Annotated in this window: 41 protein-coding genes; 20 read left to right on the forward strand and 21 right to left on the reverse strand. The window is 35.1% G+C overall.

Annotated features, from left to right (window positions below; translation table 11 throughout):
* On the reverse strand, positions 1-1,817 hold a 1,817-nt coding region (locus J0M08_08680), incomplete at its 3' end, for a heavy metal translocating P-type ATPase metal-binding domain-containing protein (protein MBN8703127.1).
* 274 nt (positions 1,818-2,091) lie between these two features.
* Between J0M08_08680 and J0M08_08685 the strand changes: the two genes are divergently transcribed.
* The 3 genes from J0M08_08685 to J0M08_08695 all read left to right on the forward strand — a co-directional run bounded on the left by J0M08_08685 (position 2,092) and on the right by J0M08_08695 (position 5,239).
* Positions 2,092-2,646 carry a SiaB family protein kinase gene (locus tag J0M08_08685; GenBank protein ID MBN8703128.1) on the forward strand — a complete coding sequence of 185 codons (555 nt, stop codon included), beginning with the start codon at positions 2,092-2,094 and terminating at the stop codon, positions 2,644-2,646.
* A 26-nt stretch (positions 2,647-2,672) separates the two neighbouring features.
* Positions 2,673-3,077: a DUF1987 domain-containing protein gene (locus tag J0M08_08690; protein MBN8703129.1), complete on the forward strand. Its 405-nt coding sequence runs from the start codon at positions 2,673-2,675 to the stop codon at positions 3,075-3,077.
* 293 nt (positions 3,078-3,370) lie between these two features.
* Positions 3,371-5,239, forward strand: a complete 1,869-nt coding sequence (locus J0M08_08695; protein ID MBN8703130.1) for a DEAD/DEAH box helicase — start codon at positions 3,371-3,373, stop codon at positions 5,237-5,239.
* A gap of 56 nt (positions 5,240-5,295) precedes the next feature.
* Here the strand turns inward: J0M08_08695 and ygiD are convergent, their stop codons facing one another.
* Positions 5,296-6,126 (reverse strand): 4,5-DOPA dioxygenase extradiol, encoded by an 831-nt coding sequence (gene ygiD / locus J0M08_08700; protein ID MBN8703131.1) that lies wholly within the window; start codon positions 6,124-6,126, stop codon positions 5,296-5,298.
* Between the two features lie 154 nt (positions 6,127-6,280).
* Here ygiD and rfbB point away from each other — a divergent pair, with 154 nt between their 5' ends.
* The 3 genes from rfbB (at position 6,281) to J0M08_08715 (ending at position 9,261) form a co-directional block, all read left to right on the forward strand.
* Positions 6,281-7,372, forward strand: coding sequence for a dTDP-glucose 4,6-dehydratase (rfbB, locus tag J0M08_08705; GenBank protein MBN8703132.1), 1,092 nt, complete (start codon positions 6,281-6,283; stop codon positions 7,370-7,372).
* Between the two features lie 83 nt (positions 7,373-7,455).
* Entirely contained in the window at positions 7,456-8,442 is a 987-nt protein-coding gene (locus tag J0M08_08710; protein MBN8703133.1) for an SDR family oxidoreductase, read from the forward strand.
* Positions 8,443-8,496: 54 nt separating this feature from the next.
* Positions 8,497-9,261, forward strand: coding sequence for a capsular biosynthesis protein (locus J0M08_08715; GenBank protein ID MBN8703134.1), 765 nt, complete (start codon positions 8,497-8,499; stop codon positions 9,259-9,261).
* Here the strand turns inward: J0M08_08715 and J0M08_08720 are convergent.
* Positions 9,258-10,256 carry a thiopeptide-type bacteriocin biosynthesis protein gene (locus J0M08_08720; protein MBN8703135.1) on the reverse strand — a complete coding sequence of 333 codons (999 nt, stop codon included), beginning with the start codon at positions 10,254-10,256 and terminating at the stop codon, positions 9,258-9,260. The two genes, J0M08_08715 and J0M08_08720, sit on opposite strands and share 4 nt — an antisense overlap.
* Positions 10,257-10,319: 63 nt before the next feature.
* Complete coding sequence (locus tag J0M08_08725) at positions 10,320-13,370, reverse strand: lantibiotic dehydratase (protein MBN8703136.1); 3,051 nt, start codon at positions 13,368-13,370, stop codon at positions 10,320-10,322.
* A gap of 89 nt (positions 13,371-13,459) precedes the next feature.
* On the opposite strand from J0M08_08725, the gene ruvB reads away from it, so the two are divergent.
* Positions 13,460-14,491, forward strand: coding sequence for a Holliday junction branch migration DNA helicase RuvB (gene ruvB, locus J0M08_08730; protein MBN8703137.1), 1,032 nt, complete (start codon positions 13,460-13,462; stop codon positions 14,489-14,491).
* A 104-nt stretch (positions 14,492-14,595) separates the two neighbouring features.
* Positions 14,596-15,522, forward strand: coding sequence for a tRNA epoxyqueuosine(34) reductase QueG (gene queG, locus J0M08_08735; GenBank protein MBN8703138.1), 927 nt, complete (start codon positions 14,596-14,598; stop codon positions 15,520-15,522).
* Between the two features lie 7 nt (positions 15,523-15,529).
* On the opposite strand, the gene J0M08_08740 is transcribed toward queG, so the two are convergent.
* Both J0M08_08740 and J0M08_08745 read right to left on the reverse strand, forming a co-directional pair.
* Complete coding sequence (locus J0M08_08740) at positions 15,530-17,320, reverse strand: ATP-binding cassette domain-containing protein (protein ID MBN8703139.1); 1,791 nt, start codon at positions 17,318-17,320, stop codon at positions 15,530-15,532.
* Between the two features lie 109 nt (positions 17,321-17,429).
* Positions 17,430-18,341, reverse strand: a complete 912-nt coding sequence (locus J0M08_08745; GenBank protein MBN8703140.1) for an aminopeptidase — start codon at positions 18,339-18,341, stop codon at positions 17,430-17,432.
* A gap of 86 nt (positions 18,342-18,427) precedes the next feature.
* Between J0M08_08745 and J0M08_08750 the strand changes: the two genes are divergently transcribed.
* The gene (locus tag J0M08_08750) at positions 18,428-19,522 is read left to right on the forward strand and encodes a SiaB family protein kinase (protein ID MBN8703141.1); all 1,095 of its coding nucleotides are present in this window, start codon (positions 18,428-18,430) and stop codon (positions 19,520-19,522) included.
* A gap of 13 nt (positions 19,523-19,535) precedes the next feature.
* Complete coding sequence (locus J0M08_08755; protein MBN8703142.1) at positions 19,536-19,913, forward strand: DUF1987 domain-containing protein; 378 nt, start codon at positions 19,536-19,538, stop codon at positions 19,911-19,913.
* 2 nt (positions 19,914-19,915) lie between these two features.
* Here J0M08_08755 and J0M08_08760 read toward each other — a convergent pair whose 3' ends face one another.
* Complete coding sequence (locus J0M08_08760) at positions 19,916-26,005, reverse strand: gliding motility-associated C-terminal domain-containing protein (GenBank protein ID MBN8703143.1); 6,090 nt, start codon at positions 26,003-26,005, stop codon at positions 19,916-19,918.
* A gap of 230 nt (positions 26,006-26,235) precedes the next feature.
* Between J0M08_08760 and J0M08_08765 the strand changes: the two genes are divergently transcribed.
* A complete protein-coding gene (locus J0M08_08765; GenBank protein ID MBN8703144.1) occupies positions 26,236-27,354 on the forward strand; it encodes a glycosyltransferase in 1,119 nt (372 codons plus the stop codon).
* A gap of 3 nt (positions 27,355-27,357) precedes the next feature.
* Here J0M08_08765 and J0M08_08770 read toward each other — a convergent pair whose 3' ends face one another.
* From J0M08_08770 to J0M08_08790, 5 genes are all read right to left on the reverse strand, one after another.
* Positions 27,358-27,987, reverse strand: coding sequence for an ATP-binding cassette domain-containing protein (locus tag J0M08_08770; GenBank protein ID MBN8703145.1), 630 nt, complete (start codon positions 27,985-27,987; stop codon positions 27,358-27,360).
* An 8-nt stretch (positions 27,988-27,995) separates the two neighbouring features.
* The gene (gene lpxA / locus J0M08_08775) at positions 27,996-28,772 is read right to left on the reverse strand and encodes an acyl-ACP--UDP-N-acetylglucosamine O-acyltransferase (protein ID MBN8703146.1); all 777 of its coding nucleotides are present in this window, start codon (positions 28,770-28,772) and stop codon (positions 27,996-27,998) included.
* Between the two features lie 35 nt (positions 28,773-28,807).
* The gene (locus J0M08_08780) at positions 28,808-30,235 is read right to left on the reverse strand and encodes a bifunctional UDP-3-O-[3-hydroxymyristoyl] N-acetylglucosamine deacetylase/3-hydroxyacyl-ACP dehydratase (protein ID MBN8703147.1); all 1,428 of its coding nucleotides are present in this window, start codon (positions 30,233-30,235) and stop codon (positions 28,808-28,810) included.
* Positions 30,236-30,246: 11 nt separating this feature from the next.
* A complete protein-coding gene (gene lpxD / locus J0M08_08785; protein MBN8703148.1) occupies positions 30,247-31,293 on the reverse strand; it encodes a UDP-3-O-(3-hydroxymyristoyl)glucosamine N-acyltransferase in 1,047 nt (348 codons plus the stop codon).
* A gap of 135 nt (positions 31,294-31,428) precedes the next feature.
* Positions 31,429-32,667, reverse strand: a complete 1,239-nt coding sequence (locus J0M08_08790; protein ID MBN8703149.1) for an HD domain-containing protein — start codon at positions 32,665-32,667, stop codon at positions 31,429-31,431.
* A gap of 104 nt (positions 32,668-32,771) precedes the next feature.
* On the opposite strand from J0M08_08790, the gene J0M08_08795 reads away from it, so the two are divergent.
* On the forward strand, positions 32,772-34,322 hold the full coding sequence (locus J0M08_08795) for a bifunctional response regulator/alkaline phosphatase family protein (protein MBN8703150.1): 1,551 nt from the start codon (positions 32,772-32,774) through the stop codon (positions 34,320-34,322).
* A 10-nt stretch (positions 34,323-34,332) separates the two neighbouring features.
* Here J0M08_08795 and J0M08_08800 read toward each other — a convergent pair whose 3' ends face one another.
* The 5 genes from J0M08_08800 to J0M08_08820 are packed head-to-tail and all read right to left on the reverse strand — an operon-like array spanning position 34,333 to position 39,833.
* On the reverse strand, positions 34,333-34,755 hold the full coding sequence (locus J0M08_08800; GenBank protein ID MBN8703151.1) for a DUF4258 domain-containing protein: 423 nt from the start codon (positions 34,753-34,755) through the stop codon (positions 34,333-34,335).
* Between the two features lie 26 nt (positions 34,756-34,781).
* Positions 34,782-36,002, reverse strand: coding sequence for a bifunctional 3,4-dihydroxy-2-butanone-4-phosphate synthase/GTP cyclohydrolase II (locus J0M08_08805; GenBank protein ID MBN8703152.1), 1,221 nt, complete (start codon positions 36,000-36,002; stop codon positions 34,782-34,784).
* Between the two features lie 31 nt (positions 36,003-36,033).
* Entirely contained in the window at positions 36,034-37,182 is a 1,149-nt protein-coding gene (locus J0M08_08810) for a glycosyltransferase (protein MBN8703153.1), read from the reverse strand.
* A complete protein-coding gene (locus J0M08_08815) occupies positions 37,179-38,381 on the reverse strand; it encodes a glycosyltransferase family 4 protein (GenBank protein ID MBN8703154.1) in 1,203 nt (400 codons plus the stop codon). Before J0M08_08815 ends, J0M08_08810 begins: the two co-directional genes overlap by 4 nt.
* Positions 38,382-39,833 carry an LptF/LptG family permease gene (locus tag J0M08_08820; GenBank protein ID MBN8703155.1) on the reverse strand — a complete coding sequence of 484 codons (1,452 nt, stop codon included), beginning with the start codon at positions 39,831-39,833 and terminating at the stop codon, positions 38,382-38,384.
* Positions 39,834-39,983: 150 nt separating this feature from the next.
* Here J0M08_08820 and J0M08_08825 point away from each other — a divergent pair, with 150 nt between their 5' ends.
* The gene (locus tag J0M08_08825) at positions 39,984-40,454 is read left to right on the forward strand and encodes a lipocalin family protein (protein MBN8703156.1); all 471 of its coding nucleotides are present in this window, start codon (positions 39,984-39,986) and stop codon (positions 40,452-40,454) included.
* Between the two features lie 5 nt (positions 40,455-40,459).
* Entirely contained in the window at positions 40,460-41,206 is a 747-nt protein-coding gene (locus J0M08_08830) for a glycosyltransferase family 2 protein (GenBank protein MBN8703157.1), read from the forward strand.
* An 18-nt stretch (positions 41,207-41,224) separates the two neighbouring features.
* On the opposite strand, the gene J0M08_08835 is transcribed toward J0M08_08830, so the two are convergent.
* From J0M08_08835 to J0M08_08845, 3 genes are all read right to left on the reverse strand, one after another.
* The gene (locus tag J0M08_08835; protein MBN8703158.1) at positions 41,225-42,544 is read right to left on the reverse strand and encodes a DEAD/DEAH box helicase; all 1,320 of its coding nucleotides are present in this window, start codon (positions 42,542-42,544) and stop codon (positions 41,225-41,227) included.
* Between the two features lie 8 nt (positions 42,545-42,552).
* Positions 42,553-42,933 carry an SRPBCC domain-containing protein gene (locus tag J0M08_08840; GenBank protein MBN8703159.1) on the reverse strand — a complete coding sequence of 127 codons (381 nt, stop codon included), beginning with the start codon at positions 42,931-42,933 and terminating at the stop codon, positions 42,553-42,555.
* A 264-nt stretch (positions 42,934-43,197) separates the two neighbouring features.
* A complete protein-coding gene (locus J0M08_08845; GenBank protein ID MBN8703160.1) occupies positions 43,198-44,397 on the reverse strand; it encodes a tetratricopeptide repeat protein in 1,200 nt (399 codons plus the stop codon).
* A 299-nt stretch (positions 44,398-44,696) separates the two neighbouring features.
* Here J0M08_08845 and J0M08_08850 point away from each other — a divergent pair, with 299 nt between their 5' ends.
* Positions 44,697-45,377: a nucleotide-binding protein gene (locus J0M08_08850; protein ID MBN8703161.1), complete on the forward strand. Its 681-nt coding sequence runs from the start codon at positions 44,697-44,699 to the stop codon at positions 45,375-45,377.
* A gap of 6 nt (positions 45,378-45,383) precedes the next feature.
* Here J0M08_08850 and J0M08_08855 read toward each other — a convergent pair whose 3' ends face one another.
* Positions 45,384-45,554 carry a hypothetical protein gene (locus J0M08_08855; protein MBN8703162.1) on the reverse strand — a complete coding sequence of 57 codons (171 nt, stop codon included), beginning with the start codon at positions 45,552-45,554 and terminating at the stop codon, positions 45,384-45,386.
* 257 nt (positions 45,555-45,811) lie between these two features.
* On the opposite strand from J0M08_08855, the gene J0M08_08860 reads away from it, so the two are divergent.
* The 5 genes from J0M08_08860 to J0M08_08880 all read left to right on the forward strand — a co-directional run.
* Positions 45,812-46,372, forward strand: a complete 561-nt coding sequence (locus J0M08_08860; GenBank protein ID MBN8703163.1) for a helix-turn-helix transcriptional regulator — start codon at positions 45,812-45,814, stop codon at positions 46,370-46,372.
* 84 nt (positions 46,373-46,456) lie between these two features.
* Entirely contained in the window at positions 46,457-48,868 is a 2,412-nt protein-coding gene (locus J0M08_08865; GenBank protein ID MBN8703164.1) for a copper-translocating P-type ATPase, read from the forward strand.
* A gap of 92 nt (positions 48,869-48,960) precedes the next feature.
* Positions 48,961-49,188, forward strand: coding sequence for a heavy-metal-associated domain-containing protein (locus J0M08_08870; protein MBN8703165.1), 228 nt, complete (start codon positions 48,961-48,963; stop codon positions 49,186-49,188).
* 12 nt (positions 49,189-49,200) lie between these two features.
* Entirely contained in the window at positions 49,201-50,055 is an 855-nt protein-coding gene (locus tag J0M08_08875; GenBank protein ID MBN8703166.1) for a DUF3347 domain-containing protein, read from the forward strand.
* A gap of 57 nt (positions 50,056-50,112) precedes the next feature.
* A partial coding sequence (locus tag J0M08_08880) for a multicopper oxidase domain-containing protein (protein MBN8703167.1) occupies positions 50,113-52,110 on the forward strand: 1,998 nt, incomplete at its 3' end.

The following is a 52,110-nucleotide window of genomic DNA, read 5'->3' on the forward strand; positions in this document are numbered from 1 at the left end:
TCAATTTTTATATACACTTTGCTTGCATCTTGATTGTCTTCTTGAATAGAGTTCACAAACCATAAAGAACCAATCATAATACGTTTGTCGGAATAAGTGGCTTCTATTCCTTTCCCTACAAACTCTTTGTAGTTAGTTATTTTAACAGGTGCTGTTAACGGAAGAAATTTTTGTATTGCACTGCTTAATGGATGGGAAGATTGCCTAACAACAGAATTGATAAGTTGTACATCACTTGCCGATAATTTTTCTCCTTTGTAACTTACATCAGCTGTTCCGGATTGAGTTATTGTGCCGGTTTTGTCAAATACTATTGTGTCAACATTCGTAAGAGCTTCAATGCTTAGCGCGTTTTTAGGGTAAAACTTATTTCTTCCTAAAATTCGCATCAAGTTTCCGTTTGTAAATGTAGCAGAAAGCAATAGCGCACAAGGACATGCAACTAACAAAATGGCTGTTATGGCATTTAATATTTTAGAAGAATCATTTATATACCAGTATATGCCGCTTGTAAGTGCAATCGATAAAAGTACCCATGTAAATTGTTTTGCTAAGGCATGTACAAATGATTTATTTTTTTGTTCGTTTTCTTTGAATGCCTTGTTATTCCATAGTTGTGTAAGGTAGCTTTGAGAAACTTCTTTTACTACTTCAAGTTCAATGATGGAACCCAGTTGTTTTCCACCTGCATAAATTATTTCTCCAATTGTTTTTTCATTCGGCAATGATTCCCCTGAAACAAAGCTGTAGTCAATACTTGCCTTACCATAGAATAGTATGCCGTCAGCTGGTATAATTTCATTATTTCGAATAATCATTCGGTTGCCCACTTTTAGCTGTGTCACAGGAATATTTTCCTCCAGCTCTCCCTTTTTTATACTAACTGATATAGGGAAATAGGATTTGTAATCTCTGTCAAAAGACAATACTTCGTATGTTTTGTCTTGAAATATTCTGCCAATCAACATGAAAAAAACTATTCCTGACATGGAATCTAGGTATCCTGAGCCTGTTCCCGAAGTAATTTCATACACACTCCTTGCAAAGGTAATTACAATTGCTAGCACTATTGGCGCATCAATATTTAGAAATTTTTGCTTTAAACCACTCCATGCCGATATATAAAATTCGGATGCACAGTATATGAAAACTGGCAATGAAAGAAATAGATTTAAGTAGTTAAATACATTTTTTAAATTACCTTCTGCAATGTTTCCCATCGAGAAATATTCAGGAAAGCTTAACATCATAATGTTTCCGAAGCAAAATCCCGCAATTCCTACTTTGAATACTCGTGATCGATTGTGTTTTTTCGTTTTGTTTTTGGATAAATCATTTAAATTGATGTGGGGTTCGTATCCAATGCTGGTAAGCAATTCAACTACTTGTTTTAGTGAATAGTTGGAAGTGTCGAATACAATAAGAACTTCTTTTTTTAAGAAATTAGTTCGAGAGCTTTTTATGGCAGGGTTTAGTTTGTGTAAATTTTCAAGTAGCCAAATACACGAGCTGCAATGCATTGTTGGTAAATAAAAGCTTACATGCGCTTCTGTGTCATTTTTGAAATGAATTAATTTTGTGGATACTTCTGTATTTTCTAGATACGAGAACTGATTCGGTTTTATTTTTACTTTTTGTGCAATACCCGGATTTTCTGACAAGTTGTAGTATTCGCACAAGTCATTTTTGTTTAATATCTCATAAACCGTTTTACATCCTTCACAGCAGAAATACTTTTGCTCAACTTGAATTGGCATCTCTTTGCAGTCGTCTCCACAATGAAAACAGGTGAGTTTATTTTTTAACTGTGTGTGCATAGTGTATCTATTGGTTAAAAATACACTTCTGCCGACTGATTTAAATTGATAATTCTCATTTGATACTGTAGAATAGGTGATGTCTATCAGTTTTTGTTTGCATCCTAACTGGCTTATTTGCAGAGTACGCAGCTTATTCTTGTTTCTTAGCTAGGTACTGAAACCAAATACTGGAAATTAACGTACAAGTGTAGTATATTATGGATGATTGTATAAGTGGTGGACTATTTTCACTTTGTAAGTTTTTTACATATCTAATTAAAATGCGATAAGAATGAGAAAAATAGAAGATTTTGCCCTTGATTTAAATCATAGATTGCATAAACACGATGTAATACTTGCTTTTGCAGGCGAGATTGACAATAAAACCATGAATACAATCATTGGAAATATTGACGATAAAATAGAAAAGTTAAGTCTCGATCCAATTACTAAAAAACGTTTTTACCATGTAATGGTGGAATGTTTAGAGAATCTGTATCGTCATAACGAACCAATTCCTAATCAAAATAGTACAGAAACGCCATTTGCTGTTTTTACGTTGTTGAAGGAGAATGAAGATTACTTTCTAACCACTGGGAATTATATAAAGAACGACCAAGTAGATGTGTTGAAAGATAAAATCGAGAAAATAAATAGAATGACATTGGAAGAAAAAAAAATATTTTATAGAGAAGTGTTAAGCAATAAAACATTTTCGGAGAAAGGCGGAGCAGGATTAGGCATGATAGATATAGCTTTGCGCTCATCAGATGCTCTTAGTTACGAATTTAAACCAATAAATGATAATTATTCATTTTATGTGTTTCAAACTAAAATACTGAATTAACAGTTTCAATTTTTATATTGTGTATTATGAAACCACTAGCAATTGAAGGTACTGAAGATTCACCTAAAGTAGATTTTAATACTGCAAATAATATTTTAGAATTATCGGGCGTCTCTCGTCCTGAGAATCCGGGTAAGTTTTACGAGTATTTAGCACAATGGGTAGAGAATTATGGCAAGTATTTGTCATGGAGAAAAGGAAATCAGCAAGACCATGTGATTTTTAAAGTAAAGCTCGATTACTTTAATTCAACTTCTGCAAAACATATTTTAGTCGTATTAAATAAATTGAGTGATATCTACAAAGATTATCGTATTCCTGTAGATGTAAATTGGTATTATGACGATATGGATATAAGCATGAAAGAAAGTGGAGAGGAATATTCCAAACTTTTACCTAAACTTACTTTTCATTTTATTCAAAATCAATAAGTAGTCCCGTGCCCTTTATTGACATTGGATTTAACAAATCTGAAATTTCTTTACCACCTGAAACCTAATGATAATAGCCTGTTCACATTATCTTAACTAAGCCGTTGCTCGCAAATATTGACAAATCGGAATAATTGTCGTACATTTGCGCATCTTTTACAAGAACTTCATTTTCTTGACATTAAATTTATTACGAGGAAGTGATTGTTTGAAAGAACCAATGCAAGGTGTATTGGCGAATTACTAACATCGCGGAATCCTTTATTAATAAAGGCCTCGAGTAAAAAACATATATGGAAGATTTCAAATCTCTCGCTATTAACGAGAAAATTATTAAGGCCATTACAGAAATGGGCTTTGAAAAACCAACAGCAATTCAGCAAGAAACAATTCCTTTTTTAACGCAAAATAGCTCTGATATTGTAGCGCTTGCGCAAACAGGAACTGGAAAAACAGCTGCTTTCGGTATTCCTTTAATTCAGAATATTGATAACACAAAGAAAAATATTCAAGCTATTGTGTTGTGTCCTACACGTGAGTTGTGTGTGCAAATTTCTAATGATATTAAGGAGTACAGCAAGTATGTTCCAGGTATCAATGTTTGTGCTATTTATGGTGGAGCAAGCGCAGAAAGACAAATAAGTGAAATTAAACGTGGTGTTCAAATTGTAGTTGGAACACCGGGTAGAGTAATTGATTTGATTGATAGAAAAGCATTAAAGCTTGATAGTATTGAAACTGTGGTGCTTGATGAGGCCGATGAAATGCTGAATATGGGCTTTAAAGAAGATATCAATCAAATTTTATCTTTTACACCTACTGAGAAAAATGTGTGGTTGTTTTCTGCAACAATGCCTACAGAGATACAAGCTATTTCTAGAAAGTACATGAAAAATCCGAAAGAGATTGTTGTTGGAGGAAAAAATCAAGGTGCTGCTAATATTGATCATTGCTATTACATTGTACATGAGCGTGAAAAGTATTTGGCACTTAAAAGAATTGTAGATAGCAATCCTGATATTTTTGCTATTGTGTTTTGTCGTACCAAAATGGATACCCAAAATGTAGCAGATTTATTAATAAAAGATGGTTATAATGCGGATTCTTTGCATGGTGATTTGTCTCAGGCACAACGCGATCATGTTATGAAACGCTACAGAAATAGAGCATTGCAATTGCTTATCTGTACGGATGTGGCTGCTCGTGGTATTGACGTGGATAACGTAACACACGTAATAAATTATAACATTCCGGAAGAATTAGAAAGCTATACACATAGAAGTGGTAGAACTGCAAGAGCCGGAAAATCAGGGGTGTCTATTATTTTGGTAAATCCTCGCGAGACAGGAAAAATTAAAGTGTTGGAGAGAATTACAGGCAGAAAGATTGAAATGAAAGTAATTCCGTCCGGTAGAGAGATTTGTGAGAAGCAGATTTTAGCGCTTATCAAAAAAATTCATAAAACAACTACATCAGACGAAAGTGTAGATAAGTATATGCCAATTGCGCTTAAAGAATTTGATAGCGTTTCTAAGGAAGATTTAATTAAAAAGATTGTTGCTATTGAGTTTGAACGATTATTTAGCTATTATAAAGACACTCCGGATATTAACGTTCATTACGAACAAGGAAGAATTAAACCTAAGAAAAGGTTGTTTGTGAACTTAGGTAAAATGGATGGCTTGAACGAAATTACATTGAAAAACTTTGTAGTCGAAACTGCTGCCGTAGAAGCCAGTTTAATTACACAAGTAGATGTTAAAACTTCGTTTTCGTTTTTAGAGATTAACTCGGATGCAGCTGCAAATACTATTCTTACTGCTTTAACAAATCAAATGTATGGCAATAGAAAAATAGGTGTTGAGCTTTCAGAACAGCGCAGAAGAGATGACCGTTTTGATGGTGGTGAAAGTAGTGGTGGTTCTAGATATGGTAGAAGTAGTGGCGGTAGCAGCAGATATAGTGGAGGTGGAGATAGAGGCGGTTTCGGAAGAAGCAGAGAGCGCAGCAGTGGAGGAGAGAGAGGCGATAGAAGCTCAAGTAGCAGACGATTTGGATCAGGAGATAGAGATAGTAGTAGAGGTGGTTATAAGAGCGAGAGAAGCGGAAGTGGTAGTAGCGAGCGTGGCGGAAGATCACAAAAGTTTTGGAGTAAAAAGTAAGTACTAATTATTTTATAAAATCCCGTTCGGAAAATTATTTTCTGAACGGGATTTTTTTATCCAATTTTAAAACATCTCATACTTATTGAGCCATGCTGAATTTCTTCATATAGCATTTTCAACGAATCGTTAGGTTGTTTCATTCCAATACAATATAACATAGGTAGGTAATGGTCGTTTGTAGGAACTGCTAGTTGGGCCACCTTTCCAAGATTGGTATAATTTATTAAATCGTTAAAGGAATAGGATAATAGTTTTTCTTTACTCCACGAATCAAATTCCAGAGCCCAATCAAATGGATTTGCTGATAAGTTGAAATTTATTTGGGATAAATTGTGAACTATATTTCCGCTACCGATTATCAAAACTCCTTTTTTTCTAAGTCCGGCAAGGTGTTTGCCTAATTCATAGTGGTATTGAGCTGGTTGGGTATAATCAATACTAAGTTGATAAACTGGGATATTTGCCATTGGAAACATGTGCTTTAATACTGTCCATGCACCATGATCTAAGCCCCATTCCGCATCTTCTAAAATTTTTACAGAGGTTGTTTCTTTAATAGTTTGTTTTGCCATTTCGGGTGAGCCACTTGCAGGATATTTTACCTGAAATAACTCCTCCGGAAATCCACCAAAATCATAAATTGTTTCGGGCTTTGTGGTGGTGGCTACGTAAGTACCTCTGGTAAGCCAATGTGCCGAAACAACCATAATTGCTTTGGGTGTAGCCAGTTCGCTTCCTATTTTAGCTAAACCTCGAGTAAAATTGTTGTCGTATAGTGCATTCATAGGAGAGCCATGTCCAATAAACAGCACGGGTTGTGTTTGCTCAACTGAGGTATTATCTAATGAGCGCTCCCACCCTGATAATTTCTGAACTGTTGTCATAAAAAGTCCTCCTAATGATAGTTGTATAAATTGTTTACGTTGCATCTACTTGTATTTCAGATGGTATATACTACTCAAAAATAGAAATTCTTTCTTGGAAATCTTCCAATAAACCTTGATATTGTAGCTGATAATCCTATTTATTAAGTAACTGATGCAATTAAACTCAAAGAAAATTTTAATTACAGGTGGTGCCGGTTTCATCGGTTCGCATGTGGTGCGTTTATTTGTAAGTAAATATCCCAATTACACCATTGTTAATTTGGATAAACTTACCTATGCCGGTAATTTAGCCAATTTGAGAGATATAGAGCATAGCCCTAATTATAAGTTTGTAAAGGGCGATATTGTTGATGCTGATTTTGTAAATCAATTGTTTGCGCAGTATAAGTTTGATGGCGTATTGCATTTAGCCGCTGAATCGCACGTAGATAGGTCAATTGCAAATCCGTTGGAATTTGTAATGACAAATGTAATTGGAACCGTAAATTTATTGAACGCTGCCAAGAATAAGTGGCAGTCATCTCTGGGTGCCGAGCAAAATTCAAACTTGGAAACAAGAAATCTTTTTTATCATATTTCAACTGACGAGGTATATGGAACGCTTGGAGATACCGGTTTGTTTACAGAAGAAACATCGTACGACCCACACAGTCCATATTCAGCCTCTAAAGCAAGCTCTGATCATTTTGTACGGGCATATTTTGATACCTATAAATTACCGGTTGTATTAACCAATTGTTCTAATAATTATGGTTCTTTTCATTTCCCTGAGAAATTAATCCCACTTTCTATTCATAATATTAAAAACAATAAACCCATTCCGATTTATGGTAAGGGCGAAAATGTTCGTGATTGGCTATTTGTAGAAGATCATGCAAAAGCAATTGATACTGTTTTTCATAAGGGAAAAGTTGGAGATACCTATAATATTGGAGGAAACAACGAATGGAAGAATATTGATTTGATTTATTTGCTCTGTGAAATAATGGATAAAAAATTGGGAAGAGCAAAAGGCGAATCTGCAAAACTTATAACCTTTGTAAAAGATAGAGCAGGGCATGATTTACGTTATGCAATAGATGCCTCAAAAATTAAAAGAGAGTTGGGGTGGCAGCCTTCTGTAACTTTCGAGCAAGGACTTGAAAAAACAGTAGATTGGTATTTAAAGAATGACGAATGGCTTACGAATGTTACCAGTGGCGATTATAAAAAATATTACGAACAACAATATACAATTAGATGAGTTTAACGGTTTCTTGTTAAAAATTTATAGGAAATAGCGTAAGAAAAATTAAAATTAGAAACAGTAAAACTCGAAATATAGTTATGTACAATATAAAATACCACACCGAAGATATAAGTAAATACTCCTTTTTAATAACTGGAGGTGCAGGGTTTATCGGTTCTAATATTGTGGAGTATTTATTGAAGTTTGGAGCGAAAAAGGTGGTTGTGTTTGATAATCTTGCAACCGGCTTTGCCGATAATTTAAAAGAGTTTTTAGGAAATCCTTCTTTTCAGTTTATACAAGGCGATATTTGTAATTACGAAGCATGTGTTAAGGCTGTTGAAGGAATTGACTATGTGTTGCACCAAGCGGCATTGGGTTCTGTTCCTCGTTCCATTAAAAATCCGGTGGCTACGAATGCCGTTAATATTGGAGGTTTTGTCAATATTGCATTTGCAGCTAAGGAAGCTAATGTAAGAAGAATGGTTTATGCCAGTTCGTCTTCTGTATATGGCGATAGCAAACAATTACCAAAAATTGAAAGTGTTATCGGAGCACCTTTATCTCCTTATGCTGTAACCAAATTGGCGGACGAGTTGTATGCAAAAGTTTTTAAAGATGTATATGGGATGGAAATAATTGGGTTGCGTTATTTCAATGTATTTGGACCCAAGCAAAGTCCTACAGGAGAGTATGCTGCCGCCATCCCACTTTTTTTAAATGCGTTGAAGAATAACGAAAGCGCTAATATTAATGGCGATGGAGAGCAAACTAGAGATTTTACCTTTGTAGAGAATGCCGTGCAAGCAAATATTAAAGCTTGTTTTTCTACTGATAAGAATGCAATTGGATCTGTTTATAATATCGCAGTGGGCGAACGTATTTCTATTAATCAATTATATACTATTTTGAAGAACACTATAGGTAGCAATGTAAATCCCAACTACAGAGAAGCTAGAATAGGTGATGTTAGAGATTCATTAGCTGATATAACCAACGCTCAAAAAGAATTGGGCTACCAACCTCAAATTAGAGTGGAGGATGGACTTAAAAAGACTGTGGAGTGGTTTTATAAAAACATATAATTTATTTAACAGTAATTAGTGTACTTTCTCTCTTAATACTTAGTACATTCACTTATGGGATTATTCTCAAATCTATTTAGTAAAAAGAAAAAGGAAGAAAGATTGTTAAATCCAATAGATCTTTCTGTTTTAGGTTGTGATATGCACTCCCATTTTATACCTGGGATTGATGATGGTGCGCAAACCATAGAAGATTCGGTTACATTAATTTCATTTTTTCATGAGTGGGGGTACAAAAAGGTAATTACCACACCTCATGTAATGAGCGATACGTATAGAAATACTCCTGAAATAATTTTATCTGGTTTAGAAAAAGTTAGAGAGGCGCTCAAGCAACAAGGCATTCCAATTCAAGTGGAGGCAGCTGCGGAATATTACATGGATTATGAGTTGGAAAAAAAGATTGATGAAAAAACGTTGCTAACTTTAGGAAATACCAAGTATGTGTTGTTTGAGTTGTCGTTTGTGCAGCCACCGGATAATTTGTATCATTTGATTTTTAAAATGCAAACACAAGGTTACAAGCCTGTTTTGGCACATCCGGAGAGATATAATTTTTGGCATTCTGATTTTGAAGTGTACGAACAACTTGTTGATAAAGGCGTAGCGTTGCAGTTAAATTTAAATTCCCTTACCGGCTATTATTCTCCAGATGTTAAGATGATAGCAGAGCGGTTGATAGATAATAATATGGTTTCCTTTCTTGGTTCAGACTGTCATCATGTTGGACATATTAATTTGCTTAAGCAGGTGGTTTATGAAAAGCCATTGGAGAAATTATTAGCCTCCGGAAAATTATTGAACCACACGTTGATTTAGTTTTTATTCAACTCTTCCATACTGCGCTTGATTAAATATCCTAAAAACGCTTCATCTCTGTTTTGAATACCAAGTCGGTTGTTTGTCATGTGTATCAAGCTTTCATAAATCCAAAGTCTTTCAACTAATGGTTTTGCTAAATGTTTGGGCATATTATAATTTGCCGGAATATTGGCAACATATTTTTTTTCTTCTTGAAGCTTTATTACGGCTGAATTGTAATTTTTAATTTCAGCTATCCAAGTATTCATCCATTCATTTTCAAATTCAGCCTCTTCCTGCAATCCATTCCAAAGCATTTCATGAAACCCAACTAGGAACTGTTTTTGTTTTTGAAAATTTTCTTCAAAAGCTTTTTGAGTAATTTCTGCACGTTTTTTTAATTCTTCTGCATCTACATTAGGCTCGTAATTGTAATATGCACGAGGAAACCATGCTTGTTGTATATGAGCGTAGAAATAGCAAACTTCAGAATAGGTTAGTCCGATTGCGTGAGCAAAGCTTAAATGTAATTGAATTGCTGCGCCAAGTGCTTTTTCATAAGACCAACCTTCCGATTCTGAAATGATTGCTAATACTGCATTTGAAGATGCTTGAAATTGTTGCTCTGCAAGTAATATTGCGTATTCGCCTCCATATCGCTCAGTTTCCGGCTCGTAGGCAATGTGTTGAATAGAATTATTCGGATACCATTTTTTATCTTCCGGTAAATCTTTCATCCAAGGAGTTTCTAGGTTTTTGGAAGGATTTAGTGCTATATATTCCGAAAAAAAAGTAGTTAATCTTGGTAGTACATTTTTTTCTAAAGTGTCTTTATTCCCTTTGAAGCGCAGGCGGATATGAGGTCCACGCTCCCAATAACGAATAAAAAAATATTGATTGGCAAGACCTTCTTGTAAAATTTGTTCCGCAAAAGGTTTTACGGCTTCTGTTAATATCGTTTCCCAAGGCTCTGTGTAGTATAGGTAAGAAGCTAACCAATAGTCATTTTTCATGCGTAGTAAGTTTTATTGTCTCGACACCACTTAATTAAGAGTTGGAATCGGATTTCTATTTATTTAGCAATACCATTGCACTACAAATTCTGTAATGTGTTTATGGCCATTGATAGTAAACAATTGATTGGTATTCGGCAACATTTCTTCTATTTTCATGCTTATAGGCGATTTGTCGCTTAGCTTTTCAAACAAATTTACCAAGTACGGATTTGAAAAAGAGATGTACTGTGGCTTGTAATCATCTCTCCCTAATTTTTTAGCATTTTGCGCCTGTTGCTCGTTTTCGGGTTTTTGTGATTGATTGTAAATAACTACAAATACTTCATCAGGCATTCCGTTTTCTTTTCTCCAAATATTTACACGTGTAAAATATTCTCCATCAGTCTCAATAGGTTTTCGCAATGGCAATAATTCTTTGGGCACTTGCCATAATTTGCGCTTAAGTATTAATTGTGTGCCTACCATTACTCTAGGCTGTTGCGTAATGGTTTTAGCGGCTTTTTTAGTTGCAGTTCCAGCATCTTCTTGTTTTGCGGGAATAAAATTTGTTATGGCAGCTCCTACCAAAGGCTGGCTTGATAAGTATTGTGATTTGGTAAATTTATCTAACATCTGAAACAATTGAGAACGCCCTCCATGCCCTTGAAAACCTAGGTCGAAAACAAATATTTCTTTTTTTAATGTTTTGTGAAATAAGGAAATTCTTTTTAATTCTTTATTGTAAAATACGGTTAGTTCAGTTACGGGTACTTGTTTATCAGCGCTAACATTGTTGTGCCCGTTAGGCATCCAAATTTCATTTTCTAAAAGTGGTGGGTGTAGATTTGCATTGAAATACGAAGCATCACAATCCTCAATAAATAATTCATTTTCTTTTTCTTTGCTGTGATTCCATTTTTTTACATCGTTTGAAAATTCATCATCAAATAAATGCATAAATCTACTTACCATTTTTCCCCATCCTGAGAATACTGCATTTATAGTGCCATTCAGCTCTAAGTTTTCCCCTTCAAATAATTGAACAAACATTCCGAAGGATGTGTCTTTTCCGTAGTTGCTAAATCCCGGAGGGATAAGTTTTTCGAGCTCGCCAACAATTTCAGGATTTATAACAATGTTATCCTCGTTATCTTTACTCGTAAATGTCTTTATTAGTTCGGTCATTTTTTTTCGAAATTCTTCTATCAGCTTACCTCTCTCTTCTATTGATTTTACTTTAAACGCATCTGGAATTTCAAATTTTGTTTTTTCGTTTAACTCCTTTTGTAATGCTTGTGCTTCAGGAGATTCCGGTTTTAAGTCTTTTCCTTTTTCTCTGTACTCTTGAATAATTTTAGCATTCTCTTTGTTTTTTTGATCATAAAATTGCGCTTCTGCTTTTTTAAATTCTCTAAAATAATCCTCGTAAAATGTTAATAAATCTATGGTAGCGTCTGTTCCATATTTATTCACAAAGAAATGTCCCATTCTTTGTTGCTCGTCAAAATAGCCTTCAAATAAGGCAAAGGCGGTAGTTAATTGGTGGATTTTTTGTACAAAGTCGTTTAGTTTTTCTTCATTTAATTTAATGTCGGCATCGTATTCGGTGTCTTCGTAAAAGACTTGTTCCGGCTTAAAGTTGAACATCGTAGAAGATTGATGTTTAAAGGCTTCTTCCTTTTTTTCTTCGTCTTTCTTTTCTTCTTCTTTCGGTAATTCAACCTCTGCTGGCTTATCTTCTTGCTTAGATTCCTTAGCTTTATCTTTTAATTCCTTAGCTTTTTTGTCGGCTTCCTCTTTAAGTGCTTTTTGTTTTTCTCTCCATTCTTTTTCTATTTCTTCTTTTGGTCTCCTTTCTTCAGCTGGCAAACCTGCAGCTTCGTGCAGTTTCATGCATACGTTTTTGAAAATGCCGAAACCATCAACTAATATTTGTTTTCTTCTGCTAACATCTGCGGTTTCGTATTCTTTGGCATACACACGTAGTTTTTTTAAAACATCAATAAGCACTGCTACTTCTGTATTTGTTTCCGAAATAGTGGAGAGCTTTTCGCAAAGTTTTAAATCCCATTCCGTATCAATTCCGGAAACTCCAATGTTGTATTCTATAAATCCGTAATCTATAAGCTGCACTAAGTATGCATCTAGTTCGTCATGAGTAGCCTCTATGTATTCTTCTTTAATAAGTTTATCAATCAATTCTTTGTACCCAATTCCTTGCGATTGTTCGGAAATGAGTTCAATAAATAAATCGATAACCGGATTCAGCGGAATACGCTGAAATGCCTCAACATTGTTGTGGTTAGTAAGATATAGGTAGTGGTCTTCCTTTTTTTGAATAGTAGGATTGATACGAATAAGAAAATGTTGCGAGATGCTTTTATTTTTTATTAGTAAAGTTCGGAGGTATTGAAAAAGAAAATTATTAATCCGGATATGGCTAATCATTCTATGAGAAGATGTCGAATCTATCTTTAAAAATGGAGCCTCTAGTTTTAGGTCTTTTGTCGTTTTGCTATGGCACAAGTTTGTAAATGTGCTAAATGGCGATGTTTTAGCATACATTCTTGTTAGGTATTTTACTAAACCTTGTTCTACTTGAGATTCTTTCTTTTTTATTTCCGAAATTTTTTTCTGAGAATAATCCGGAATTCTATTCAGCAATGTTTGGCTTGATAAGATTAATCCTTTTTGAAAATCTTGATTGCTTAGAATGGTTTTGAAGTTTTCTTGAGACTGTTCTATTTCACTCGCGTATTCTTCAATAGCTTTTTGGGAAAGCGTTTCATATTGGTTTAGTAATTCAATAAAAGAGTATAAATTTTGTTTTTCGTTTTCGGAAATATAACTAACAATGCTTTCTATTTTTTCAATATCGTTTAATCGTTCGTTAAAAACATCACGCTTTACATTTAATATATTCTGCTGAACTTTAGAATCCGTTTGAGACGAAACTGTGTTGTATAGGCTGTCATTCAATTGATTTTTTAAGTCGATAATTTTTTTTCGTATTTCAACAGCTTTATCAATGGAATTGATGGTTTTATGAACATGCAGTTTATGTAAGTCATCAGTAGGTCCGCCACTTATGCGTATTATAGAATGAGGGAATAATTGAATAGCGTTTGACATGAATTGGCTGCTTTAGTTTCTTTTAATATAAACAAAAGCTTCTCTAAAAGCAATTTGTGTTACCAAACTTTGTTTGGTATATTCAAGGTGTGAATCCAGATATAGATCCATCTTTAGAAAATTTAAGTTCAGCCGAAAAGGAGTTCGATAAAGCACTTCGCCCTAAGGGATTTGAAGAGTTTTCCGGACAAGATGTTGTGGTAGATAATTTAAAAGTGTTTGTACAAGCTGCAAAGCAACGAGGAGAAGCACTTGATCATGTATTGCTACATGGCCCTCCTGGATTAGGAAAAACAACATTGGCAAATATCGTTGCTTCAGAGCTTGGTGTAAATATAAGAGTTACATCTGGTCCGGTGTTAGATAAGCCAGGTGATTTGGCAGGGTTGCTGACTAATTTAGAAACCTACGATGTGTTATTTATAGATGAAATCCATCGTCTAAGTCCTATTGTTGAAGAGTATTTGTATTCTGCCATGGAGGATTACAAAATAGACATTATGATAGATTCCGGCCCCAATGCGCGCAGTGTACAAATTAAATTAAACCCATTTACATTGGTGGGAGCAACTACACGTTCTGGATTACTAACAGCACCACTCAGGGCTCGTTTCGGAATAACATCTCGACTAAACTATTACAGTTCCGCACTGTTAAAAGATATAATTAAACGTTCATCTGCCATTTTAAATGTGCCAATAGATGAGGCTGCTAGCACCGAAATTTCTAGAAGAAGTAGAGGTACACCGCGTATTGCAAACTCATTGTTGAGGCGGGTGCGCGATTTTGCTCAGATAAAAGGCGATGGAACTATTACCTTAGAAATCGCTCACATGGCTTTGTCTGCACTAAATGTAGATAAGCATGGTTTAGATGAAATGGATAATAAAATCCTAACTACATTAATTGAGAAATTTAAGGGTGGTCCTGTAGGTATTACTACTATTGCAACTGCGGTAGGCGAGGAAGCTGGAACTATAGAGGAAGTGTACGAGCCCTTCTTAATTCAAGAAGGTTATTTAATGCGTACTCCAAGAGGCAGAGAAGCTACAGATTTGGCATATAAGCATGTTGGTCGAATTCCAAATCCCAAACAGGGTGGTCTTTTTGGGTCAGTGTAGAGTAATCTGAGTCAGAGATGGTAATCGAAAAGTGTTGTTTGTAGGTAATATACCTACAAGAATTATTATAAGGTACTAATCTAAAAGTATGTACTTTTGGATACTTGAACGCTGTGGAAACTACCTTTACACATTATATAAAAACTGAATCAAAACGCCTGGGATTCCATTTCTGCGGTATTTCTAAGGCAGAGTTCTTAGAGGAAGAAGCTCCACGTTTAGAAAAATGGTTGAAAAATAATATGCACGGACAAATGCATTATATGCATAATCATTTTGATAAACGCCTCGACCCAACAAAACTAGTTCCTGGCGCAAAGTCGGTAATTTCTTTGTTGTATAATTACTTTCCGGAAAAGCAACAGCAGCAAGATTCATACAAAATTTCAAAGTATGCGTATGGTATAGATTACCATCATGTTATTAAAAAAAAGCTGAAGGAGTTAGTTTTTGTGCTACAAGAAAAAATTGGAGACTTCAATGCACGTGTATTTGTTGATTCAGCTCCAGTTCTAGATAAAGCTTGGGCTAAGAAAAGTGGCTTGGGGTGGGTTGGTAAGAATTCAAATTTAATTACTAAGCAAAATGGTTCTTTCTTTTTTATTGCAGAAATTATTTGTGATTTAGAATTAGAATACGATACCGGCATAAAAGATTATTGTGGTACATGCACCAAATGTATTGATGCTTGTCCTACAGATGCCATTACAGAGCCGTACGTTGTAGATGGTAGTAAATGTATTTCTTATTTTACCATAGAGCTAAAAGATAAAATTCCTGATGAATTAGGAGGGAAGTTTAATGACTGGATTTTTGGATGCGATATTTGTCAAGATGTGTGTCCTTGGAACAGTTTTTCTCTTTATCACAAGGAAGAACAATTTAATCTAAAACCTGAAATCCAGAATTTTTCGAAAAATGATTGGGCTGAAGTAACGGAAGAAGTGTTTGTTAAAGCCTTTAAAGACTCGCCATTGAGCCGTACAAGATTTGAAGGACTTAAAAAGAATATAGAATTTGTGAAAAAATAAAAATCATTTATACAACCTCAAATTGTAACCTACTTAGATTTTTATATAAGCCATTTTCAATAGCAATTAATTCTTCGTGAGTCCCTAGTTCTTTTACCAAGCCCTTATCCATCACAACAATTTTGTCTGCTTTGCGAATGGTGGATAGTCTATGTGCAATTACAATGGACGTTCTTCCCACCATTAGGTTGTCTAATGCTTCTTGTACCAATCTTTCAGATTCGGAATCTAATGAGCTGGTGGCTTCGTCCAAAATTAAAATAGCAGGGTTTTTCAATACTGCTCTGGCAATCGCAATTCGTTGGCGCTGACCTCCGGATAATTTAATACCTCTTTCGCCAACTATAGTTTCAAATTTTTCCGGAAAACTTTCAATAAAAGACAGCGCATTTGCTTTTTGAGCAGCAGCTTTAATTTCTTCTAGTGTAGCATCCGGTTTTCCGTAGGCAATATTTTCTTTAATACTTCCACCAAACAGAAGCACATCTTGTGGAACAATGGCAATGTTATTTCGTACTTGCGACAAAGGGTATGAATTGTAATCTTTGCCATCGATGCTAATAATTCCTTTTTGTGGCGTGTAAAAACGTAGTAGCAATGATGCAATAGTTGTTTTTCCCGCACCACTTGGTCCAACGATAGCAATAGTTTCGCCTTTGTTGGCATTGAAAGAAATGCTTTTTAACACTTCCATTTCTTTACGACTTGGATATGTAAATGCTACTTCCTTAAACGAAACATCGCCATTTAGTTTAATTGGATTTTTGTGCGCATGAATATCAATTGGTTCGGTGCTTTCTTCAAGAATTTCAAAAATTCGTTCTGTGGCTCCAACCGATTTTTGGATTTGTGCATACAGCTCGGCTGTGCCGCCAATTGCAGCTCCCACAAATACTGAGTACAAAACAAATGCTAAAAGGCTACCAATTGTTAGCTCTCCGTTAATGGTTAAAATTACACCATACCAAACAACTGCTACAATGGCTCCGAATACACAAAAAATTATAAAGGATGCAAATCCTCCTCGGTACATTCCATTGCGAGTAGCTAGTTTTACAATTTCATCAATACTTTTTTGGTACCGAATAATTTCGTAAAGTTCATTGGCAAATGCCTTTACATTAGCTATGCCTTGTAATGTTTCTTCTACAACGGTATTAGATTCTGCTACTTTATCTTGCACTTGTTTAGAAATTTTGCGAATCAATCGCCCTAAAATAACACCCGCAACGGCAACGATAGGAACTATTGACAACATTAATAAGGTAAGCTTAACGGAATATACTGCCAGCAAGGCAATTCCTCCAACTATTAAAATAATTTGTCGAGCAAACTCCGCAATGGTAGTGGTTAAGGTGTCTTGTATTAAGTTTACATCGGCAGAAAGACGACTGTTTAATTCACCCACTCGTTTTTCTGAAAAGTATGTCATGGGCAATTTTATTAGGTGTTCGTAGGTATGAATACGAAGTTTAGCCAATGTGTTTTCGGTAAAATTTACGAACAAATAAATTCTGAAATACGAAAATACAGACTGACCAATTAGAACAATTACAAGTAGAAGTCCGAGTTCGTTTGCTCTTTCAATGTTGTGGTCTTTGGCAGTGTCAGCTAGTTCTCCCATAAATTTCGGGAAAATAAGAGCTGTAGCACTTGTCAGTAAAAGAAAAATTATTCCAACATAAAATTTCCAAAGATTTTCTTTGTTGTATGAAAAAAGTTTAGCCGATTTACTAAGTGTAGATCGTGTTAGTTTTGCTTTAGGTAAATCGTCTGTATTTTTTTTCCCGCGTGCCATCTAATGTAATAGTTGAATAAATTTTATTATTGCCACAAAGATAGTCAATGAGAATGAAATGACTTGTCATTGCAATGTAATCTTGTTGATGAATGGTGATGTTAATTGCCTATAATTTCTTCATCAAATACGAATACATTTCTACCATTGCTTGAATATCATTTTTATGCACTTTTTCATCGGGCGAGTGTACAAAGCTTTCTGCTGCACCAATAAAGCACCAGTCAAATGGATATGGCGTTCTTTGCAAAGCGTTGCCATCGCTACCTCCTGCAGATTCTACTTCTAGTTGAAATGGAATTTTACTTTTTTTAGCAAGTTCAATAATTTTATTTACGTACATTCTTCGGGGTATACCTGAATCTCGTATCGAGATTGCAACACCTTTGTTATGTACAACACCTTCGGTAATCCACGTTATATCAGAAATTAATGCTTGAGAAACTTTATAGCGCTCGTAAATATATTTTCCTAAAACCTCCGCATTTCCTCCTCCGTGCTCTTCCCAACATGAAAAACAAATTATCCCATTTTTAAGTGTTTGGGCCACTTGTAAAGCATTCCAAACTCCTAGTCGGTTGTCTAAATAAGGAGTTTGTACATATTCTTTCGTTTCTCTAAAATTGGGTTTAAAGGTAAGTGTGGTGCCTCGCTCAATTTCTCTGTTAAATTTATAGGAAAGTTCTTTTTTTTCATTCACTTGCAATTTGCATGTTATAGGTCCTTTCGTGTCTTCGCCTACTAACTCATATCCATTTTCTGTTTTTGGCCCACCAATTTTTACTAATTCTTTGCCATATCTAACTGTAAATCCTATTGAGTCCATGTGCGCAAAAATGGCTGTTTTAGGCTTTCCAAAAACGAGAATAATTGCATTTTGTACATCAGGACCGGTAATAACTTTTGGTTTCGAATCCCAATTTTTGCTATTCTTTTTAATATAATCAAGTAAAAATTCTTGCATGGTATGTTCAGACCCCGATGGAGCTTGAATTTGACACAGTTTTTCGAGTAATTTCATATTTATTGTTGATTTATGATGAAAAAGTAACTAAAAAATTCATTATTAATATATTTTTTTTAATTTAGGTAAAATACAACTGTACCATGAATAGTGCACTAACCTATAACCTTTTTAACAAATTATTAAAAGATAATTTGGCTTTGTTGTATTTCGGTGTTTTTAGTGATGATATTACAGATAAGTTAATTGGTCTTAATGAACATAATATTGTCAATCTAGAGTCAGGTGAAAAGATTAAAAAAAGAACATCTTTTTTAATAACAGAGTGCTTCCAAAATATAGTTAGACATGGTGTTACATTCGATTCAATTAAAAATTATGCTATAAATAAGAACTATTTTTTATTGCGTCAGCAAGACCCTTCTATCGTGTTGGCATCTGGTAATTATGTTGCAGGAGAGTTTCAAAAGTCTATTCAAGAAAAATTAGTACATATAAATACCTTGAGTGAAGAGGATTTGAAGAAGTTGTACTTAGAGGTAATGAGTAATGAAACCTACGTGAATAATAGGGGCGCAGGATTAGGATTAATTGAAATAGCACGTAAATCAAAATCGAAAATACAGTTTAAGTTTAGAGAGGTAAACGATTCGTTGTCTATATTTTTTATGCAAGCCAATGTTAGCGCAGAAGGGAAAGTGGGCGATGCATTAGTGCTTGATAACTCAATATCGTTGTACGATGATTTGTTGCCGGAAAATGTAATGTTGGTGTACAAAGGGGATTTCTCGAGAAACACAGTTCTTCCAATTATTGAAATGATTGAAGGAAATTTGATAAATCAGTTGGATGAATATGTAATTAAGAAAAAAGTATTCCTTACTTTGGTAGAGGCGCTTCAAAATATGAGCAAGCATGGCGAGAAAGTGGATGGAAGTTCTACAGGTATTTTTATAATTGGTAAGCGAGATAGGTATTATACGTTAACAACAGGTAATTACATAAAAAAGGAAAAGCGAAAATCAATTAAACAAAGCTTAACTTCTTTACAAGAACAATCAAAACCTCAGTTAGATGCGTTGTATGCAAAAATGCTTCGCGAAGGTAGTCTAACAGAACATGGAAATGCAGGATTGGGATTGGTTGAAATTGCTCGAAATTGCGAAGGCAACTTTAATTTTAATGTTTTTGATGTGGATGATGAATTGGATTTTTTCGTTTTAAATATTAATATATAATTCTTTTAGGAAAATGGCTACAATAGTAATTGAGAAGACAAAAGATACTCCATCTGTATTATTTGATGCAGAAAAAGGTGTTTTGGAATTAAAAGGATTGTCGTTACCGGAAAATGTGATCAAATTTTATCAGTCTTTGATAGATGCAGTAAATGAGTATGTAAAAGCTCCTAAAGATAAAACTGTAATACGCATCATGTTAGAGTATTATAACACTGCAACTTCCAAACTATTGGCTAGCTTATTAATTAAATTTGAAGATGTAGTTAAGGCTCAAAAGGAGGTTGTAATTGAATGGTATTTTGCAAAGAATGATGAAATTATGCAGGAAAAAGGGGAGGAGTTGCAAAGTATTATTCAAGTTCCTTTTAAGCTAATTCCTCAGCAATAAACTTATCGCAATACAGTTACATGCCCTATATATTGATGGGCTTGATCGAAAATATCCGTAACTCTAGCTTTCCAGACATATACATCTTGTTGAACAAGTTCTAGTTTATTATCTCGTCTGCCATTCCATTTATTATCCAAACTTGTACTGTTAAATATTTGTTCGCCCCATCTGTCAAATATCCACAACTCAAATTCTTTAATTCCAATTCCTTTAATATCAAAAAAATCATTTATTAAATCTCCGGAAGGAGTAAAGCAATTAGGAAACCAAATAACCCAATCCGGGCCTATTTTTACTGTGGCTTCTGCTGTGTCAACACATCCGAATTGGTTAACAAGATAGAGTCCAATCGTATAGTCTGTTGGTACTTCGGTATCGTAAGTATGTGTCGCGTTTGTGTTTAAAGAATCAAGTGTATTGTCTCCAAAATTCCAGACAAAGTTTGTATAGCCGGTACTACCATTTGTTAAGTTTATGCTAGGAGCCGATATAGATGGATTTACCGGTGTAACTGTAAAGTTGGCGATTGGCGTTGGATGTACCGTTATCATATTGTTTACGGTTGACGTATCTTTACAACCGGCATTGCTTGTTACGATAAGTGATATAGAGTATGCGCCATTCGTAGGATAACAATTATTCGGATTTTGCTGTAAGGAGTTTGATCCATTTCCAAAGTCCCAGTTCCATGACACAATTGTATCAAGTGGGTCTGATTGAGTTAAGTCGGTAAATGATATACATCCAAATTCGCATAATTGAGTTGTGTCTGCCTGCAAATTAGCAATTGGTTTAGAAAAAATACGGAGCATGGTCGTGTCTTTTTTTACAGGGCACGTTCCATTGGTTACGGTCCACTCGTATTCGTAGATGCCTGCTGCTAAGCCAGAAATTGCGGTAGTGGCAGAAGAATCATCTGCGAATATAGTTGTAGTTGGTCCGGAAATTTGCTGCCAGCTTCCTGATGCAAATACTGTTAAAGGTGTTGCTGCTAGTTGTGAGCTAGTGGCCGATCCACATAACGAAAAATCTCCTCCTGCATTTGCAATTGGTAAATCAAATAGAGTTATTTCAATGGTATCGGAGGCTGCAGGACAAGTAGTGCCCGTGGCAACTGTCCACATAAATTTATAAGTTCCTTCTTGTAGGTTGGTAATTGCAGTATTTGAAGAAGTATTGTTGTTAATTGTTGCATTGGTAGGCCCACCGGGTAATTGTGTCCATGTGCCGGAGTAGTTTCCTATTAATGCATTTGCGTTGAGGTTAATTGTGTTTACTCCGCAGTAACTGGTATCATTGCCCACCATAGCAATAGGTTTATTTACAATGGTAACAACAGCGGTGTCGGAAGCAGAACAAAATAATCTATTAACACTTACTGTGTAAACAGTAACAGCAACGTTAGTTCCATTATTGCTTGCTGTTAGCTGTGGGTTGGAGTTTGACGCGTTGTTTAATCCTGTGGTGCTGTTCCATGTGTAAGTATATCCAGTAATTGCAGGGGTTCCAATGTTTGCCAATTCTCCATCACAAAGCATTGTGTCATTCGCCAAATAAGTAAGCGGAATACTTAGTGGAATTTGCGAACTGTTGCAAGAACACGTATTAAGTGTGCTGTCGATGGATGCAATTAAAGAGCATGCGAATCCTGCCGGAACATCAATAATGCCTGTGTAAGCATAACTTCCGTTTGTTGGAATAAGAGCTGCAACGGTGTCTTTTACTACTAAATTGTCTCCAGCATCAATAATACCATTGTTGTTCGCATCAAAATAGTAGGAAATAATAGTTGGGTTAGACGGAATAATTTGTTGCCCACCCGGATTATTTATGGTCATGTTAATTGTTGCCGTTTCGCCTGTAGGTGGGTTGGGAACAGAAACACCTGATGCATTTGAAAGATTAAGATTAGATTTATATGAATAGATATCTAGTGTGTCGTAACCCGTAAGTACACTCACACCGCAAATATTATTTGTTTGCATACACAACACATTTGATGTACTTACTGTTCGTGCAAAAAATTGATAGATACTACATTTTAAAGAATCCGACAATCCGGAGAAGTCAATTGTGAAAACAACGCTGTCTCCCGGAGCCACACCCACAGGCAAATTCCATGTATTGTATTCCGATAAGCTGTTGAAATACGTAGTTGGGTTTGCAACTACAGGAGGGTTTTTTATTCCGGAAAAAGAGTTGGCTACATAATTAACACCACTCGGAAACATGATGGTAATAGAGTCGCTGTTTACAAAAGAACCTGGTCCATTATTTATTACGGACACTTTTAAATTTGTATTGCCATTACATGCAGAAATAAAAGTGGAGGTTAGCTTTACATTAGTTGTAAAGGATGCATTAGCTCCATTAATGCCTAATTGAGATGCCAGTCCTAAGATGGCGTTTTTATTAATTCCGCAGGCACTTTGTCCTTTTACTTCAAAAACAATATTGCTTCCAACAATATAATTGCAATCCGTTAGTACTTTAAACTTTATTTCGAAACTATTTAATGTGTTCGTCAAAACTCCTTTTAATCCGTTTGCGCCAATAGTGTCTTCGTCTGCTGAAATATTCCATTGCCAATTGCTGCCCCCCATGTTGGCAGGGTCGTTTATGCCTACAAACGTATTGCCAATTGGGTAAGATATTTTAGATGTGTTTGGTACAATGCTAATGCCTGTTGGTAATGTTGTATTAAAGAATACATTGTAGGCTGTTCCTAAATCTACGTTGGTGCTTTTTATTAGGTATTCTGCTGTGTCGCACAAATTAACTGCTGTAGCAGGAGGTGTAACAGCAATTTGAAAACTTGGTATTTGCGGAATTAATTTTAATTGCAATGTTTTCGTTGAGCACGGGTAGGTGGCAATGCTAGTTGGGTATCCGGGACAATTCCAGCCGGCATGCAACATAAAGCTGTCTGCATTACACGAAGTAAATGTGGCACAAATTCTATAGTTATTTGTAGTAGCACCACTTAAATTTCCAAGCTGATAAATTCCATTTACAGGATTAATAATGTTGTTATTTGTAAGGTCTGTAACTTGATTGATAGTAATACCTCCAGCAATTTGTGCGCCAATCCATGTGTTTTGAGAGTTAACGTTCGTAATATTGGTTAAGGAAATATCCCAGCAAACACTATTGTTTGGAGCTATTATGGTTGGTAGTGCAGATTGCAAGAAAAAATCAGGACCATCGTAGAAAACATGATCGCCTGCACCTGCATTTGATTGCCGTTTTACCAATGCACTATCAATTTTTCCATTTCCTTTGCTGTAAGTCCAGTAGTAGCCAATTGGTGCATTTACATTTCTAGTTACAGCACATGTTGGACTTAGTGTTAATGTTAGCGTTCCATAAAAACCTTCATCGCTTGGGTATATCAGTGGAGTAGCGCCTTGGTAAAAAGGAGTCATGTTAAAATCAAAAATTGGACCAGTAGTACTAATTGGTGTAATTGGATAAGTAGGGCTTGCTGTTGACAATAAAAGACCGCTAGTTCTAACTTCCCTAACAGATGCAGCTACAAAGGCGTAGCCATTTGGTACAACTACTTTTAATAATTCGGCACCGGTAAAATTCCTGTATTCAAATGGAAACATATTTACACCGGCATAAATACAGCAAGGTCCAACACTAAAATAATAGTTTTGTCTAATAACAACTTGATCGCACTCTTGTGTTGTAAAATTGTCGGGGCCAGATACTGTAAAGTAATAACCAATTATACTAAAGTTGCCTTGAAATACATTGCAGGTAAATTTATTAATTGCGTTTGTTGGATTAGGAATGTCGGAGCAGTAAAAATCGTTACTGATATTTGATGTAATAATATTGCCTCCTCCGGGATTTGAAGTTACTTTATATTGTGGGTCAAAAAATATAGAATCTCCGTTTTGATATTCTGTAATAGCCGGATTAAATGCCAAAGGGAAGCTGAGGTTGTAAGAAAAAGTATTTCCTGTTGGTACAACACCCGGTATAAAACAGGTGTAGGTATTTACGCCTCTAACTACTTTTAATATTCCGCCAACAGAAGTTATGTAATTCGAATTAGTAATAGTAGATTGTGCATATAAATATTGCCATTGCGGGTTTTGTACGCTTGTTTGGATAGTAGCCTGAAAACTTGTTTCTACAGTATCACCAAACATTGATCTGTCTCTTCTAATTTTGTTGAAGTTTAGGTTTCCAAATCCATCATCAACGCCATCGTCATTATTGTCGGGCGAACCAAGGCTAGTTCTATACACTTCGTAATTACTGAAATTGAGCCCCTCGCAACTAACAGGACACACAATACTTAGTATAGCAGAAGCTTTTGATACGAGCGCTCTGCATGTGCAATTGGTTGTAGTAGGGACATAATAGAGACTTGCTTGTACGCTATCAATACCTCCAGAGCAACTGCTGCAATTAGCCGTAAGGTCAATTAATATTTGAGATTGTTCAATTACACCTGAGGATGGACTGCCATTAAATGTGGCGGTAACTGTATTCCCTACCTGATTAACACTAGCAGCAGGCCATTGTGTTATTCCATCCGCGTCTAAAATATAGATGGGGGTATTGTTGTAGGTTAAGCACGGTGGTAACTGAAATTCTGCTTGCCAGTTGGCTCCCGGTCCTGTTGGAGAAACATTGTTATAGTGTGTTGTTATAAGAAAGCTGAATTTTTTTGTTTGTCCAGAAATTATATTTGAAGGAGAATTGTTGTTAGATAAATCACCTCGAACAAGATTATAAAAACGTCCCAAAGTCAAAGGTTTTACAAAGTTGTTTTGACACACATCTTGATAAGTTGCATCATACCTCCACCCATTATTAACAGTATTCACTTCGCAACATGTACGAACGTCCCATGTTATTATAACAGAATCTCCTGGGTTTATCTGAGGAATAGTTAACTTAACAAACCCAACCGAATTTGCCCCCAAACAACTTACATTACTACATGTTAAACTCGATGTTGGAACAATTGTAGTGGGAGTTCCATTGTTATATTTTATTTGTAATGAGCTTACAACAATTTCAGATAACATCTTCATTCCACAATAAAAACTACCTCCATCAGACTGATGTATGTTCAAGATAAGATTAGTAGCCGTTCCTGCATTAGGATGGTTAGTTATTATTAATTTTTGTTTAGAGTCATTTCCCGCTCCTAAGCAAAAATTTTGAGAAGCAACTGTAGAAAAAGTTAGTTGTGGCGTAACTCCCGGAAATGTAATATTTGCAGTTGTACTGCTTGATTGACAAACAGAGCCATTACATCCCCATCCCGCTGTAATATTTGACGTTACTGCACTGCAATTATTTATAGTTACATTTTCGCAAATGGTAATGTTTTCTCCGTTCTCAAATAGATTATCTCCATCTCCAATACTTGTAAAGTCGGCACCGGATAGGATGATGGTTTCTGTATTTCCATTTGTACTTAATGTCCCGGGGCTTACAGATGTAATTGTTAGTCCATTTCCGTGTACATCTGTTACTGTAAATTGATTTAGGGCACCTAACCCGCCATTTACAATATTGAAACATCTTGTAAATGCGCCACCGACAGTTCCGGCATACGTTTGATTTGTAAAGGTTGTAATTGATAAATTTGGCTGATAGATGGAATAAACTCCGGTAGTATGGTTAAGTGTGAAATTTTGAGAGTTTCCCGTGTAATTAACCGTAATTGTATTTTGTATTGGATTTCCTGTAGCTAAAAAGGTATTGATATTACAATTTACGCTAGCTAAAAATGTAAGTGTAATATTGTTTAATGAATTAATAGTGCTAACAGAAAATGTTGGAGCACTTAAATTACCAATGTTTACTTCCCCTGCATTTGTTATCGATCCGGCTTGGTAAATAACTCCGGTTGGCATTGTTACAGTTACTTGTGTCCCGGTAACTGCACCCGCAGATGGATTATTAATGTTGATTGAAAACAATTGACTTGATCCGCAAACATTTAAAGAAGAAGGTACATTGCTACTTACAACAATTAATGGGTTTTGTGCTTTTATCCCCCCTAAAGATAATTGTAGTAAGAAAAATAATAAAAAAGATAAACGTGAAAAAAGCATAGTTGGGGTTATCTAAATTTTTACTAAAACCTTAAAATTCTTATGGTATTCAATATACCAATAAAAAAAGGCAATATCAATTATAGTAATATGGTTTGATGCAACTAATTTCAATAAAGTGAAGTAGTCTGTTTTGAGCTATGTTGAATTGAAAGTTTTTGAAGACAATGGTTTGGATGCACCTTAGTTCGTTTTGTTTGATTCTTAATAGTTAGTATCTTACAGAATCAATGAGAGTAGCTTTTCTTTCTAGTTTTTACCCTTTAAGAGGTGGTATTGCACAGTTTAATGCAGCCTTGTACCGTCAGTTTGAATTACAGCATACCGTTAAAGCATTTACTTTTTCCAAGCAATATCCGGATATTTTGTTCCCGGGTACTACGCAATATGTAACCGAAGATGATAAAGCAGACAAGATTGACGCAATTGAAGTATTGAATACTGTTAATCCTATTTCATATTTTACAACAGCGAAAAAAATAAAACACTATGCTCCCGATATTTTGGTGATGAAATATTGGATGCCTTTTTTTGCCCCATCCTTAGGTACGGTCGCAAAATTGGTAAAGTCAAAAACAAAGGTGATTACGATTTTAGACAATGTTATTCCGCACGAAAAAAGAATAGGGGACATAGCATTAAATAACTATTTTCTAAATCAGAATCATGGTTTTGTGGTGATGAGTGATGTTGTAAAAAACGATTTACTCTCGTTAAAGCCCAATGCAAAATACATTTACCACCAACATCCACTGTACAACCATTTCGGAAATAAATTAGATAAAGCTGGCGCTCGTGCTCAATTAAATTTGCCGGCTGATAAAAAAATTCTGCTTTTTTTTGGATTTATAAGAGGCTATAAAGGCTTGGATTTGCTAATTAAAGCAATGAAAAATCTTTCGGAAGAGTATCATTTAGTAATTGCGGGCGAGATATACGGTAGTTTTGATGAATACGATGCTTTAATCTCAGAGCTGGGTGTATCAACTAAAATTACCCAACTTGTTCGATACATTAATGATGCAGAGGTTTCTGTTTTGTTTTCTGCAGCCGATGTAAATGTATTGCCTTACAAATCGGCAACACAAAGTGGTATAACATCTATTGCATATCATTTCGATTTGCCAATAATAGCAACTGATGTAGGAGGTTTAAAAGAATCTATATATCACAATAAAACAGGATTAATTGTACCGGAACCAAATCCGGATCAAATAACAAGTTCGATTAACGATTATTTTTCAGCAAATAAAAGTGTTGAATTTGAAAAAAACATTCAAGAACTAAAAAAACAAATGTCTTGGGAAAGCTTAGCGAATAGTATTGTTAAGTTTTCCGATAGTTTGTAAGATTTAATTTTTTATCTGAAACTCTTTCAGTTCCACAATTGTTTTACAGAAAGAAAATTCTTTTTGAATGTAGTTAGAAAAAATAATTGTTATTCTGTTTTCTAAATTTCCGGTAACTAAATTTCTGAACCATTCTATCGAATTTTCATCCAAATTTGTTGATGGTTCGTCAATTAATAAAATGGAGGTGTTTGATAGAACCGCCAGCGCATGCTTAACACGCTGTTTCATTCCGGATGAAAAATATTTAAGTTGTTTGTTGTTTGATTTAGGAAGCTCAATCACCTCCATTACTTTTTGTATGGAGTAGGTATTCATAAGAGGTTTAAATTTCGAATGAAATTTGATTAGCTCCTCCAATGTGTAATCTTCTAATAAATCAACATAGTGGGCAGATATGCTGATGTGTTGGTATACATTTTCTAAGGCAACAGGAATATTGTTTATAGAATAACTAATCTTGCCTTCGGTAGGAGGTAAGCTGCCGGAAATTAGTTGTAGTAGTGTTGATTTCCCTGTGCCGTTTGTTCCTAATATTGCAAGCGTATCGCCAGAGATAGCAGAAAGGTTGACGTTTCTATAAATCCATTCGTGTTGGAACTGTTTGCCAATATTTTCGAGATGTAATTTCACTCCGCAAATTATGAAATACCGCGCATGATACCATTTACAGATTCTCTGATAAACTTAATAATCTGTTCTTTTTCTTTGGATGCCGGAGCTTCTTGTTCTACAATGTTTACAGCGTTTGTAACATTGTATCCTTTTACATAAATAGTTCTGTAAATATCTTCAATTTCCGCAATTGTTTCATTGGAAAAACCTCTTCGTCTAAGTCCTACGGAATTAATACCTACATAGGAAAGAGGCTCTCTTGCTGCTTTTACAAAAGGAGGTACATTTTTACGCACTAACGATCCTCCGGTAATAAAAGTATGAGCTCCTATTTTTACAAATTGTTGCACCGCAACCAATCCTTCCAGTATCGACCAGTCTTCTATCTCTACATGTCCTGCAAGGTTTACGCTGTTTGCAACAATAATATTGTTTCCTAAAATACAATCGTGAGCAATGTGCACGTATGCCATCAATAAACAATTACTCCCTACGGCAGTTTTAAATTTATCTTTTGTACCACGATTCATTGTTACAAACTCCCTTATAATAGTATTGTCACCAATTTCGGCTGTAGTTTTTTCGCCTTCAAATTTTAAATCTTGCGGAACCGCAGATATAACTGCGCCAGGAAATATTTTACAATTTTTTCCTATACGCGCACCGTCCATTATTACTGCATTGGGTCCAATCCAGGTGCCATCTCCAATTTCTACATCTTCATAAATGGTCGCAAATGGTTCAACAATAACATTTTTGCCAAGTTTAGCATTGGGATGTATGTAGGCAGAAGAACTTAACATGTCAATTTAATATTTTTATTTCAGAGTTATATTTTTTAGGCAAGAACTTCCGCTTTTGTGTTTTTTACTTTTACTATTTGTGCCATCATTTCGGCTTCCATCACTGCTTTTGAGCCAACGTAAGCTACCCCTTTCATATGACAAATTCCGCGTCTAATTGGAGTAAGTAAGTCTAATTTAAAAACAACAGTATCTCCCGGTAAAACTTTTTGTTTGAATTTTACTCCGTCTATTTTCATGAAATAGGTTAAATAATTTTCAGGATCCGGTACTGTTTTTAAAACTAAAATCCCACCTGTTTGCGCCATAGCTTCTATAAGCAATACGCCTGGCATTACAGGGTTGTCAGGGAAATGACCTTTGAAAAACTCTTCGTTCATGGTTACATTCTTCACACCAATTACATGGCTTTCGCTGAGTTCCATTATTTTATCAATCAATAAAAATGGCTGTCTATGTGGAAGAATTTTTATGATGTCGTTTATATTAAAAAGCGGTTCTGCACTCAAATCTATTTTGGGTGCTTCGTTCTTTTTAAGTTTTTCTTTTTTAATTAATTCTTTTATTTTTTTTGCAAATGCTGTGTTGCCTGCATGACCAGGGCGTGCGGCTAAAATGTGGGCTTTGATGTGAGTGCCAATTAATGCCAAATCACCAACAATGTCAAGCACTTTGTGTCTTGCAGGTTCATTAAAAAAATGAAGTGTGGTATTGTTTAATACTCCTTTGCCTTTTATAACTACATCGTGCTTATTAAATACAGATGCAAGGTATTCTAATTTTTCGTTAGGGATAGGTCTGTCAACCAATACAATTGCATTGTCTAGATCTCCGCCCTTTATCAAGTTGTGTTGCAATAAAGCTTCCAGTTCGTGCAAAAAAACATACGTACGGCACTTGGCAATTTCTGTTTTAAATTCATGTATGTTGTACATAGTGCCATGCTGTGTTCCTAATATTTCTGAATTGTAGTCAACCATTACAGTTATTCTAAATTCGTCTTGCGGCACTGCCAACATCTCTACTTTTTTTATAGGATCTTCGTAGGTAAGATTTTCTTTTAATTCAAAATATTCTCGTTCTGTATTCTGTTCTTTTATTCCGGCAGTTTCAAGCAAATTGATAAATGGCATTGCACTACCATCCATTATTGGCATTTCCGGACCATCCAATTCCATTAGTATATTGTCTAAATCCATACCAACTAAGGCAGCAAGCACGTGCTCGGTAGTATAAATTCTTGCGCCATTTTGCTCTAGGGTTGTGCCTCTAGCAGTATCTACAACATTGTCTATATCTGCATCAACTACCGGTTGATTGGGCAAATCAATTCGTTTGAATTTAAAGCCATGATTGTCTTCTGCAGGTTTAAATGTAAGATTTGTTTTTTTTCCTGTATGTAAACCAACACCGGATATTGAAACTTCTTTTTTAATCGTTTTTTGCTTTATGGTAGTGCTCATGGTAAGTTTATTCAATGGTTGTTTGTAGATTTCTTGAGTTGTTTTTCTAGTTCTGTAATTTTTTCTTGAATAGAAGGAAGTTTTCTAAATAGAACATAAGAGCGTTTGTAATCTCCAATGCCAAATGCGGGTGATCCTTGAACAATTTCGCCTTCTTGTGTTATACTATGTCCAATACCTGATTGTGCAGCAATTTTTACGTTATTCGCAATCGTTAAATGACCAACAATTCCTACTTGTCCGCCAATCATACAGTTTTTCCCTATTTTTGTTGATCCGGCTACTCCGGTTTGTGCTGCTATAACTGTGTTTTCTCCTATTTCAACGTTGTGTGCAATTTGAATAAGGTTGTCGAGTTTTACGCCTTTACGAATAATGGTTGATCCAAGCGTTGCTCTGTCAATTGTGCTATTGGAGCCTATTTCTACATAATCTTCCAATACAACATTTCCAATATGTGGAATTTTATGGTAATTGTTTTCGCTGTTAGGTGCAAAACCAAAGCCGTCTCCGCCAATAACCACGCCTGCATGAATAGTACAATTATTCCCAACTACACAATCGGCATATATTTTTACACCCGAGTAAATAGTTGTGTTATCCCCAATTTTACAGCCATCTGCAATAAAAGCATTGGGATATATTTTAGTGTTTTTTCCAATTTTTACACCTTCTCCAATATAACTAAATGCTCCAATATATGTGTTGTCGGCTAGTGTAGCGGTTTTTGCAATAAAGTTGGGTTGCTCAATTCCGGATTTGTTATTCTTTATTTGATTGTATGTTTCAAGTAATGTTGCAAAACTTTTTCTTGGGTCATCTACACGTATCAGAGTACATGTTTTTTTTAATTCTTTTTCAAGAACTAAATCCTTTGCTACAATTACTATAGAGGCATCTGTAGTATAGAGGTATGGGGTGTATTGTGGATTAGATAAAAAAGAAAGCGTATTGGGTGTGCCTTCTTCAATTTTAGATAGTTGATTTACGGAGGCTTCTGCATTGCCTTCAACTATTCCCTTAACTAAGCCTGCTATTTGCTCGGCCGTAAATTGCATCATGGATTATTAGGTTTTAACAAAGTTAATACTTTTAGAGCTTATTCCCAGTTTTTTCTTACCCTAATAACTACATTTTATCCCCAAAATTGCATAAGAATGTTAATAGTAAAGTGCGAATTAAATCTTTGATAGTTAGGTTCTTAGCTCTTTTGGGAAACATAAAAAGTATTTTTTTACTGTTTTTGCTAATGCCGAACCATTCAATTGGTCTGATGCCTCTAAAATATCTTTTGTTTTGCCGTCTTTAAACAAAATATTGATTCTTATTTTCTCCGGGTTGTAAATATTGTTTGCCACTTCTCCCGAAAAAACAAAATAGCCTACTTCCTCCGGTTTTATTTTTAATAGTTTTTGTGCTCGTAGTTTTAGCGCATCTATACTTTTTTTATCAAATGGCTGATTTTGCATGGTTATTGAAAAAAGTTTTCTATCCGCCATGTATTTTGCTAGAGTAGATAAGGTTTTGTCTTTGTGTCCAACCCACACTTTAACCGAAGCCATAATATCGTGATCGTCTAATTCTGCAAACGTGTCTAATATTTTGGGATTAGACAGAAAGGAGTTTTTGTCGTGTTTGTTATATAAAAATTCGTGCAAGGCCGGAGTGCAAAAAAGTTCTTCTCCTTTTAAGGCAAGCTCTTTGGCTCGTTTTAAAATGTTTACAAGCATGTGTTCTGCACTTAGCACTGTTTTGTGAAGATATACTTGCCAATACATTAATCGCCTGGCCAAAATAAATTTCTCGGTAGAGTAGATGCCTTTTAATTCAACAACCAATTGGTTATTTACAACATCCAACATTTTTATAATTCGGTCGCTTCCTACAATTCCTTCGGAAACACCGGTATAAAAGCTGTCTCGAACCAAATAGTCTAGTCTATCCACATCTAGTTGACTGGAAACTAATTGGTGTAAAAATTTTTTGTGGTACTCGCCATTAAAAATTTTTAATGCCAACGTAAGCTGCCCTTTAAACTCTTTGTTTAATCGAGCAATAAAAAGTTGCGAGAGCGTTTCATGGTTCATGTTGTGAACAATGGTATGCTCCAGTGCGTGGGAAAAAGGACCATGTCCAATGTCATGAAGTAGAATAGCAATTTCGGCAGCTTCTGCTTCTTTTTCAGTAATGGATTGTCCTTTAGAGCGCAATGTTTCTATAGCTTGCATCATTAAATGCATGGCGCCAATTACGTGATGGAAGCGCGTATGCAATGCTCCCGGATAAACGAGTTGTGTTAATCCTAATTGTCTAATTCTTCGCAAGCGCTGAAAATACCTGTGTTCAATTAGTTTGAAAGTAAGATTATTTGGAATAGTTACAAATCCATAAATTGGATCGTTGATAATTTTACTTTTAGTCTTTTTTAACATTTGGTCAATGGTAAAATAATTACATTTAAAAAACGTTACATACCAAACTTAGTACGAAAACCGTACTGTTAATTTAGGAATTAATTAAATCTAATACACCATAAATGGAAAAAGTATCAATTCTTTGGGCAGATGATGAGATAGAATATTTAAAGCCGCACATTCTTTTTTTAAAGGAGAAAGGATACGATGTGACTACAGTAAACAGTGGAGATGATGCTTTGGATCAAATTGCAGCTAAATCATTTGATGTGGTTTTTTTAGACGAAAATATGCCTGGCTTAAGTGGGCTGGAAACGCTAGAAAAATTAAAAAAAATTAATCAAGGTATTCCGGTAATTATGATTACCAAAAGTGAAGAAGAACGTATTATGGAAGATGCTATTGGTAGTAAGATTAGCGACTATCTTATAAAGCCGGTTAATCCGAATCAAATTTTACTTTCCTTAAAAAAAATACTTGATAATAAACGTTTGGTAAGTGCAAAAACTACCACCGGCTATCAACAAGAGTTTAGGAGCATTGGCATGCAGCTTAGCGATAAGTTGAGTTTTGCAGAATGGACAGAAGTATATAAGAAACTTATTTTTTGGGAATTAGAATTACAAAAATCTACCGACCAAAGTATGGCTGAAATACTTACCATGCAAAAGAGAGAGGCAAATACGTTGTTTGCAAAGTATATAGAGAATAATTATTTGACTTGGTTGAGTGGTAAAAGCAAAGATACACCTACTCTTTCTCATACTTTGCTTAAGAGCAAACTATTTCCGGAGGTTGAGAAAGAATCGGTGTTTTTATTGGTAATTGATAATTTACGTTTTGACCAATGGAAGGTTATAGAACCGATAGTTTCTCAGTATTACCGGGTAGATAAAGAAGAAGTATACTGTAGTATTTTACCTACTGCTACTCAATATGCTCGTAATGCTATGTTTGCAGGGCTTATGCCATCTGAGATAGAGAAGTTGTATCCGCAATGGTGGGTAAATGACGACCAAGAAGAAGGAAAAAATTTGCACGAAAGCGATTTTCTTGCTTCTAATTTAAAGCGCTCCGGCAAGGATGTTAAATTTTCGTACAATAAAATTACTAACCTAGCTGCCGGAAAAAAATTAGCAGAAAATATTCCTAATTTATTGCAGAATAGATTAAATGTAATTGTGTATAATTTTGTAGATATGCTTTCGCATGCTCGAACCGAAATGGAAGTTATTCGCGAGTTGGCAGATGATGAGAAGGCTTATCGTTCTATTACCTTGTCTTGGTTTGAACACTCTCCGTTGCACGATATTTTAAAGCAGTTAGCTGATAAAAAAATAAAAGTAATTATAACCACCGATCACGGTACGATAAAAGTAACAGAACCTTCAAAAGTTGTTGGAGATAAGAATGTTAATACCAATTTGCGTTACAAACAAGGTAAAACATTAACCTACGAAAAAAAGGAAGTGTTTGAAGTTAAAAATCCACAAGAAGCTTTTTTACCAAAACTAAATGTAAGTACTACTTATATTTTTGCAAAGCAAGATATGTTTTTTGCGTATCCTAATAATTTCAACTATTACGTTAATTATTACAAAAATACATTTCAGCACGGAGGGGTTTCGCTAGAGGAAATGTTGATACCTTTTATCGTGCTGAGTGCTAAGTAGAGATTGTTTTTTATTCGCACTCACACGAGTCTGTTTCTCTATCTAAGTCAATAGCTGTAACGATTGTAGAAATGCTATCACAATCGGCTACTATGATTCGCACATGTTGATTTTGAGCTGTTGTGCCTTCCACAGCGTATTTGGGGCAGGGCTTATTTTGCACTTCACTTTTTTTATAGTTGATGCTTCCTTTTTGCAGTAGTTCTTTTACTGTATTTTTTGAGATGTTTCTACAGTTCATTCTGCAAGTGGCATGTTTGCTGTATTCTATTTTTTGAGATTGTAATTCTTCTAATTTAAGTGTTGCAGGCAGTTTGCAGCCCGACCTGCCTTTAAATAAAAAACTAACGGTAAAAATTCCTAGTACAACCCCAAAGGCGTAAAAGCCAAGTCGTTTAAGGAATATAGGACGTTCGTTTTTTGAAAGAAGCATAAAATTAATTGCAGGTTAAGGCTTATTTAATCATTTAGATTAAGGGTGTGTCCCATTTTATTTTTTTTCGTTTCCAAGTACAATTTATTGTGTTGGTTCGATTTAATTTCTAGCGGAACGTTTTCAATTATTTCTAATCCATAGCCTAATAATCCGGCTCTTTTGGTTGGATTGTTGGTCATGAGTTTTATTTTATTTACACCTAAATCGCGCAGTATTTGTGCTCCAACTCCGTAATCTCGTTCATCGGGTTTAAAGCCAAGCTCTACATTTGCTTCTACTGTATCTCTTCCATTTTCTTGCAATTGATACGCTTTAAGCTTATTTAATAATCCAATTCCTCTGCCTTCTTGATTCATATACACGATTATTCCCTTTCCCGCCTTTTCAATTACTTCCATTGCTTTTTTTAGTTGAGGTCCGCAATCGCATCTGCAGGAGCCAAAAATATCGCCTGTTAAACAAGAAGAGTGCACGCGCACTAATACCGGTTCATCTTTTTCCCAAGTACCTTTTATAAGCGCTAAATGTTCTTGATCGGTAGTTGTTTGGCGATAGGCAACCAATTCAAAATCTCCGGTTTCGGTAGGCAATTGAATTTTCACATCTCTAACAATGATGCTTTCTTTTTCTAGTCGGTATGCTATTAAATCTTCAATTGAAATAATTTTCAAATCAAATTTTTGTGCAATTTTTAGTAGGTCAGGCAAGCGAGCCATTGTGCCATCTTCATTCATTATTTCCACCAAAGCACCTACTGGCTCAAACCCTGCAAGTCTAGCTATGTCTATGGTAGCTTCTGTGTGCCCCGATCTTCTTAGTACACCGCCTCTTTTAGCTTTAAGAGGAAAAATGTGTCCGGGTCTTCCAAATTCTTCGGGTTTAATAGCAGGATTAATAAGCGCTTGTATTGTTTTGGCTCTGTCGCTTGCCGATATTCCTGTTGAACATCCGTAGCCACGTAAATCAATCGACACTGTAAATGGAGTTTCGTGCACAGAGGTATTATCTTCTACCATTAAATCCAACTTTAGCTCTACTGCTTTCGATTCAATGATGGGGGCACAAATCAAACCTCTGCCGTGTGTGGCCATAAAGTTAATTACTTCCGGAGTTACGTTTCTAGCTGCGGTTACAAAATCCCCTTCGTTTTCACGATCTTTGTCATCAACAATAATAATAACCTTCCCGGCTTTGATATCGCTAATAGCTTCTTCTATGGTATTTAATTTGATTTCTTCGTTCATAATTTTAAAATTCAAATATACGTAAATATGCCTAAAACACTTGCTTTACGCTTTTCTCCCAATCGTACTTATTTTTTACAAATGTATAGCCATTTTCTTGTATAGACGCGTATAACTGATTATTTGTAAGTAATAAGACAATTGCATCTGCAAATTGTTCTGGAGTTTCAGCAAGTAGTATTTCTTTTTTTTCTATGGCTTGCAATGCGTTGTTAGCTTGGAAAGAAGTAACACAAGGTATTTTCATTGCCATGGCTTCTAATAGCTTATTTTGCAAACCAATGCTAATTTGCATCGGTGCAACCAATATTTTCGATTCTGCATAGCAGTCGCGTATATCTTCAATCCAGCCGGTAACAGTTACATTTTTTGATGCAAGCGCTAAAACTCTTTTGGTAGGAGAGGAGCCAGCAAGTACAATTTTTATATTTGGTAATTGTTTTTTTAGAATAGGTAAAATTTTAGTAACCAAAAATTCGGCACTCTCTACATTTGGTGGATATTGCATGTTGCCGGCAAATAGAATATCATACTTTTTTTCTTTTTTTTGTTCTTTAAAAAAATCAAGATTAACACCGTTTCTAATTACTCTAATTTCTTCGTTTTTAGGGTGGTTAATAGCATTTCTGTCTTGTTCTGAAATGATTAATTTGTCTTGAAAGTTTGCAAATACAGCGTGTTCGTATGCTATTAATTTTTTGTATTCCCACTTTAGCAATGCTTTTAAGTACCAAGGTTCAATTGCAATTCTGCGCTCAATACCTTTTGAGAACGCATCCATATAATCAAGTGTTTTTGGGATGCCTTTTATTTCTTTAACATATTCCGTAGTTCTAATCAATTGACATAGAATTTTATCAGGATGTATTTTGGAAATAAACGTGTTAAATATTCGCTGATTTTTTTTTGAATAGAAATAAGAAACCTGAAACGGTAATTGTCGGATTGGTGCTAACAGCAGGTTAATTAGAATTTGAAGTTTACTTAAATAAACAATTTTTATTTCCTTGCAATAATGTTTTATTTCTTCAAAATCTTTACTTGAAATTTTTGTGTCAGACAATGCAAATAAAAACAATTCGTGCTCTTTAGACAGGTGCTTTATAAAATAATAAGCTCTCAGCTTATCGCCTTTTTCAAGCGGATAAGGGAATCGAGAGAGTATTATGGCAAGTTTCATAGTCCGCTATTAAATTTTTTATAAAAATCAATTAATTTTTGGCTAATAAACTCTGTGTTAAATTCTTTTTCTACTAGCAATCGTGCATTTTTCGCGACTGTTTTTAGCTTGTCATTGTTAACTATCAACTCACTAATTTTTTTAATAAATTCTTCCGGGTTGTTTGCAATAATAATGTTGTTTTCATCGAAACACGGAATGCCTTCCATTCCAATAGACGTTGAAACAACCGGAGTGCCAAGCGCCATCGATTCAATTATTTTAATGCGTATGCCACTGCCTGCAAAAAGTGGAACAACCAATATATCTGCTTCGGAAATAAATTCTTTTGCATCAATAACTTCTCCGTGAATAAAAATATTTTGTGTTTCGAGTTTATGTAAGTTGTCTGGAGTGTTTCTACCTGCAACATGCAATTCTAGGTTGTGGTTTTGTTTAACCAGGCTATGCCAAACGGTATTGATAAACCATAGAAGTCCATTGTAGTTTGGTTGCCAATCCAGTGCTCCAATGAATCCAATTTTTTTTACGCATGAAGACTTTGCTGCGTAATTGTAGTTTTTAACTGAAATGCCAAAACTTAAATCTTCTATTGGTTTTGTTATTGATTTTTGCTGGAAATAACGAGTATCTTCTTTACTAATCGAAATTATTCCATCTACTTTATTTAGCGCTTCAATTTCAAAATGTTTAAGTCGTTTTGTTTGAATTGTTAAGTATGCTTTTTTTAATGGGTTTGAAATTTTTTTGGTTAATCGTTCCCAAATTAAATGCTCTACATTATGCGACCTTAAAATTATTTTTATGTTGTGTTTTTTTATAATGCTTATGTAGGGCGCAGTATAAATGCTTTCTAAATGAACAATGTCAAATTTTTCGTTTTCAAGTATTTTTTCTATTCGTTTCTCAAATTCTTTAGAGTAGAACCGTTCAATATGATAGGATTGTTTGCTAAATAAATTTAATAAGGCTTTTATAGGCTTTATTGCAGTATCAATAAAATAAGATTCGAATTTTGTTTTGTTTTTATACTCATTGGCAATGTCGGCTTCTGCTATAAAGTGCTTAGAAGTATTTAGTGCAATAACTTTAACAGTATGCTTTTGCAGTAAAATACTTTCTGTAATGGCATTCATGGCAATGCAGCCGCCATCTTTAGCGGGAATAGGAACTCTATAGCATATTTGAAGAATATTCACTTAGGCTATCTTGTTTTTTGGTTTGAACAATTTTTTAATGGGCTCTATGTAAGCGTCTATATCAAAAAGAGCAGAGTCGGTAGTTGATTTATAGGTTAAGAAAATTCCAATTGGCAGCAATACACAAGATGCCAACCACATTCCTTGAAATGGTGGTACTTCTGCTTCTTTTGCCAGTTTTTCGCCTGTTATAGAAAGTACGTGAAATATGATAAAAAAGATAACCGAAACAATAGCGGGCATTCCAAATCCTCCTTTACGAATAATTGCTCCTAATGGAGCGCCAATAAAGAAAAGTATAATACATGCAAATGATAGTGTAAATTTTCGATGCCACTCTATCTTGTAACGTGCAATTGCATATTCATCCATTTCAATGTCGTTGATGAGCGATTCGTTGTAGGCTTTGGCGCTTCTTGCAATGTTTAATGCAGTTTCGTATATATTCATTTCGCTGCCTGCTAATTTTTTTTGAGTAGGCGAAAGTCCTATTTTCTTTGCTAATATAGAGTTGGGGTTGATAGGGAGCGAGTCGTTGTGCGAAATGTATTGGGCACTTTTGGCGTAGTAATTTTTTAAAATTTCTTTGTGAAAATCAGATTTCCTTTTGACATTTTTATAATACATACTATCTATTCCATCTTCTAGTTGGGCAATAGTTAGCATATCAAAATTATTTTTAAACAAATCCTCGTCCGTACGATGCAATTGAAAGCCTGATAAATCAAAATAGATAGTGTATGTATCAAATGTGTTGGTCATGTGAGGGCGAGTTATTCTGCTTCTTGCATCCGTTAACATTTCTTCGTAACTATTGCCACGGAACAAGGTTAAAATAAGATACAGCTTGTCATTAGAAAAGCTCATCTTGCCCGAATCTGCATAAATAACTTTTGTATTGCCGTTGTTTTGCGTGTGGTCGTATATTAATATTTTTTCTAAACTCTTGCCATCTTTTCCTTTTTTCTCAACCCGAATGCTGTAGCCCTCAATGCCACTGTAAAACATTTTTTCTTTTAAATTGAATGCCGGCTTAGACTCTCTTAAATCGTACAGGAGAGCGTTCATTTTTAAATTTACAATTGGCAAAACATTATTGGAAAAATAGAATGCAGATATAGATATAAGTATGGTTGTATAAATAAGAGGTTTCATAATTTGCTTAAGAGACATGCCTGCCGATTTCATAGAAACCAATTCGTATTGCTCGGATAAATTTCCAAAGGTCATCATGGACGAAAGCAATATAGCCAAAGGCATTGCGAGTGCTACTAATTTAGCCGATGCATAAAATAACAACTTTGCAATTACAATAAATTCAAATCCTTTACCAACTAAATCATCTACATACTTCCATAAAAATTGCATTACGAGTATAAAAACGGAAATGAAAAAAGTTGCCACAAATGGACCTAAAAAAGAGCGAACCATAAATTTGTGTAACGTTTTCATAGTTTGTTTAGATGAGAGCTTTTTTGCAATTATTTTATTGGTTACATGTTAAATTTAGTAGAGATTATTTGCCAATGTAAATCTCTAGTTTCCGTTGTATAATTACCCCCAAAAGTATTATATTTGGTTAACAAATGATACTTATTTAAGATGAAACCTTCAAAAAAAGTAGCTTCCTTATTTTTAACAATAAGTCTTGTGCTTGTTGTTTTGTTTTCTTGCAAAAAGAAAGAAACGGAAGAGCCTCCTGTAGTTGATGAACCTACTAAAGCCAATAAGGAGCTTCTTATTAATAAGAACTGGAAGATGACTTCACTTATGTTTGGTACAATTGATTTTTATTCTACCATTGCAGCCTGCGAAAGCGATGATATAAGCATTTTTTCGGCTGACAGTACTTTTGTAATTGATGAAGGGCTTACAAAGTGCAATACTGCCGATCCTCAAACAAAAAGCACCGGAGTGTGGATTTTTATTGATAATGATACCAAATTGGTAATGACACCCACTACCGGAAATCCTGATACAGGAGCCATTGTTCAATTAGATGAAAGTGTTTTTAAGTTGAGAGTTAAAGTGCCTCCTTATGGCGAAGCAGTTGCTACATTTTCTAAGCAATAGACAAGATGATTAAGAATAAAAAAATAGTAGTTGTTCTTCCGGCTTACAATGCAGAGCTTACATTAGAAAAAACATACAAAGAAATACCCTTTGATATTGTGGATGATGTAGTTTTGGTTGATGATGCAAGTAGCGACAAAACTGTTGAGGTTGGAAAGAGAATAGGAATTAAACACATCATTCGACACGAAAAAAACAAGGGATACGGTGGAAATCAAAAAACCTGTTACGATAAGGCGTTAGAACTCAATGCAGATATTGTAATTATGCTGCATCCCGATTATCAATATACTCCGTTGCTAATAAGCTCTATGTCTTATATTATTGCAAACGATTTATACCCGGTAGTTTTTGGTTCGAGAATTTTGGGCAATGGAGCATTGAAAGGCGGAATGCCTTTATATAAATATATATTTAATCGAATGCTAACATTGAGTCAGAATATATTAATCGGACAGAAATTATCTGAATACCACACCGGCTACAGAGCCTTTTCCGGGGATGCTATTAGAGCGGTAAACTACCATGCCAACTCCAATGATTTCGTGTTTGATAACCAAATGATATCGCAGTTATTTATGAAGGGGTTTAATATTGCCGAAATAACCTGTCCTACAAAATACTTTCCGGAAGCATCTTCTATCAATTTTAGAAGAAGCATGCAATACGGACTAGGTGTATTGGGCGTTTCGTTCAAACACTTTTTAAACAGGTTGGGAGTGCTTAAATCGGATATCTACAAAGACAAATAGATTTGGTTGCTTAACGAATTATTTTCTTTTTCTGCCCTGTTTTTTCTCTAACGCCATTCTTCGTTTATACGGCCCGCCTAGATTAATTTTCATGTTTTTTCCTTTCTTCTCGTGGAAAGCACCTTTCGATTTTTTTATTGTGCTGCTCTTGTAATAACCCTTGTCAAACAAAACAGGTTTTTCGTCTTCGGTATATTTAGTAGATATTTTAACATCCTTGGGCAGTTCTACGATAGGAATTTCTTTATTCATGTAGGTTTCTATCTGCACTTGAAACTCTTTTTCTGCCTCACTAATAAATGTAATAGATGCCCCTGTTTTATCGGCTCTGCCGGTTCTTCCTATTCGGTGAATATAATCTGTTGCAATATCCGGTGTATCGAAGTTTATAACGTGTGTAATGTTTTCAATATCTAAACCTCTGGCTATAATATCTGTAGCAATTAGTACTCGTAATTCTCCGCTACCAAATTGTTGTATAGCTCCAAAACGCTGTGGTTGGGTTTTGTTAGAGTGTATTACACCCAATTGATTTGGAAATTTATTCGAAATTTCTGTATATAAATTGTCCGCAAGCCTTTTGCTCTTTACAAAAACAAGCACTCTGTTTAGCTCGGGATGATTCTTAAGAAGGTGTTCCAGTAAATTTACTTTTGTGTGAAAATTAGGTACATAATAGGCCGTTTGCTCAATTTTTTCAACCGGTGTTGAATAATTAGCAATAGCAACCGTTACAGGAGCAATAACAAATTCCGATATAATTTTTTTTACATCATCGCTCATGGTTGCCGAAAACAGTAGCGTTTGTCGCTTTTTAGGAAGCGCATCAATTAAATTTACCAACTGTGTTCGGAATCCTAGATTAAACATTTCGTCCACTTCATCAATTACCAATGTTTGAATCGATTTCCATCGTAAAATTCCGGTAAGTGCTAAATCCATTAATCTTCCGGGAGTACCAACTAAAATATCCAATCCATTGTACACAACTGTTTTTTGTGTGTTTATATTTGTTCCGCCATACACGCCTGCAAATCGCACTGATACGTATTTTGAGAGTTTTTCTATTTCTTTTACAATTTGCAGCACAAGCTCTCTGGTGGGCACTACAATTAGTATTCTTGGCTGTCTTTCTTCCGAATATTTAAGTTGTCGGAGTATAGGCAATAAGTATGCAAATGTTTTTCCAGTACCGGTTTGTGCAACACCAATAACATTTTTTCCGGACATAATAACCGGAAAGCTTTTTTCCTGAATTGGAGTGGGGTATATGTATCCCAATTCCGATAGAGCGTTTAAAAGTTGCTTACTTAAATTTAATTGGTCGAAAGTAATCATAGGTGTTTTTAGTCTTCGTAAAAATCTTTTAATGCGCCCAAGTAGTTTTTGTTCCAGCCTTCTACAATGTCATCATATGCTTCAGTAGGAATATTGGTGTGTCTTAGCTCTAAAGAAGTGCCTTTTTCATGGGCATGTAGCAATATGGTTACAATCGAATCTTCCGAATCATCGCCAAAGTACCACTGTTGAACAATTTTTTTGTTTTCTACAAATTCAATGTTTTTTCCGGTAATGTTATCTTCCCACAACGAAAATTCCGATCCGGGCTCTGTACTCATTATTGCGGGCTCTCCGCTCCATAATAGTATAGTGGAGGGGGTAGTAAGCGCCAAATAAACTTCTTCCGGAGTTGCAGGTATAGCAAAATATTTTTTATAATCTGGCATATCTAATTTGGTTGAATACGCCAAAAATACTCTTTTTAAGCCAATTAACTCAGCTCATTTTCAAACTATGCGCATAGTGATAGTTTCTGTCTTGCAAATTTTTCCGTAATTACACACATTAACTCAAGTAAGAAAACCCAGTAAGAGAAAGAATACACTTGGAAATCTTAGCGTTTGTGCGATTTTGAAGCGTTGCAAACGCTATGGTCAAAGCATTCTCGTTACTAGTCTTTTCTTCTTTATAATAAAATGAGATTGTTGTAATTAAAATTTTCTGTTGTAATTTGAATACCATTTCGATAATGCCTCAACTTTATCTTTGTTGTCTTTTAGCCAAATGAATATTTTTTCATCTTCTTTTGATTGAGTAATATAATAGCTAAAAGCCTCAATATGCTTGTCGTTTGTCATTGAATAAAAGAAGTCTACATAATAATTCCACCAAAAACCTTTATTGTCTTTTTTCAATTCTCCTAAAACAGAAAAGAATGATTTCGTGTTATCAGCAAATAGTTCGTATTCTGTTTTCTTTTCATTTTCCTCTAAATTTTTTGATGCCTCTAGAAGAGAAAGCATTAGTTCTGCTGCACGAAATTCGTCAGATTCTTTATTGTCTGATAGTGTTATAGTTGTTGATTTTTCATTTTCTTTTTTTACACCTTTTTTAAGTTCAAAGTCTAATAGTTCATAAGCGGCTTTTGTTCTATTTCCATTGGGTTCGAGCAATAGGAAATTGTAAAGTGCTAAAAGTGATTTTACTCTATTACCTTGTTCGCTCATAACATAGCCTAATAGCAAATGGCTGCTTGCATGTGAAGGTTTAATTTTTAAAGAATTTTGTAAGGCTAGTTCAGCGTCCTTATATTCTTTTAAGCTATAAGAAGTATAACCTAAATTATAATATAATAAATGATTATTGGGAAACTCCTTGATAGCCTTTTCATAAGTCTTAATAGCCTCTTTTGATTTACCTAACATATCAAAAGCGGTGCCTTTTAGTATATACGCTTGGTCTATATAGTTTGATTTAGCGGATATAACATAATCACTGTGTTCAATTGCTTTTTCGTAATCTTTTAAAGCAAAATAGGTTGATGAAATTTCATAGTTAGCAAGAGGTGATTTTTTGTCAACTTGCAATGCTTTTTTATATTGTTCAATGGCACCTTTGTAGTCGCCATTGTCATAAAGTTTAACTCCTTGGTCAACGAAGTTTTGTAGTTCGTTGTTTTGTCCGAAAGCTTTACAAATAAATAATGTAAAGATTAAAATTGTTTTGATGTTTTTTTCATTGTTGTTACCATTTAAAGTTAAATTTAAAAAACTGAACGCGCAGCTGTAGCTGCTTGTCGATTTTCTATTTTTAATTGGCTCAACTTTGGGGAAGCTTACACATGGGCTTCGGCATAAATTAAGGTGCTTCGCCCATTTCTTTTTTGCCTTCGCTAAAAAACATTTGTACATTTAATCAACAGTTCTGCAAGTAGACAAGTAGGTGCAAGAAAGTGCCGCCTGTGCTTGCTTGGGGAACGTTAGGCACAATTATTAAACGACACCGTAACTAAATAATGGCAACAAGAAAAAGCACAACACAGACACCCAAGGAGACAGCTATTTTGACAATAAGTAATGCTGACTTTGTTGGTAAATTAGAAAAGCGAATTGAAATTGGCGAAGAGATATTTAATCGTAACATTTCAAATCAAAATGAACTAACAACTGCGAACTCTGATTACAAGTTATGGACCGACTATAACTTTGAAATGCTTAAACAAGTATTTAACATTGAAATCAACGATTATATGGACTCATATAATCACGCAGGGTACACATTTATGGGTCAGATGGGCGAAGTTCAAGGAAATCCAGTACAGACATTTAAGAATTTAGTGAAGTACAAATTGGACAACCTGAAAAGCTTACTGACAAGAGCGGAATTACTTAAATCGCAAGTAGCGACAAGTACACCAGTTTCAGTATCGACAGCTAAACCGTCAGTTTCAAGAACAGAAGTTTTTATTGTACACGGACACGATGAAGCAGCAAAAACAAAAACAGCACGGTTTATTGAAAAGTTAGGATTGACACCAATCATACTTCACGAACAAGCTAGTGGTAGCAAGACAGTAATTGAAAAAATTGAAGCATACTCGAATGTAGGTTTTGGCATTATACTTTATACACCTTGCGACATCGGAGCGAAAAGAGAAGAAAATCCTAAATTGAAAAATAGAGCAAGACAAAATGTTGTTTTTGAACACGGTTTTTTAATTGGAAAAATTGGAAGACAAAATGTTTGCGCATTGGTGAAAGACGACATTGAAACGCCAAACGACATTTCTGGAGTAGTCTATGTAAAAATGGACGAGGATGATGCGTGGCATTTAAAAGTTGCACGCGAATTGCGAAACTCAGGCTATGAAATTGATATGAACAAATTATAACTGTGCCTAACAGCAGCTACCCAAAAGTGGCGGTTCAGTGGTTAAATCAAGCTTTGTGCTTCTATCAAAGTTTCTGCTTGGTTGACAGTGAAGTGCTTCGAAATCGCCACCTTCGGGTAGCTGCAAAACGTTATAGCCAATGGTAGGACGACCGTGCAACAACGACAGACCGATCAAAATTTAAACATTAAAACAAAGACAAACCATTTTGACAGGTGAACAAAAACATACAGACCATTTTGCAACGGGACAGCTAATAAGCCGACACTCAATCCGAACCAATGTTTTTTATTTTTTCCCACCGCACTTTTTTAAAAACAATTTTAGCCAGCCGCACAAGTGGCTCTTTTGGTTTTGCCCCGACACACAAGGCCGACCCTTCGCAAAACCAAAAGAGCCACTTTTTTGCCAACGCACGACATAAACATTAACATATGAAAATTTATATCAAAAATATGGTTTGTAATCGCTGCATAATGGTAGTGAAAAATGAATTGGAGAAACTAGGTTTTCAAACTTTGAATATTAGTTTAGGCGAAGTTGAACTCAAAAACGACTTTACTGAAACTGAAAAAACTAACCTTGACAATCATCTCAAAACGTTTGGATTTGAATTGATTGATGACAAAAAAAGTCGTCTAATCGGACAAATTAAATCATACATTATTGAAATTATACATCAAAATAACAGCGAATTAAAATCCAATTTATCTGACTATTTGAGCAGTAAACTATATCACGACTACACTTACTTATCAAACTTGTTTTCGGAAGTAGAAGGCACAACAATTGAGAAGTATTTCATTGCACAAAAAATTGAAAAGGTAAAAGAACTATTGGTTTATGATGAATTATCATTAAGCGAAATAGCTGACCAAATGAATTATTCCAGCGTTGGATATCTAAGCAATCAGTTTAAAAAAGTTACAGGACTTACTCCTACTCATTTTAAAAATATCAAGGAAATCAAACGAAAACCATTGGATGAAGTGTAAATGTTACAAATTCAATCCAAAATCAAGTAACGAGCATGAACTAAAATGTTGCCACCTTTGTAGTGTAATAATACTATCAAAGGTATGGCAACAAATAATAAAGAAATTCGAATTCCCCTTGAAGGCGTTGAAAGTGAACACTGCGCTTTAATAGTGGACAATGGATTGTCTAAACTTACAGGTGTTGATTCACATCGAGTAGAACTGAATAATAAGCAGGCTATAATTAGAACTCAAAATCAAGAGACTGTTTCAGAAGCCGTTAAAACCATAAGAGATTTAGGTTATGGAGTAACAACCGTAAAGAAGTTATTTCCAGTATTGCAAATGACTTGTGCTTCGTGTGCAGTAAGTGTAGAGAGTATACTTAAAGCTCAAGCTGGAGTTGTAGATGCTAGCGTCAATTATACAAATGCGAAGGTTTCCATTGAATTTATTCCGAGTTTGGTACAATCAGATAGCTTGAGAAAAGCTGTTCAAAGTATTGGCTACGATTTATTAATTGATGAAAGTACTTCAGGTGATGAGACGATTGAGCATATTCAGCAAGAGAAGTTTAGTATATTAAAAAAGAAAACCTATTGGGCTTTAACATTATCGGTTCCAGTTGTAGTTATAGGTATGTTCTTTATGGATATACCCTTTGCCAATGAAATAATGTGGTTTTTAAGTACCCCAGTTTTATTTTGGTTAGGGAGAGATTTTTACATCAATGCTTGGAAACAAGCCAAACATCGCTCTGCCAATATGGATACCTTGGTGGCATTAAGCACAGGTGTTGCTTACATTTTCAGTGTTTTCAATACACTGGCACCTGAATTTTGGCACGAAAGGGGATTACACGCTCACGTTTATTTTGAAGCTGCATCTGTTATCATTGGTTATATATTGTTAGGTAAACTATTGGAAGAAAAAGCCAAAGGAAATACTTCATCTGCAATAAGGAAATTGATGGGCTTACAGCCTAAAACAGTTACAATTGTGCATGATGGCGGTTATCAAATGGAAATCCCCATTGAGCAAGTTGAAATTGGCAATACGATTGTCGTAAAACCTGGAGAAAAAATTGCAGTGGATGGAACCGTCATCAATGGAAATTCTTATGTTGATGAAAGTATGTTGAGCGGTGAGCCTGTTCCTGTATTGAAAAATGAGAACGAAAAAGTATTTGCAGGTACAATAAACCAAAAAGGAAGTTTTCAATTCAAAGCCGACAAAGTAGGCAGTGAAACTATGCTTGCACACATTATCAAAATGGTGCAGGATGCACAAGGCAGTAAAGCTCCTGTCCAAAAATTGGTGGACAAAATTGCAGGTGTTTTCGTGCCTATTGTAATTATAATTGCAATTGCTTCATTTATTGTATGGAACATCTTTGGCGGAGACAATGGTTTTACTCAGGGATTGTTAGCCCTTATTACCGTATTAGTTATTGCCTGCCCTTGTGCCTTGGGTCTGGCTACTCCTACTGCCATAATGGTTGGAGTGGGCAAAGGAGCAGAAAAGGGGATTTTAATTAAAGATGCTGAAAGTCTTGAATTGACAAAAAAGGTAAATGCAGTAATACTCGATAAAACAGGAACTATTACAGAAGGCAAACCCATTGTAACAAATGATTTTTGGACTGATGAAACCCTGATATTAAAACAAATACTTTTCAGCATTGAAAAGCAATCAGAACACCCTTTGGCAGAAGCGGTTGTTACCCATCTAAAAAATCAAAACACCATTTCAATATCAAAATTTGAAAGCATTACAGGTAAAGGAGCAAAAGCTGAAATTGACGGTGAAACTTATTTCATTGGAAACAAAAGGCTGATACAAGAAAATGAAATATTAATTGAAAATTCGGTTGTTGAAAAAGCCAATCAATATAGTAATGAAGCCAAAACAGTAATTTGGTTTACCAATACAAAAAAAGTAATAGCCATACTGGCAATAGCTGACCAAATTAAAGCAACTTCTAAAAGGGCAATTGAAGAATTACAGCTATCAGACATTGAAGTTTATATGCTTACAGGCGACAACGAAATGACAGCTAAAGCTGTTTCAGAAAAAGTTGGAATCAAACATTACAAAGCCGAAGTGTTGCCTGAACATAAAGCCATGTTTGTAAAGCAATTACAAGAACAAGGGAAGGTTGTAGCAATGGTTGGCGATGGTATCAACGACAGCACAGCATTGGCTCAAGCAGACGTGAGTATAGCAATGGGTAAAGGAAGCGATATTGCAATGGATGTAGCTAAGATGACCATTATCTCATCTGACCTTACAAAAATTCCGGAAGCAATACATTTGTCAAAATCAACAGTCAGCACCATAAAGCAAAATCTCTTTTGGGCATTTATTTACAACCTTATTGGTATTCCAATTGCTGCAGGTATTTTATACCCGATTAATGGTTTCTTGCTCAACCCAATGATTGCAGGAGCAGCAATGGCATTGAGCAGTGTAAGTGTAATAAGTAATAGTTTGTGGTTGAAGTATAAAAAATAGGCAGCCGTAAATGTTACAAATCAATTCAAAAATACAGTAACGCAATTGGACAGAATATATACGAAATTTGTATTGTAAATTATTAAATTAAAATGGATACAAAGGATAAAATAATAAAGTTCAAAACCAACATCAACTGCGGTGGATGTGTGGCAAAAGTTACACCATTCCTCAATGAAGCCGAAGGAATCTGTCATTGGGAAGTAGATACAGAAAACAAGGACAAGATCTTATCCGTGCATACGGAAGAAATAAGCGAAGAAGAAGTCATCAAAAAAGTAAAGGAAGCAGGATTTAAAATAGAATTAATAAACAACTAAAAAAAAACAGTTATGAATACAATAGCAAAAATATCAGCAGCAAGCTTTTTGCTGTTTTCCGTCTCCGCATGTAATGCACAAATGAAGAACACAAAAACAGAAAATGTAAAAGTGTATGGCAATTGTGGAATGTGTGAGAAAACCATTGAAACGGCTGGAAATCTCAAGAAAGTTGCCACCGTGGATTGGAACAAAGATAACAAAATAGCAAGCATCAGCTACGATAGTACCAAAACAAACCTGGATGAAATCCTGAAACGCATCGCATTGGCAGGTTATGACAGTGATAAATTCCTGGCTCCGGATGATGTGTACGCCAAATTGCCAGGATGCTGCCAATACGAACGGGTAAACAAAACAGCAATGGCAACAAACACTGTTATTGAAGACCATTCAATGCACAATCAAGAAAATGTAGTTGATACGAAGCAAGAAACAAATCAACTAAAAGCAGTGTTCGACAATTATTTTGCGGTAAAAGATGCTTTGGTAAAAACAGACGGAAACACCGCATCAACAAAAGCAAAGGAATTGCTTAACGCAATCAATGCTGTAAAAATGGAAAAATTGGCAGCAGAAGAACATCCTGTTTGGATGAAAGTAATGAAAGATTTGGCTTTTGATGCTGAACATATTGCAAACACCAAAGAAGCTTCACATCAAAGAGACCATTTGATGTCGCTTTCAAAAAATATGTATGCCCTTATCAAAGTTTCAAAAACCGAAACACCAACCTATTACCAATTTTGCCCAATGGCAAACGATGGAAAAGGGGCTAATTGGTTAAGTAAAGAAAATGAGGTGAAAAATCCGTATTACGGCTCGCAAATGCTTACCTGTGGTAAAACTGTAGAAACAATTAAATAAAAATATAGGGTATCCTTCGGCTACCCTATTAATCATTTTAACAATGAAATACTTAAAATGGATAATCAAAAAAATATTTATAAAAAACTGTTGCCGATAGCACTATTGCTTTTAGTAACTCATTTGACCTATGCTCAAAAAACAGTTAGGTATGATCTTTATGTAAAAGACACATTAGTGAATTTTGCCGGGAAAGAAAAACAAGCCATTGCTGTAAACGGACAAATACCAATGCCAACATTGGTTTTTACAGAAGGAGATACAGCCGAAATTCATGTACACAATTTGCTAAAAGAAGAAACATCTTTGCATTGGCACGGACTTCTTTTGCCAAATAAAGAAGATGGCGTTCCTAATCTAACGCAAATGCCAATCAAACCAAATACTACGCATGTCTATAAATTCCCAATCATTCAAAATGGTACGCATTGGTATCATTCACACTCTGGCTTACAGGAACAAATAGGTATGTATGGAAACTTTGTAATGCTAAAAAGGCAAGATGATAAAACATTCAGAAAGGGGATAGATGATATACCAACCTTACCAATTGTTTTAAGCGAATGGACAAATGTAAAACCTGAAAACATTCATCGAATGTTGCATAACGCCAACGATTATCCCGCATTAAAGAAAAATTCCGTTCAGAGTTACGGAGAGGCAATTAAAGCAGGGCATTTTAAAACCAAACTAAAAAACGAATGGAAAAGAATGTTGGCAATGGACGTAAGCGATGTGTACTACGAAAAAATACTGATGAACGGTAAACCAAGCGCAGACCTTACTAACATTGATGGAAAAGAATTAAAAGCAGGCGATAAGGTTCGGTTACGAATTTCTAACGGAGGAGCATCTTCTTATTTCTGGCTAACTTATGCAGGTGGAAAAATTACTGTAGTTGCTAATGACGGCAACGATGTTGAGCCTGTTGAAGTTGATAGATTGATTATTGCTGTTTCTGAAACCTACGATATTATTGTAACTATTCCTACCGAAAATACGGCTTTTGAATTTTTGGCAACCACCGAGGACAGAACCAATTCAGCATCATTATATATTGGCAACGGCATCAAACAACTCAAATCACCACAACCAAGATTGAAATATTTTGAGGGAATGAAGATGATGAACGATATGATGAAAATGAATGGCGACCTTGACGATATGGGAATGAATATGTCGTTAAATCAAATGGATATGAACGTGGTAATGTATCCAGAAATTACAGGTGAAAGTAAACCCAAGCAAAGTGATGACGACCCAAACCGATACAATGCGAATGCTTTGGCAGATATTGTAACGCTAAATTATGCAATGTTGAAATCGCCAAGTCATACCTCACTTCCCAAAGATGCACCAGTCAAGGAACTAAAGTTTGAACTTACAGGAAATATGAACCGCTATGTGTGGAGCTTAGACAATAAAGTAGTTTCCGAAACGGATAAAATATTGATTAAAAAAGGGGAAAATGTTCGTATCATATTATATAATGGCTCTATGATGCGACACCCAATGCATTTACACGGTCATGATTTTAGACTATTAAACGGACAAGGTGCAAATGCACCGCTTAAAAATGTTGTAGATATTATGCCAATGGAAACAGATACATTAGAGTTTAATGCCAATGTTGAAGGAGATTGGTTTTTTCATTGTCATATTCTTTACCACATGATGAGTGGAATGGGAAGAGTTTTTAGTTATGAAAATCAAGAGCCAAATCCTTTAATTCCAAATCCAAAACTGGCGCAAAGAAAACTCTATGCTGATGACCGTAAACTTCATTTTATGGCGGAAAATGATTTTGCGACAAATGGAAATGACGGAATGGCAATGCTACAAAACACTCGTTGGAGCATGGGCACAGAATGGCGTTTAGGATACAATGATATGCACGGCTATGAAACTGAAACACATTTAGGACGATACATTGGAAAAATGCAATGGTTGATGCCATTTATTGGTTTTGATTGGCGTTACAGAAAAATGGGAATTGATGAACAAGAAGAAAATTTATTCGGACAAGTAAATAAAAAAGACAACAGAACTGCTGTA

It is taken from the genome of Bacteroidota bacterium (assembly GCA_017303975.1).
Taxonomy (GTDB): domain Bacteria; phylum Bacteroidota; class Bacteroidia; order JAFLBG01; family JAFLBG01; genus JAFLBG01.

What these genes read in the sequence shown, in the direction of transcription:
- J0M08_08685 (MBN8703128.1), top strand. Translation starts at nt 2,092, where the DNA reads ATGAGAAAAATAGAAGATTTTGCCCTTGATTTAAATCATAGATTGCAT.
- J0M08_08690 (MBN8703129.1), top strand. Translation starts at nt 2,673, where the DNA reads ATGAAACCACTAGCAATTGAAGGTACTGAAGATTCACCTAAAGTAGAT.
- J0M08_08695 (MBN8703130.1), top strand. Translation starts at nt 3,371, where the DNA reads ATGGAAGATTTCAAATCTCTCGCTATTAACGAGAAAATTATTAAGGCC.
- ygiD (MBN8703131.1), bottom strand. Translation starts at nt 6,126, where the DNA reads ATGACAACAGTTCAGAAATTATCAGGGTGGGAGCGCTCATTAGATAAT.
- rfbB (MBN8703132.1), top strand. Translation starts at nt 6,281, where the DNA reads ATGCAATTAAACTCAAAGAAAATTTTAATTACAGGTGGTGCCGGTTTC.
- J0M08_08710 (MBN8703133.1), top strand. Translation starts at nt 7,456, where the DNA reads ATGTACAATATAAAATACCACACCGAAGATATAAGTAAATACTCCTTT.
- J0M08_08715 (MBN8703134.1), top strand. Translation starts at nt 8,497, where the DNA reads ATGGGATTATTCTCAAATCTATTTAGTAAAAAGAAAAAGGAAGAAAGA.
- J0M08_08720 (MBN8703135.1), bottom strand. Translation starts at nt 10,256, where the DNA reads ATGAAAAATGACTATTGGTTAGCTTCTTACCTATACTACACAGAGCCT.
- J0M08_08725 (MBN8703136.1), bottom strand. Translation starts at nt 13,370, where the DNA reads ATGTCAAACGCTATTCAATTATTCCCTCATTCTATAATACGCATAAGT.
- J0M08_08740 (MBN8703139.1), bottom strand. Translation starts at nt 17,320, where the DNA reads ATGGCACGCGGGAAAAAAAATACAGACGATTTACCTAAAGCAAAACTA.
- J0M08_08745 (MBN8703140.1), bottom strand. Translation starts at nt 18,341, where the DNA reads ATGAAATTACTCGAAAAACTGTGTCAAATTCAAGCTCCATCGGGGTCT.
- J0M08_08750 (MBN8703141.1), top strand. Translation starts at nt 18,428, where the DNA reads ATGAATAGTGCACTAACCTATAACCTTTTTAACAAATTATTAAAAGAT.
- J0M08_08755 (MBN8703142.1), top strand. Translation starts at nt 19,536, where the DNA reads ATGGCTACAATAGTAATTGAGAAGACAAAAGATACTCCATCTGTATTA.
- J0M08_08760 (MBN8703143.1), bottom strand. Translation starts at nt 26,005, where the DNA reads ATGCTTTTTTCACGTTTATCTTTTTTATTATTTTTCTTACTACAATTA.
- J0M08_08765 (MBN8703144.1), top strand. Translation starts at nt 26,236, where the DNA reads ATGAGAGTAGCTTTTCTTTCTAGTTTTTACCCTTTAAGAGGTGGTATT.
- lpxA (MBN8703146.1), bottom strand. Translation starts at nt 28,772, where the DNA reads ATGTTAAGTTCTTCTGCCTACATACATCCCAATGCTAAACTTGGCAAA.
- J0M08_08780 (MBN8703147.1), bottom strand. Translation starts at nt 30,235, where the DNA reads ATGAGCACTACCATAAAGCAAAAAACGATTAAAAAAGAAGTTTCAATA.
- lpxD (MBN8703148.1), bottom strand. Translation starts at nt 31,293, where the DNA reads ATGCAATTTACGGCCGAGCAAATAGCAGGCTTAGTTAAGGGAATAGTT.
- J0M08_08790 (MBN8703149.1), bottom strand. Translation starts at nt 32,667, where the DNA reads ATGTTAAAAAAGACTAAAAGTAAAATTATCAACGATCCAATTTATGGA.
- J0M08_08795 (MBN8703150.1), top strand. Translation starts at nt 32,772, where the DNA reads ATGGAAAAAGTATCAATTCTTTGGGCAGATGATGAGATAGAATATTTA.
- J0M08_08800 (MBN8703151.1), bottom strand. Translation starts at nt 34,755, where the DNA reads ATGCTTCTTTCAAAAAACGAACGTCCTATATTCCTTAAACGACTTGGC.
- J0M08_08805 (MBN8703152.1), bottom strand. Translation starts at nt 36,002, where the DNA reads ATGAACGAAGAAATCAAATTAAATACCATAGAAGAAGCTATTAGCGAT.
- J0M08_08810 (MBN8703153.1), bottom strand. Translation starts at nt 37,182, where the DNA reads ATGAAACTTGCCATAATACTCTCTCGATTCCCTTATCCGCTTGAAAAA.
- J0M08_08820 (MBN8703155.1), bottom strand. Translation starts at nt 39,833, where the DNA reads ATGAAAACGTTACACAAATTTATGGTTCGCTCTTTTTTAGGTCCATTT.
- J0M08_08825 (MBN8703156.1), top strand. Translation starts at nt 39,984, where the DNA reads ATGAAACCTTCAAAAAAAGTAGCTTCCTTATTTTTAACAATAAGTCTT.
- J0M08_08830 (MBN8703157.1), top strand. Translation starts at nt 40,460, where the DNA reads ATGATTAAGAATAAAAAAATAGTAGTTGTTCTTCCGGCTTACAATGCA.
- J0M08_08835 (MBN8703158.1), bottom strand. Translation starts at nt 42,544, where the DNA reads ATGATTACTTTCGACCAATTAAATTTAAGTAAGCAACTTTTAAACGCT.
- J0M08_08840 (MBN8703159.1), bottom strand. Translation starts at nt 42,933, where the DNA reads ATGCCAGATTATAAAAAATATTTTGCTATACCTGCAACTCCGGAAGAA.
- J0M08_08845 (MBN8703160.1), bottom strand. Translation starts at nt 44,397, where the DNA reads ATGTACAAATGTTTTTTAGCGAAGGCAAAAAAGAAATGGGCGAAGCAC.
- J0M08_08850 (MBN8703161.1), top strand. Translation starts at nt 44,697, where the DNA reads ATGCTTAAACAAGTATTTAACATTGAAATCAACGATTATATGGACTCA.
- J0M08_08860 (MBN8703163.1), top strand. Translation starts at nt 45,812, where the DNA reads ATGAAAATTTATATCAAAAATATGGTTTGTAATCGCTGCATAATGGTA.
- J0M08_08865 (MBN8703164.1), top strand. Translation starts at nt 46,457, where the DNA reads ATGGCAACAAATAATAAAGAAATTCGAATTCCCCTTGAAGGCGTTGAA.
- J0M08_08870 (MBN8703165.1), top strand. Translation starts at nt 48,961, where the DNA reads ATGGATACAAAGGATAAAATAATAAAGTTCAAAACCAACATCAACTGC.
- J0M08_08875 (MBN8703166.1), top strand. Translation starts at nt 49,201, where the DNA reads ATGAATACAATAGCAAAAATATCAGCAGCAAGCTTTTTGCTGTTTTCC.